Source organism: Streptomyces sp. NPDC098781 (genome assembly GCF_044759995.1).
GTDB lineage: Bacteria > Actinomycetota > Actinomycetes > Streptomycetales > Streptomycetaceae > Streptomyces.
This window is the reverse complement of sequence record NZ_JBIWAK010000001.1, coordinates 225,242-282,093: the sequence shown is the minus strand read 5'-3', so window position 1 is coordinate 282,093 and position 56,852 is coordinate 225,242. Positions and strand designations below refer to the sequence as shown.

At 71.2% G+C, this 56,852-nt stretch carries 51 protein-coding genes (2 of these 51 running past the window's edge); 28 read left to right on the top strand and 23 right to left on the bottom strand.

The features are described 5' to 3' along the window. On the top strand, positions 1-648 hold the 3' portion of the coding sequence (gene purU / locus ACIQWG_RS01290) for a formyltetrahydrofolate deformylase (protein WP_404088965.1). Its footprint begins 234 nt before the window's first position; 648 of the gene's 882 nt are visible here — the last part of the coding sequence; its start codon lies off the left edge, out of view; the stop codon is at positions 646-648. 45 nt (positions 649-693) lie between these two features. Here the strand turns inward: purU and ACIQWG_RS01285 are convergent, their stop codons facing one another. The 3 genes from ACIQWG_RS01285 to betA are packed head-to-tail and all read right to left on the bottom strand — an operon-like array spanning position 694 to position 4,066. After that, complete coding sequence (locus ACIQWG_RS01285) at positions 694-1,536, bottom strand: alpha/beta fold hydrolase (protein ID WP_404088963.1); 843 nt, start codon at positions 1,534-1,536, stop codon at positions 694-696. A 19-nt stretch (positions 1,537-1,555) separates the two neighbouring features. After that, positions 1,556-2,392 (bottom strand): 5,10-methylenetetrahydrofolate reductase, encoded by an 837-nt coding sequence (locus ACIQWG_RS01280; protein ID WP_404088962.1) that lies wholly within the window; start codon positions 2,390-2,392, stop codon positions 1,556-1,558. 3 nt (positions 2,393-2,395) lie between these two features. Further along, complete coding sequence (betA, locus tag ACIQWG_RS01275; RefSeq protein ID WP_404088960.1) at positions 2,396-4,066, bottom strand: choline dehydrogenase; 1,671 nt, start codon at positions 4,064-4,066, stop codon at positions 2,396-2,398. A gap of 203 nt (positions 4,067-4,269) precedes the next feature. On the opposite strand from betA, the gene ACIQWG_RS01270 reads away from it, so the two are divergent. Further along, complete coding sequence (locus ACIQWG_RS01270) at positions 4,270-5,016, top strand: IclR family transcriptional regulator (protein WP_404090748.1); 747 nt, start codon at positions 4,270-4,272, stop codon at positions 5,014-5,016. 8 nt (positions 5,017-5,024) lie between these two features. On the opposite strand, the gene ACIQWG_RS01265 is transcribed toward ACIQWG_RS01270, so the two are convergent. From ACIQWG_RS01265 to ACIQWG_RS01250, 4 genes are all read right to left on the bottom strand, one after another. After that, positions 5,025-6,155, bottom strand: coding sequence for an aromatic ring-hydroxylating dioxygenase subunit alpha (locus ACIQWG_RS01265; protein WP_404088958.1), 1,131 nt, complete (start codon positions 6,153-6,155; stop codon positions 5,025-5,027). Positions 6,156-6,184: 29 nt separating this feature from the next. After that, positions 6,185-7,348 (bottom strand): NAD(P)/FAD-dependent oxidoreductase, encoded by a 1,164-nt coding sequence (locus ACIQWG_RS01260; RefSeq protein WP_404088956.1) that lies wholly within the window; start codon positions 7,346-7,348, stop codon positions 6,185-6,187. Continuing rightward, the gene (locus tag ACIQWG_RS01255) at positions 7,345-7,707 is read right to left on the bottom strand and encodes a bifunctional 3-phenylpropionate/cinnamic acid dioxygenase ferredoxin subunit (protein WP_404088954.1); all 363 of its coding nucleotides are present in this window, start codon (positions 7,705-7,707) and stop codon (positions 7,345-7,347) included. Before ACIQWG_RS01255 ends, ACIQWG_RS01260 begins: the two co-directional genes overlap by 4 nt. Before the next feature lie 227 nt (positions 7,708-7,934). Continuing rightward, positions 7,935-9,020, bottom strand: coding sequence for an S-(hydroxymethyl)mycothiol dehydrogenase (locus ACIQWG_RS01250; protein ID WP_404088952.1), 1,086 nt, complete (start codon positions 9,018-9,020; stop codon positions 7,935-7,937). A 220-nt stretch (positions 9,021-9,240) separates the two neighbouring features. On the opposite strand from ACIQWG_RS01250, the gene ACIQWG_RS01245 reads away from it, so the two are divergent. Beyond that, positions 9,241-10,518 (top strand): alginate lyase family protein, encoded by a 1,278-nt coding sequence (locus ACIQWG_RS01245; RefSeq protein WP_404088950.1) that lies wholly within the window; start codon positions 9,241-9,243, stop codon positions 10,516-10,518. Positions 10,519-10,546: 28 nt separating this feature from the next. Here ACIQWG_RS01245 and ACIQWG_RS01240 read toward each other — a convergent pair whose 3' ends face one another. Then, a complete protein-coding gene (locus ACIQWG_RS01240; protein ID WP_404088948.1) occupies positions 10,547-11,779 on the bottom strand; it encodes a glycoside hydrolase family 88 protein in 1,233 nt (410 codons plus the stop codon). Positions 11,780-12,049: 270 nt separating this feature from the next. Here ACIQWG_RS01240 and ACIQWG_RS01235 point away from each other — a divergent pair, with 270 nt between their 5' ends. Beyond that, positions 12,050-13,360 (top strand): SUKH-4 family immunity protein, encoded by a 1,311-nt coding sequence (locus ACIQWG_RS01235; RefSeq protein ID WP_404088946.1) that lies wholly within the window; start codon positions 12,050-12,052, stop codon positions 13,358-13,360. A gap of 50 nt (positions 13,361-13,410) precedes the next feature. Then, positions 13,411-14,391, top strand: a complete 981-nt coding sequence (locus ACIQWG_RS01230) for a LysR family transcriptional regulator (protein WP_404088944.1) — start codon at positions 13,411-13,413, stop codon at positions 14,389-14,391. Positions 14,392-14,442: 51 nt separating this feature from the next. Here ACIQWG_RS01230 and ACIQWG_RS01225 read toward each other — a convergent pair whose 3' ends face one another. The 3 genes from ACIQWG_RS01225 to ACIQWG_RS01215 all read right to left on the bottom strand — a co-directional run bounded on the left by ACIQWG_RS01225 (position 14,443) and on the right by ACIQWG_RS01215 (position 18,293). Further along, positions 14,443-14,619, bottom strand: a complete 177-nt coding sequence (locus ACIQWG_RS01225; protein ID WP_404088942.1) for a hypothetical protein — start codon at positions 14,617-14,619, stop codon at positions 14,443-14,445. 65 nt (positions 14,620-14,684) lie between these two features. Continuing rightward, positions 14,685-15,767, bottom strand: a complete 1,083-nt coding sequence (locus ACIQWG_RS01220) for a sugar ABC transporter substrate-binding protein (RefSeq protein WP_404088940.1) — start codon at positions 15,765-15,767, stop codon at positions 14,685-14,687. Between the two features lie 21 nt (positions 15,768-15,788). Beyond that, positions 15,789-18,293, bottom strand: coding sequence for a SpoIIE family protein phosphatase (locus ACIQWG_RS01215; RefSeq protein ID WP_404088938.1), 2,505 nt, complete (start codon positions 18,291-18,293; stop codon positions 15,789-15,791). A 272-nt stretch (positions 18,294-18,565) separates the two neighbouring features. Here ACIQWG_RS01215 and ACIQWG_RS01210 point away from each other — a divergent pair, with 272 nt between their 5' ends. From ACIQWG_RS01210 to ACIQWG_RS01180, 7 genes are all read left to right on the top strand, one after another. Continuing rightward, positions 18,566-19,678, top strand: coding sequence for a substrate-binding domain-containing protein (locus ACIQWG_RS01210; protein ID WP_404088936.1), 1,113 nt, complete (start codon positions 18,566-18,568; stop codon positions 19,676-19,678). A gap of 46 nt (positions 19,679-19,724) precedes the next feature. Continuing rightward, positions 19,725-20,498, top strand: coding sequence for an ATP-binding cassette domain-containing protein (locus tag ACIQWG_RS01205; RefSeq protein ID WP_404088934.1), 774 nt, complete (start codon positions 19,725-19,727; stop codon positions 20,496-20,498). A gap of 20 nt (positions 20,499-20,518) precedes the next feature. Next, positions 20,519-21,799, top strand: coding sequence for a sugar ABC transporter permease (locus ACIQWG_RS01200; RefSeq protein ID WP_404088932.1), 1,281 nt, complete (start codon positions 20,519-20,521; stop codon positions 21,797-21,799). Between the two features lie 73 nt (positions 21,800-21,872). Then, positions 21,873-22,505 (top strand): DedA family protein, encoded by a 633-nt coding sequence (locus ACIQWG_RS01195; protein WP_404088930.1) that lies wholly within the window; start codon positions 21,873-21,875, stop codon positions 22,503-22,505. 204 nt (positions 22,506-22,709) lie between these two features. Then, complete coding sequence (locus ACIQWG_RS01190; RefSeq protein WP_404088928.1) at positions 22,710-27,689, top strand: family 43 glycosylhydrolase; 4,980 nt, start codon at positions 22,710-22,712, stop codon at positions 27,687-27,689. 60 nt (positions 27,690-27,749) lie between these two features. After that, a complete protein-coding gene (locus tag ACIQWG_RS01185) occupies positions 27,750-28,109 on the top strand; it encodes a DUF779 domain-containing protein (RefSeq protein ID WP_404088926.1) in 360 nt (119 codons plus the stop codon). 76 nt (positions 28,110-28,185) lie between these two features. Then, positions 28,186-29,436, top strand: coding sequence for a phosphodiester glycosidase family protein (locus ACIQWG_RS01180; RefSeq protein WP_404088924.1), 1,251 nt, complete (start codon positions 28,186-28,188; stop codon positions 29,434-29,436). Between the two features lie 15 nt (positions 29,437-29,451). Here the strand turns inward: ACIQWG_RS01180 and ACIQWG_RS01175 are convergent, their stop codons facing one another. The 6 genes from ACIQWG_RS01175 to ACIQWG_RS01150 all read right to left on the bottom strand — a co-directional run bounded on the left by ACIQWG_RS01175 (position 29,452) and on the right by ACIQWG_RS01150 (position 34,739). Next, entirely contained in the window at positions 29,452-29,646 is a 195-nt protein-coding gene (locus ACIQWG_RS01175; RefSeq protein ID WP_190072220.1) for a hypothetical protein, read from the bottom strand. A gap of 125 nt (positions 29,647-29,771) precedes the next feature. Continuing rightward, positions 29,772-30,638, bottom strand: a complete 867-nt coding sequence (locus ACIQWG_RS01170; protein WP_404088922.1) for a phosphatidylinositol-specific phospholipase C/glycerophosphodiester phosphodiesterase family protein — start codon at positions 30,636-30,638, stop codon at positions 29,772-29,774. Between the two features lie 186 nt (positions 30,639-30,824). Beyond that, complete coding sequence (locus ACIQWG_RS01165; protein ID WP_404088920.1) at positions 30,825-31,910, bottom strand: acyl-CoA dehydrogenase family protein; 1,086 nt, start codon at positions 31,908-31,910, stop codon at positions 30,825-30,827. Next, entirely contained in the window at positions 31,907-33,088 is a 1,182-nt protein-coding gene (locus ACIQWG_RS01160; RefSeq protein WP_404088918.1) for an acyl-CoA dehydrogenase family protein, read from the bottom strand. Before ACIQWG_RS01160 ends, ACIQWG_RS01165 begins: the two co-directional genes overlap by 4 nt. Next, positions 33,085-34,062, bottom strand: a complete 978-nt coding sequence (locus ACIQWG_RS01155) for an NADPH:quinone oxidoreductase family protein (protein WP_404088916.1) — start codon at positions 34,060-34,062, stop codon at positions 33,085-33,087. The genes ACIQWG_RS01160 and ACIQWG_RS01155 overlap by 4 nt, the downstream gene beginning before the upstream one ends. 83 nt (positions 34,063-34,145) lie before the next feature. Continuing rightward, positions 34,146-34,739 (bottom strand): helix-turn-helix domain-containing protein, encoded by a 594-nt coding sequence (locus tag ACIQWG_RS01150; protein WP_404088915.1) that lies wholly within the window; start codon positions 34,737-34,739, stop codon positions 34,146-34,148. A 78-nt stretch (positions 34,740-34,817) separates the two neighbouring features. Here ACIQWG_RS01150 and ACIQWG_RS01145 point away from each other — a divergent pair, with 78 nt between their 5' ends. The 5 genes from ACIQWG_RS01145 (at position 34,818) to ACIQWG_RS01125 (ending at position 39,641) form a co-directional block, all read left to right on the top strand. Continuing rightward, a complete protein-coding gene (locus tag ACIQWG_RS01145; protein WP_404088913.1) occupies positions 34,818-35,753 on the top strand; it encodes an NAD(P)/FAD-dependent oxidoreductase in 936 nt (311 codons plus the stop codon). 126 nt (positions 35,754-35,879) lie between these two features. Beyond that, positions 35,880-37,418: an ATP-dependent DNA ligase gene (locus tag ACIQWG_RS01140; protein WP_404088912.1), complete on the top strand. Its 1,539-nt coding sequence runs from the start codon at positions 35,880-35,882 to the stop codon at positions 37,416-37,418. A 16-nt stretch (positions 37,419-37,434) separates the two neighbouring features. Beyond that, a complete protein-coding gene (locus tag ACIQWG_RS01135) occupies positions 37,435-37,908 on the top strand; it encodes an NUDIX domain-containing protein (RefSeq protein WP_404088910.1) in 474 nt (157 codons plus the stop codon). 76 nt (positions 37,909-37,984) lie between these two features. Then, positions 37,985-39,379: an NADP-dependent succinic semialdehyde dehydrogenase gene (locus ACIQWG_RS01130; protein WP_404088908.1), complete on the top strand. Its 1,395-nt coding sequence runs from the start codon at positions 37,985-37,987 to the stop codon at positions 39,377-39,379. Between the two features lie 25 nt (positions 39,380-39,404). Then, positions 39,405-39,641, top strand: a complete 237-nt coding sequence (locus ACIQWG_RS01125) for a DUF6213 family protein (RefSeq protein ID WP_404088906.1) — start codon at positions 39,405-39,407, stop codon at positions 39,639-39,641. 46 nt (positions 39,642-39,687) lie between these two features. On the opposite strand, the gene ACIQWG_RS01120 is transcribed toward ACIQWG_RS01125, so the two are convergent. Beyond that, positions 39,688-40,914 carry an acyl-CoA dehydrogenase family protein gene (locus tag ACIQWG_RS01120; protein ID WP_404088904.1) on the bottom strand — a complete coding sequence of 409 codons (1,227 nt, stop codon included), beginning with the start codon at positions 40,912-40,914 and terminating at the stop codon, positions 39,688-39,690. 169 nt (positions 40,915-41,083) lie between these two features. Between ACIQWG_RS01120 and ACIQWG_RS01115 the strand changes: the two genes are divergently transcribed. Further along, a complete protein-coding gene (locus ACIQWG_RS01115) occupies positions 41,084-41,728 on the top strand; it encodes a TetR family transcriptional regulator (protein WP_404088902.1) in 645 nt (214 codons plus the stop codon). A gap of 13 nt (positions 41,729-41,741) precedes the next feature. On the opposite strand, the gene def is transcribed toward ACIQWG_RS01115, so the two are convergent. Next, complete coding sequence (gene def / locus ACIQWG_RS01110) at positions 41,742-42,281, bottom strand: peptide deformylase (RefSeq protein WP_404088900.1); 540 nt, start codon at positions 42,279-42,281, stop codon at positions 41,742-41,744. A gap of 112 nt (positions 42,282-42,393) precedes the next feature. On the opposite strand from def, the gene ACIQWG_RS01105 reads away from it, so the two are divergent. From ACIQWG_RS01105 to ACIQWG_RS01075, 7 genes are all read left to right on the top strand, one after another. After that, positions 42,394-43,632 (top strand): MurT ligase domain-containing protein, encoded by a 1,239-nt coding sequence (locus tag ACIQWG_RS01105; RefSeq protein ID WP_404088898.1) that lies wholly within the window; start codon positions 42,394-42,396, stop codon positions 43,630-43,632. Between the two features lie 23 nt (positions 43,633-43,655). Then, a complete protein-coding gene (locus tag ACIQWG_RS01100) occupies positions 43,656-44,384 on the top strand; it encodes a type 1 glutamine amidotransferase (RefSeq protein ID WP_404088896.1) in 729 nt (242 codons plus the stop codon). Between the two features lie 169 nt (positions 44,385-44,553). Continuing rightward, complete coding sequence (locus ACIQWG_RS01095) at positions 44,554-45,579, top strand: 6-phosphofructokinase (RefSeq protein WP_404088894.1); 1,026 nt, start codon at positions 44,554-44,556, stop codon at positions 45,577-45,579. A 101-nt stretch (positions 45,580-45,680) separates the two neighbouring features. After that, positions 45,681-46,631: a cytochrome c oxidase assembly protein gene (locus ACIQWG_RS01090; RefSeq protein WP_404088893.1), complete on the top strand. Its 951-nt coding sequence runs from the start codon at positions 45,681-45,683 to the stop codon at positions 46,629-46,631. A gap of 148 nt (positions 46,632-46,779) precedes the next feature. Next, positions 46,780-48,114, top strand: coding sequence for a DUF6777 domain-containing protein (locus ACIQWG_RS01085; RefSeq protein ID WP_404088891.1), 1,335 nt, complete (start codon positions 46,780-46,782; stop codon positions 48,112-48,114). Between the two features lie 43 nt (positions 48,115-48,157). Next, positions 48,158-50,110: a protein kinase gene (locus ACIQWG_RS01080; protein ID WP_404088889.1), complete on the top strand. Its 1,953-nt coding sequence runs from the start codon at positions 48,158-48,160 to the stop codon at positions 50,108-50,110. Between the two features lie 12 nt (positions 50,111-50,122). Further along, entirely contained in the window at positions 50,123-50,293 is a 171-nt protein-coding gene (locus tag ACIQWG_RS01075; RefSeq protein ID WP_190072240.1) for a hypothetical protein, read from the top strand. A 3-nt stretch (positions 50,294-50,296) separates the two neighbouring features. On the opposite strand, the gene ACIQWG_RS01070 is transcribed toward ACIQWG_RS01075, so the two are convergent. The 4 genes from ACIQWG_RS01070 to ACIQWG_RS01055 are packed head-to-tail and all read right to left on the bottom strand — an operon-like array spanning position 50,297 to position 54,359. Next, positions 50,297-51,502 (bottom strand): sensor histidine kinase, encoded by a 1,206-nt coding sequence (locus ACIQWG_RS01070; protein ID WP_404088887.1) that lies wholly within the window; start codon positions 51,500-51,502, stop codon positions 50,297-50,299. Continuing rightward, positions 51,499-53,211 (bottom strand): cation acetate symporter, encoded by a 1,713-nt coding sequence (locus ACIQWG_RS01065; RefSeq protein ID WP_404088886.1) that lies wholly within the window; start codon positions 53,209-53,211, stop codon positions 51,499-51,501. The genes ACIQWG_RS01070 and ACIQWG_RS01065 overlap by 4 nt, the downstream gene beginning before the upstream one ends. 21 nt (positions 53,212-53,232) lie before the next feature. Next, positions 53,233-53,598 (bottom strand): hypothetical protein, encoded by a 366-nt coding sequence (locus ACIQWG_RS01060; protein ID WP_404088884.1) that lies wholly within the window; start codon positions 53,596-53,598, stop codon positions 53,233-53,235. Then, positions 53,595-54,359, bottom strand: a complete 765-nt coding sequence (locus ACIQWG_RS01055) for a LytR/AlgR family response regulator transcription factor (RefSeq protein WP_404088882.1) — start codon at positions 54,357-54,359, stop codon at positions 53,595-53,597. Before ACIQWG_RS01055 ends, ACIQWG_RS01060 begins: the two co-directional genes overlap by 4 nt. Before the next feature lie 88 nt (positions 54,360-54,447). Between ACIQWG_RS01055 and ACIQWG_RS01050 the strand changes: the two genes are divergently transcribed. From ACIQWG_RS01050 to rocD, 3 genes are all read left to right on the top strand, one after another. Further along, positions 54,448-54,972 (top strand): Lrp/AsnC family transcriptional regulator, encoded by a 525-nt coding sequence (locus tag ACIQWG_RS01050; protein WP_404088880.1) that lies wholly within the window; start codon positions 54,448-54,450, stop codon positions 54,970-54,972. A gap of 123 nt (positions 54,973-55,095) precedes the next feature. After that, entirely contained in the window at positions 55,096-55,908 is an 813-nt protein-coding gene (ddaH, locus tag ACIQWG_RS01045; protein WP_404088879.1) for a dimethylargininase, read from the top strand. Beyond that, positions 55,905-56,852, top strand: the 5' portion of a protein-coding gene (gene rocD, locus ACIQWG_RS01040; protein ID WP_404088877.1) for an ornithine--oxo-acid transaminase. Its footprint extends 270 nt past the window's final position; 948 of the gene's 1,218 nt are visible here — the first part of the coding sequence; its start codon is at positions 55,905-55,907; its stop codon lies beyond the right edge, outside the window. The genes ddaH and rocD overlap by 4 nt, the downstream gene beginning before the upstream one ends.

Below are 56,852 nucleotides of genomic sequence, written 5' to 3'. Positions count from 1 at the left end.
CCGGTCGCCCAGGCCTACCGCATCTCCTGGGACATGACCGATGCGGCCACACCGACCCGCACGCTGATCATGGTGTCCCGGTTCGGCCACTGCCTCAACGACCTGCTCTTCCGCCGGAGCACCGGCGCCCTCAACATCGAGATCCCCGCGATCGTCTCCAATCACCGGGACTTCGAGGGGCTCGCGCGGACCTACGGCGTCCCCTTCCACCACATCCCGGTCACCAAGGAGACCAAGCCGCAGGCCGAGGCACGGCTGTTGGAGCTGGTGCACGAGCTGGACGTCGGCCTGGTGGTGCTGGCCCGCTACATGCAGGTCCTCTCCGACGACCTGTGCAAACAGTTGGAGGGCCGCGCCATCAACATCCACCACTCCTTCCTGCCCAGTTTCAAGGGCGCCCGCCCCTACGAGCAGGCCCATACGCGCGGGGTGAAGCTGGTCGGCGCGACCGCCCACTATGTGACGCCGGACCTGGACGAGGGGCAGATCATCGAACAGGACGTGGTCAGGGTGGACCACTCACTGGACCCCGGCGAACTGGTCACGGTCGGCCGGGACGTGGAGGCGCAGGTACTCGCGCACGCGGTGAAGTGGCACTGCGAGAGCCGGGTGATGCTGGAGGGCAACCGCACGGTGGTCTTCCGCTGAGTCGTATACGCGGGCCCGGTCGACGTCGTACCCCGACTCCCTCGCTCACAGCCGGCGCCGGAGGAAGTCGAGGAGTACGGCGGTGAGTTCCGCGGGGGCGTCCTCCTGTACGAGGTGTCCCGCGCCGGCGAGGGGTTCCCACTGTGCGCCGGGGACGAGGGCGGCCAGCTCGCGCCCCTTCGCCACCGGGATCCAGGTGTCGCCCTCGCCCCAGCAGACCAGCGTGGGGATGGTGATGTCGGCGTAACGGCCCTGGATCTCGTCGGTGTAGCGCTGATCGGCCTGGGCGATCTGCCGGTAGAAGGCCGCCTGGCCTTCCTCGCCCAGCCAGGGCTCGACGAGTCGGTCGAGGACGTCGACGCGCAGACCGGGGCTGCTCGCCGAGGCGACGTACTCGCGGACGAGGGCGCGGTGTAGAGCGGGCGGCAGGCGTTCGAAGACATCGGCGTGCTCGCCGACGAGCCGGAAGAACGGGGAACCCCACGGTGCCAGCGCGACCGGATCCACCAGCGCGAGGGCACGGTAGCGGGCACCGTGCAGCAGATGGGCGCGCAGCGCGACGGCCCCGCCGAAGTCATGGGCGACCACGAGCGGTTCGGCGAGATCCCAGTGGTCGAGGAGTTCGGTGAGGACCCGGCCCTGAGCGGCCAGGGACACATCCTGGTCCGCCGCTTTCTCCGAGGCCCCGTAGCCGGGCATGTCCCAGACGAACACCTGGTGGTGCCGGGCGAGCGAGCGGGCGACGGCACGCCAGACGTACGAGGAGAACGGCGTGCCGTGCAGCAGGACGACCGGCGGGCCGGCCGGGTCGCCCAGGCGGTCCCAGCGGACTTCGCCGGACGCGCTGGGGAAGGTTCGGGTCAGTTGCCAGTCGGTGACGCGTGCCATGTGACCCCCCTACCCGGTTTCAGTCACTCATTCCTTCCAGCAGGGCGCGGCGCCACCGTTCGGTCTCCGCTATCTGGTTGAAGGTGAAGACGTGCAGGCCCGCCACCCCCGCCGAGGGGGCGGTGAGGGCTCCCTCGGCGCGCTTGAGCAGCCGGTCGGGCGAATACCCGCCGGGCGCCGCGAACCGCAGGAACCAGGAGGGGTGCCTGGTCAGGAAGCGCGTCGACTCCCCCACCCCGATCTTCGTCGCCATCGCCAGCAGCTTGGCCCGCTGCACCGGCCCGGCGACGCCCACGTACAGGGGCAGGGTGATGCCCCGGCGCCGTACCCGCCCGATCCAGTCCTCCAGCACCCGCGGATCGAAGCAGAGGTTGCTCACCAGGTACGTGGCGTGCTCGCGCTTGTCCCACATGGACTGGACGATGACGTCGTCGTCGATGAGCGGATGGCCCTCGGGGTAGCCGGTGACGCCGACATGCGCGAAAGGGCTGCCGAGCTCGCCGAGCCTGCGCAGCGCGGGCAGGGCGCCGTCGTACACCCCGGCCGGCGGATCGGCGTCACCCGCCGGCAGGAAGAGGTCGTCGACGCCCGACTCGCGCAGCCGGTCGACGACCTCCTTCAGATGGACGTCGTCCCGCAGCAGCCGCGCCGGCACATGAGGGACGACCCGGTAGCCGTGCGCCGCGAGCCGGGCGGTGAGATCGAGGGTCGGCTCCAGCCCCTTGACCGGCGACGCCGTCACGGTGACGACGATGTCGCGCGGCACATGGGCGAGGACCTTGTCCTCGGTCGGCCCGGCGGGCAGTACCTCGTAGCGGACACTGTCCAGCAGCGTCCGCAGCCCTGCGGCGCCCAACGTCTACTCCGCCCGCTGCTGTGCGTCGCGGTGGCGGTAGTACACGGCCTTCGACGGCGGGAGCGGCTCCTTGCCGAGTATCAGGTCGGCGGCCCTTTCAGCGATCATCATCACCGGAGCATAGATGTTGCCGTTGGTGACGTAGGGCATGACGGAGGCGTCGACGACGCGAAGGCCGTCGAGTCCGTGCACGCGCATGCTGTCCGGGTCGACGACGGCCATCTCGTCGTGGCCCATCTTGCAGGTGCAGGAGGGGTGCAGGGCCGTCTCGCCCTCCTTCGCGACCCAGTCGAGGATCTCCTCGTCGGTCGCCACCTGCGGACCGGGCGACACCTCTCCGCCGTTGTAGGGGGCCAGCGCCGGCTGACCGAGGATGTGGCGGGCCACCCGGACCGCCTCGACCCACTCCCGGCGGTCCTGCTCGGTGGACAGGTAGTTGAAGCGCAGGGCCGGGTGCTCCGCCGGGTCCGTGCTCTTGATCTTCACCGACCCGATGGCGTCGGAGTACATGGGCCCCACGTGTACCTGGTAGCCGTGGCCCCCGGCGGGCGAGGAGCCGTCGTAGCGGACGGCGACGGGCAGGAAGTGGAACATCAGGTTGGGGTAGTCCACGTCGTCGTTGCTGCGGGCGAAGCCGCCCGCCTCGAAGTGGTTGGTGGCGGCCGGGCCGGTGCGGAAGAGCCACTGAAGGCCGATGAAGGGGGCTCGCCATTTCGCCATGTACGGCTGCATGGAGACCGGTTGCTTACAGGCGTACTGGACGTAGACCTCCAGGTGGTCCTGCATGTTCTCGCCGACGCCCGGCAGGTCGTGCACGACGTCGACGCCGAGCTCGCGCAGCTCCCGGGCGTTGCCGACGCCGGAGAGCTGAAGCAGTTGCGGGGAGTTGATTGCGCCGCCGCACAGGATCACCTCACGGGCCCGGACCTGCTGGGGCGCGCCCCGGCCGCGGCGGTACTCGACGCCGACGGCGCGCTTGCCCTCGAACAGCACACGGGTGACGAGGGAGCGGGTCCGGACGGTGAGGTTCGGCCGCTTCATGGCGGGCTTGAGGTACGCCTTCGCGGCCGACAGCCGGCGTCCGCGGTGGACGTTGCGGTCGAACTTGGCGAAGCCTTCCTGCCGGTAGCCGTTGACGTCGTCGGTCGGGGCGTAGCCCGCCTGCTCGGTGGCCTGCTGGAAGGCGGTGAACAGCGGGTTGGTCGCGGGGCCGCGCTCCAGGACGAGGGGGCCGTCATGGCCGCGGAACTCGTCGTCCGGGTCGGCGGCGAGGCAGTTCTCCATCCGCCGGAAGTACGGCAGGCAGTGCGCGTAGTCCCAGCTCGCCATGCCCGGGTCGGCCGCCCAGCGTTCGTAGTCCATGGGGTTGCCGCGCTGGAAGATCATGCCGTTGATGCTGCTGGAGCCGCCCAGCACCTTGCCGCGGGCGTGGTAGACGCGGCGGCCGCCCATGTGGGGCTCCGGCTCGGACTCGTACTTCCAGTCGTAGAACCGGCTGCCGATCGGGTAGGTCAGCGCCGCGGGCATGTGGATGAAGACGTCCCACGGGTAGTCGGAGCGGCCCGCCTCCAGAACGAGCACCCGGTTGGCCGGGTCCGCGGAGAGCCGGTTCGCCAGTGCGCTGCCGGCCGATCCGCCGCCGACGATGACGAAGTCGTAGTGCACATCAGCCATGGTGCCTCGTCTCGCTCGCGCCGTAGATACGCGAGGCATGCTAGCGGTGGTATCGCGATACGCACCAGGTTGCGAACCGCGCAACTTCGCAAGGGCCCCACCTGGGCACGATCACTTGCCGTGATGTTGTTTACTGCGCGTATAGTTGCACTGTGAGCAACTACAGCCTTGACACGGAAACGCCCAGCACACAGGCCGGCGGAGTGCAGTCGGTCGACCGCGCCATCAGCGTTCTGGAGATCCTCGCCCAGCGTGGCGAGGCCGGTGTCAGCGAGGTGGCCGGCGAGATCGACGTGCACAAGTCCACCGCGTTCCGCCTGCTCGGGGCCCTGGAGGCGCGCGGTCTGGTGGAGCAGGCGGGCGAGCGCGGCAAGTACCGGCTCGGCTTCGGCATCGTGCGGCTGGCCGGCGCGGTCACCAGCCGGATCGACATCACGCAGCAGGGCCGCCCGGTGTGCGAGCGCCTCGCCGAGCAGCTCGGCGAGACCGTCAACATCGCCGTCATGCAGGAGCACTACGCGATCAACCTGTACCAGGTGCGCGGCCCCGGGGCGGTCACCGCGCAGAACTGGGTCGGCCAGCTGACGCCGCTGCACGCCACGTCGAGCGGCAAGATCCTGCTGGCGCATCTGCCCACGAAGGAGCGTGCCGCGGTGCTGTCCGCCGCCGGCATGAAGAAGGTCACCCCGCACACCATCACCGCGAAGACGAAGCTGGAGAAGAACCTCGCCGAGGCACGGGAGCGCGGGTACGCCTTCACCCTCGACGAGCTGGAGATCGGTCTGCACGCGATGGCGGCCCCGGTCCGCGACCGGGAAGGCGAGGTCATCGCGGCTCTGAGCGCCTCCGGTCCGGCCTACCGGCTCACCGAGGAGCGCCTGCACGAGCTCTCCCCGATGCTGCTCAATGGCGCTACTGAGATCAGTCACCGCATGGGCTACCTGGGCTGACCGCCCCGCTACGGCCGGGGTGCGGCGAGCCGCTCGTTCACCCAGTCGTGGAAGGCACCGATGTGGTGCTCGCTGGGCACCAGTACTCCTCCCTTGGCGTACATCCGGGAGCTCATGCCGGGTTGAGTACGTTCGCACGCCTCGAAGTCCTGCCGGTTGACCCGGTCGAAGAGCTCCACGGACCGGCTCACGTCCTTGCCGCTCTCCACGACATGCGGGAGATACAGCCAGTCGCACTCGACGATCGTGCGGTCCACGGAGGCCGGATACATCCGGTGGAAGATCACATGGTCCGGGACGAGGTTGATGAACACCTGGGGCCTGACGGTGATCGCGTAGTAGCGGCGGTCCTGGTCCTCGCCGACCCCGGGAATGCGGTCCAGCCCCTCGGAGCCGTCGACGGTGAACCCCTGGACGTCGTCGCCGAACTCGGCACCGTGGCCGACGTAGTACTGCGCGGCGTATCCGTCCGCGAACTCGGGGAGCACCTCGGTGAGTTCGGGGTGGATGGTGGCGCAGTGGTAGCACTCCATGAAGTTCTCGATGATCAGCTTCCAGTTCGCCCTGACGTCGTAGACGATCCGCCGGCCGAGCGAGAGGCCGGCGATGTCGTAGTGCTCGATCGACTCGACGTCACCGAGGCGGGCGACGACCTCGCCCATCACCTCCTCCTCGAAGGAGGGCGGGTTCTCCGCGAGGCACACCCAGACATAGCCGAGCCATTCGCGAACGGCCACGCTCACCAGGCCGTACTCGGCGCGGCCGACGTCGGGCATCTTGGTGAGGTTGGGTGCCGCGACGAGCTTGCCGTTCAGGTCGTACGTCCAGGCGTGATACGGGCATTGGAAGGCCCGCTTGACCTCGCCGGTCTCCTCGGTGCGGAGTCTGGCGCCGCGGTGCCGGCACACGTTGAAGTAGGCCCGGATGCCGTTGTCCCGCGCCCGGGTGACGAGGATGCTCTCGCGGCCCACGTCGACCGTGCGGAAGGCTCCGGGCCGGGCCAGGTCGGCGGCACGGGCGGCACAGAACCACATGGTCTCGAAGATGCGTTCCTGCTCCTGGGCGAAGACCTCCGGATCGGTGTAGGCGGTGCCCGGGAGGGTGGCGATCAGACTGTCCGGCAGGCTGGTCGAGGTCACAGTGCACTCCTCGTCGAACGTGGTGGAGGTCAAGAGGTCGCGGCGGCGAGCTGCTTGCGGAGTCGGGTGAACAGCCGCGGCTGGTTCATCCCGAGCACGGCGACCGGGTCCCCGCCCCGCCGGTAGACGGCCAGGACGTCGCGGTCGGCCGCGGCGCCCGCCTCCACGGTCACGCTGTCGGCACCGGCGGCGTGGCCGGCGAACTGGATCCGCACGCCGTACTGGTCGGACCAGAAGTACGGCGGTCGCGGCACCCCAGGGGCCGTCGCACCGCCCGCCAGCAGCGTGGCGACCGCGGCGCCGGGGCGTTCGAGCGCACCGGTCCAGTGCTCGACGCGCCGGTGCAGACCGGTGCGCGGGTCGTACCAGTTGGCGCAGTCGCCGACCGCGACCACGCCGGCCAGGTTGGTGCGGCCGTCGGCGCCGCACTTCACGCCGTTGTCGAGTTCGACGCCGGAACCCGCCAGCCAGTCGACGTTGGGGCGGGCGCCGACACCGACGACCACGATGTCGGCGGGGACGGTCCGCCCGTCCTCCAGCAGGACGGCGTCGACCCGGGTCCGCCCGCTGAGCCCCTTGACGCCGACGCCGCACAACAGCCTTACGCCGTGGTCCGTATGGAGGGCCGAGACCAGGGCGCCCATGCTCTCGCCGAGCGGTCCGGCCAGCGGGGTCGGGGCGGCCTCCACGACCGTCACGTCCAGGCCGAGCGCGCGTGCGGTGGAGGCGACCTCGGCGCCGATGAAGCCGCCGCCGATCACCACCAGCCGTCCGCCGACGGCCAGTTCGTCCCGCAGGGCGCGGGCGTCGTCCAGGGTGCGCAGGGTGTGCACCCCGGCCAGCCCTGCGGAACCGGCGAGGGTGCGGGCCGCGGCGCCGGTCGCGATGACCACGCCGTCGGCCCGCACCTCACGCCCGTCGGCGAGCCGGACGGCCCGGTCGGTGCGGTCGAGTCCGACGGCACGGGTGCCGAGCAGCCACTCGGCCCGCAGGTCCTCGTCGTCCGCCTCCAGGGCCAGTTCCGCCTCGCCGAGGGTGCCGGCCAGGAACTCCTTGGACAACGGGGGCCTGTCGTACGGCCGGTGGGGCTCGTCACCTATGACGACCAGCCGCCCGTCGTAGCCCTGATGGCGCAGCGAGCGGGCCGCCGACAGGCCGGCCAGGGAGGCGCCGACCACGGCGACGGTCCTCACGCGGGACCTCCGGCGAGCCGGGCTGCGACGCAGGGCGGCAGGTTGGGGGCGTCCAGGGAGAGCCGCACGTAGACCACGCCCTCCTCGACGAAGACCTCGTGGGTGCGCACCGGGAGCTTGGCCGGGGGTGCGTCGACCGCACCGGTCCGCAGGTCGAACTTCGAGGCATGCAGCGGGCATTCCACCTCGCAGCCCTCCAGCCAGCCGTCGGCGAGCGAGGCGTCCTGGTGGGTGCAGGTGTCGTCGATGGCGAAGAGCTCACCATCCTCGGTGTGGAACACCGAGACCGGCGGATCGATGTCGAGCCGGTGGGCCTCGCCTCGCGGGAGATCCGCGAGACGGCACGCGGGAATCATCATGACACCTCGGTGCGTATAGCGAAACGGATTGCGATTGACGCAACGCCAGTCTGGAGGCGGCTCCGAAGCGTTGTCAAGGCGTCAAAACGCCCGCTTCGGGCCGGCCCGCGGGGCGTTCTCAGGGCAGCCCGAAACGCCCGCCCCACCTGCGGAAACAGGCGGAACGGGCGCCCCACGACGACCACCGCGGAGACGGCCGGAACCCTCGGCCGAGCCACTCCCGCCCTTTAGAGCACCACCACTGAGCGCAGGACGTCGCCCTGGTGCATCTGCTCGAAGGCCTTCTCGACCTCGTCCAGCGCGATGGTCTCCGTGACGAACGCGTCCAGATCCAGCCGCCCCTGAAGATGCAGATCGATCAGCATCGGGAAGTCACGCGAGGGCAGACAGTCCCCGTACCAGGACGACTTCAACGCCCCACCCCGACCGAACACATCCAGCAACGGCAACTCCAGCTTCATCTCCGGCGTCGGCACTCCCACCAGAACCACCGTGCCCGCCAGATCACGCGCATAAAAAGCCTGTACGTACGTCTCCGGACGCCCCACCGCCTCGATCACGACATCCGCCCCGAAACCCCCCGTCAGCTCCCGGATCACCTCCACCGGATCCGACACCCGGGAGTTCACCGTGTCCGTCGCCCCCAACGCACGCGCCTTGTCCAGCTTCCGGTCATCGATGTCCACCGCGATGATCCTCGCCGCCCCCGCCAGCCGCGACCCCGCGATCGCCGCATCCCCCACCCCGCCACAACCGATCACCGCGACCGAATCACCCCGGCCCACCTCCCCCGTATTGATCGCCGCACCGATCCCCGCCATCACCCCACACCCCAGCAGCCCCGCCACCGCCGCCGACACCGACGCATCCACCTTCGTACACTGCCCCGCCGCCACCAGCGTCTTCTCCGCGAACGCACCGATACCCAACGCCGGCGACAACTCCGTACCGTCCACCAACGTCATCCTCTGCCGCGCATTGTGCGTCGCGAAGCAGTACCACGGCCGCCCCCGCACACACGCCCGGCACTGCCCGCACACCGCACGCCAGTTCAAAATCACGAAGTCACCCGGAGCCACCTCGGTGACCCCCTCCCCCACCGACTCCACCACACCCGCCGCCTCATGCCCGAGCAGGAACGGGAACTCGTCATTGATACCCCCCTGCTTGTAATGCAGGTCCGTATGACAGACCCCGCAGGCCTGGACCCTCACCAGCGCCTCACCCGGGCCCGGGTCCGGCACGAGGATCGTCTCCAGGCTGACGGGGGCGCCCTTGCCCCGCGCGACGACAGCACGGACCTGATGCGTCATGGCCACTCCTCGGCTGGTCGAGAGACTTGAATGCGATGTTGCTCATTACGGCACGCATCTCATCTGCCGCAACACAGCATCAGGGAGCACAGGGCGGCGGTCAACCAGTAAGTCGCGCACACCTCTTTCACCCTCGGAGTCTCCATGTCATGCTCGCGCTCATCGCACGCACATATGAACAGCGTTCACGTTGATGAACGGACAGGATGGGAGAGCGGACATGGCAGCACGACCCCGACTGGCCGTCCTACTCGTGGCCTTGGCCGCGTTCGGCACGGCGGTCGCCCCCGTCGCCTCGGCCCGGACGGAGGCGCAACACGCACCTCGCGTCCCGCACACCGCCGTCCTGGACGGCGCACGTCTCCAGCAGACGAAGGTCCGCCTAGACCGCGGCGATCCCGGACTCCGGCGCGCCGTCGAGGCGTTGACCGCCCGCGCCGACAAATGGCTGACCCAGGGCCCGTGGACGGTCGTGGACAAGCCACGGCCCGCTCCCGGCGGCGACGTCCACGACTACCTCAGTCAGGCTCCCTACTGGTGGCCCACCAAGGCCCCGACCCCGGAGAACCCGTGGGGCTGCCCGTACGTCCAGCGCGACGGCGAGCGCAACCCCGAGGTCGACTCGGGCACCGACCGCCAGGACGTCGAGAAGACCTTCGACTCGGCCTACGACCTCTCCCTCGCCTGGTACTACACCGGCGACCGGCGCTACGCCGAGAAGGCGGGGCGGGTACTGCGCACCTGGTTCCTGGATCCGGCCACGAGGATGAACCCGAACCTGAACCACGCGCAGTTCATCCCCTGCAAGTACGACGGCCGGGCCATCGGCATCATCGACTTCTCCCAGTCCTACACCAGCGTCCTCGACGCGCTCGCCCTCCTGTCGACCGGCGCGCCCGGCTGGACGGCCGCGGACCGCGACGGCATGACGCGGTGGAACACCGACTTCCGTGACTGGCTGCGCGACAGCGACTTCGGCAAGCAGGAAGCCGCAGCGACCAACAACCACGGCACCTTCTACGACATGCAGCTCGCCGCCCTCGCGTACGCGACCGGCGACCGGGACCTCGCCCGCCGCACGGTCCTGGACGCCCGCGCCAAGCGCATCACACCGCAGATCGCGTCCGACGGCAGCCAGCCCCAGGAGCTGACCAGGACCAGGAGCTGGCACTACTCGACGTTCGACCTGGTCGCCTACACCCGGATGGCGGCCATCGGCCGCCATGTCGGGGTGAATCTGTGGGCCTATCAAGGGCCGCAGGGGCAGAGCCTGTTCAAGGCCGTGGACTATCTGCTGCCCGCCGCGACGGGGACCGCCGCCTGGCCGCATCCGGAGCTCGAATTCCACCGGTACGCGGCCACCGACATCGTCCACGCCGCAGCCGACGCCGGGGACCGGGAGGCCCGACGGGCCGTACCGCTGCTGGAGGAGCCGCCGGGCGGCGACCTGTGGGCGCTGCGCCCGGCGGCGGAACAGCTGGACTCGATCGCGGGCTGAGACGTCGCTGTGGGCGCCGGCCGGGCGATCAGACCGTGGACAGGTCGATCGCCCGGTCGACGTCCTGCGGCTGGAGCACCCGCAGGATGCCCTCCAGCAGGTAGTAGTCGGCGTACGGAAGCGAGATCTCGACGCCGTCCTCGCTCGGCCGGTTGCGTGTGCAGCGCGCCACGACCGCGTCCGCGCGGGCCGAGTTCCGCGTCAGGCAGGTCTCCGCCAGCGCGGTGAGCAGCCGCAGTGCCACGTCACGGTAGGTCTGCCTGCCGGTGGCCGCGGCCAGGTCGAGCAGCCCGCATGCCATGATCGCGCCGGCCGACGCGTCCTTGATGTCGTACGCCTGTTGCGGGGCGCGGTAGTCCCACACGGGGACGTGGTCCGGGGTCAGCTGCCCCACCGCGTAGTCGGCGAGTCTGCCGGCGGTGGCCAGGAAGTCGCGGTTCCCGGTGCGCCGGTACATCGTGGTGAATCCGTACAGCCCCCACGCCTGTCCGCGTGACCAGCACGACGTGGGGCTGTATCCCTGCACGGTGTTCGGGCCGATCGCGGCACCGCTCGCCGGGTCGAAGTCGTACACGTGCGGGGTCGACCCGTCCGGGCGCGGGAAGACGCGCTGGGCGGTCTTCGCGTGCTCCACGGCGATGTCCAGATACTTCCGGTCGCCGGTCTCGGCGCTCGCGAACGCCAGCAGGTCGAGGTTCATCATCGTGTCGATGATGACCCGGCCGGCGTTGTTCCCGTCGTTGAGCGCCCCCCACGCTCTGATGAAACGGCCGCGCGGGTTGTACCGCCGGATCAGGGAGTCGGCGGCCCTGATGGCACCCGTGCGCCATCGGTCGTCGCCGGTCAGCCGCCAGGCGGTGACCCAGGACGGGTAGAAGAGGAATCCGAGGTCGTGCGTGCCGGTGTCGGACTGGCGCGGGGCCAGCTTCTCCGCCGACGCCAGCGCCCAGGCGCGGAAGGCGTCGTCCTTGCTGTAGAGCCAGGCCATCCACAGCGTGCCGGGCCAGAACCCGCCGACCCAGTCGCCGTTCTGCGAGTAGGTCCACTTCTCGAACCTGGTGCCGACGGGGAAGGCGGTCACGGTCGGTGCGACCGCGTGCAGCTTGTCGACGGCGTAGTCGGCCGCCGCGCGGAACTTCCGCAGGGTCGGTGCGGGTGTCCGGGCGGCCGTCGCGTCAGCTGCCACGGCCGGTGCCGCGGAAGCACCTAGCGCCGCGGCGCCGGCCGCCGTAGCCAGCACAGTTCGCCGGGAAACACTCATGCCGGTCCCTCCAACTGGTCAACGGGAGAACGAAGTTGACCGAGCCTTGCACGAGAGACTCGACGCTGTACACCCACGTGAGCAATGTTCATGCACGTGAACCCTGGGTCCTTGGCATCATCCCCCGCGTCAACTCCGCGGAAGCACCGGGAGGTTGGGGAACCACGCCTGGAGAGATCGGCGCCGCTCCTTCCACGGGTGGGCCGCCCGCGGCCCGAGAGGGGGAGGTGCGCAGGTCGGGGTGTCGGCGGAGGGTGACAGGATGGCCGTATGTGTGCTGAGTTCGACGACGTACTGGCCGACCCCGCACGGCTGTTGATCACCGACCGCGCGGTGGTGCGCGAACGCATCGCCGCTGCGTACGGCGTGGACGACGTGGGGCGTGAGGTCTTCCTTCAGGCCGAGGCGATCTTCGGTGACGCGGATGTCACGCCCGCCGAGTTCGCGTCCTGGCTGCACTTCGCGGCCAAGGCGACCGGCCACGAGGAGTACGCCGAGGCGATCGCGAAGGCCGAGCCCGGGATGCCGTGGCGGACGGTGTGGGCGTGGTGGCGGCCGGCCAACTGGTTCGTGGCCAACCCGAGTCTGAACGGCGACTACTACCGGGTCCATCACCGTCTCCACGAGGGGCGCGAACTCATCGAGGTCGCCGACAGCCGGCGGGGCCCGATCCGGTTCGACGCGGAGACCGGTCAGAAGGTGCGGGTCCGGGCCCAGGAGTCGCTCCCGGAGGCGCCTTTGTCCTTGGAAGCCCTCGACGCGCCCGAGCTGTACGAGTTCGATCTGGTCGCGCCGGAGAGCTGGGAGCGCGCGGCCGCGTTCTCCGCCGAGGGCGGCAGGATCCGGTATCTCGTCGAGGGCAACCACGGCATGGCGGTGCTGGAGGCCGAGGAGAAGGTGCTGCTGGACTGGCCGCGCGGTGAGGGGATCGACTGCTCCGCGTCCGAGGACGCGCTGCCCGATCCCGAACCGGAGCTCCGGCGGCCGTCCGGCCCGCTCACCGCGGCCCGGGTCGACGACGCCTTCGGGGAGCGGCACGTGCTGCGCATCCCGGAGAGCGACCTTCCCGACGGCCTCGAACACCCGGGAAGCAGGCGGCACCTGACCGAGATCGGCCTTCCCACCCTGTGGATGTGCCATGGGGCCCAGTACGAGGCCCGTCCGCCCGGCGCCATGCGCCCGCCGGCCGACGGGGACCTCACGAAGGCCCGCCTGCCCGAGGGCGTGTCCGCCTCGGACCTGATCGCCTTCGGCCAGGTCGACTACGGCGAGCTGTTCCTGCACCGCCACAACGGGTCCGTCCACATGTGGAGCCTGCTGGACCGCAAGGCAGGCGGGCGACTCGTGGAACTCGCTCCGGATCTCGATGTCTTCATCCGCGTCCTGGAGGCGGTCTACCGCTACAGCAACGCCTGCTGGCACCCCTATCCCGTGGAGGGGAGCCAGGCCGCCGTGGCGGCGGTGTTCCTGGACGAGATGGAGGAGCTGGCCCCGGGCCTCCTCGACCGCCAGACGCCCAGCGGACATGTGTGGAGCTGGTTCTACGCAGGCATGACCGAGCTGGGGGTGGACGGCTTCTAGGCCCTCCGGGCCGCGGGCACGGCGAGACGTTCTTGCATAGGGTGCCGGGCGTGGATCTCAACGCCGTCCGGACCTTCGTCGCCGTCGCCGACGCCGGTCAGTTCCAGGAGGCCGCCGTCGACCTGGGGCTCACCCAGCAGGCCGTGTCCAAGCGTGTCGCGGCGCTGGAGCGGGAGCTGGGAGTGCGGCTGCTGACCCGTACGCCGCGCGGCGCGGAGCTGACCGTCGACGGGCAGGCGTTCCTGGCCCACGCCCGTGCCCTGCTCCAGGCGGAGGCGCGGGCGTGGGCCTCGGTGCGTCCGGGGAGCCGTGCCCTGCGTGTCGACGTGATCGGCCGCCGGGTCTCGCTCGCCGGTCTGCTGCGCGACTTCCACCGCACCCATCCCGGGATCGACCTCGACGTGGTGACCCTCGCCGACGCGCGGGAGGCCGTCGCCGCCGTCCGGGACGGCGGCATCGACGCCACGTTCCGCGCCGTGACCATGCCCGGCCTGCTGATCCCGGACGGCATCGAGGTCACCCCGGTCCACGACGAACCGCTCCTGCTGTTCACCGGTCCGGCCCACCCGCTCGCCGGTGCCGACGCGGTCGGCCTCGCGCAGTTGGCGGGGCACCGGATCTGGATGCCGGGCAATGTCCCCGGCACCGAGTGGACCGCGTACTACGACGCGCTGGCCGCCGACTTCGGGCTGACCATCGAGGCGACCGGCCCCAACTTCGGCGTCGAGGCGCTCATCGACACGGTCGCGGCCTCCTCGGATCTGGCGACGTTCCTCGGCGTGCGGACGCCTGTGGTCCGGCCCGCCGGACACCACGACATGCGGCTCATCCCGCTGCGCGACCCGACCCCGGTCTACCCGCACTCACTCCTGTACCGCGCCGACAACCCGCACCCGGCCCTTGCCGCCCTCCGCGCGCACCTCGCCTCCGTGCCCCACGACCGCCCGGACGGCGAGATCTGGACGCCTGCCTGGGCCCGCCGACGGGCCGCCGCTTCTTCGAGCGGTCGAGCCGTCCGCGGGGCCCGCTGAGACCCGACGACCCGAATCCGATCGGCGACGGGCGACCCGGCCCGCGGACGGTCACCTGGTCCGGTTGTCGTCGATCCGCTCGCCCTCGGCCTGGGAGGGCTCGGTCCTGGGGACGTCCGGGTGCTGGGTCGGGGCGGCCCGCCCGGGCGTCTCCTCGCGTTCGCCCTCGGCCTGGGAGGGGGTGTGAGAGTACAGCCAGCGGTCGTAGTCCGAGGCTCCGGTCTTCATGGCTGACCTCCGTTGGTCGTTCCCCTCCCATGCTGCGCCCGGCGTGGCCCGCCGACCAGCGCTGCTCACCCGGTGAGCCCGATCTCGGCGCAGGCTGCGCGGAGCCTGGGGACGCAGATCTGCTGGACGGTGAAGACACCGTCGTGGACGACCGTCTTCTGGATGTCGGCCGCCGTCACCGCGACCGGGTTGAGCAGGATGGCGGGGACGTCCTTGTCGGTGGGGGTGTCGACCTGCGTCGTCGCGACGTCTTCGGCGTCCTCGCCGCGCCCGAGGGCGACGGCCATGGCGGCGGCAGCGGCGGCCTCCTTCTCGAACGGTTTGTACACCGTCATGTACTGCTCGCCGCCGACGATGCGCCGCACGGCGTCCAGGTCGGCGTCCTGGCCGGTGATCGGGGGCAGGTCCGTGACGCCGGCCTTCTTGAGGGCGGAGACGACGCCGGCGGCGATGGCGTCGTTGGCGGCCATCACTCCGCTGATACGGTCCGCGCCCAGCGCGGCGATGGCTGCGGACATGTTGGCGTGGGCGGCCTGCGGGCTCCAGCCCGCGGTGTCGTAGGACCTGGCGATCGTCGCCCTGCCGGTGAGAACGGACATCAGGCCCTTGCGGAACCAGGCGGCGTTGGCGCTGCTCGGATCGCCGTTCATCATCACGACCCGGTCGCCTTCCCCGCGGTCCGCCATGGCCTTCAGCAGGGCCTCGCCCTGGAGCCGGCCGACCTTCGCGCCGTCGAAGCTGACGAAGCCCGAGATCGGGCCCTCGGCGAGCCGGTCGTACGCGACCACCGGGACCCCCGCCCGGCGCGCCTCCTGGATCGACGAACGCAACGCCTTGCTGTCTGCGGGGTCGAGGATCAGGACCTCCGCCCCCTTGGTGATCATGGACGACACCTGTTCGCGCTGTCTGGCCGCGTCGTTCTCGGCGTTGGCGTACACCATGGTGCAGTCGTCGCACAGCTGCTTGAGCCGGTCCTCGATCAGGGGCTTGTCGGCCTGCTCCCAGCGGGGAGTCACCCGGTTCGGGAGCAGCAGGCCGACCGTGACACTCTCGGTGCCCGCCTGGTCGTCCTCACCGCAGGCGGCCAGGGACACCGCCATGAGTCCCGCGACGAGCGCCGCGACGACGTGCAGCGTACGGGTCCGCATGGCAGCTCGCCTCGATTCCCTTCAGACCTTCGCGTCCGCGGTGGCCGGTTCGCCCCGCGGCACCGTGACCTCGCTCCACACCTGCTTTCCGCCGGCCACCGGCACCGTGCCGTACGCGTCCGACACCGCCTCGACCAGCAGCAGCCCGCGCCCTCCCGTCGACTCCCAGTCCACGATCACCGGCTTGGCGGGAGCACGCGGCGAGGAGTCGCTCACACTGATCCGGACCCGGTCGCCGCGCAGCACCAGGTCGAGACGGACCGATCCCTGGGTGTGCACCAGGGCGTTGGTGACGAGTTCGGACACGACCAGCAGTACCGCGTCGGCGGCTTCCTGGACGTGCCAGCGGCGCAGGGTGCGCGCGGTGAAGCGGCGGGCGTGCATGACGGCGTCGGGCAGCCGCCACACCACCCAGCCGGCCCGGATCGGCCGGGTCGTCATGCCGTCGTAGCGCAGCAGCAGCAACGCCACGTCGTCCTCGCGGCGACCGCCGTCGCCGAGCAGCGCGTCGGCCATTCGCGCCGGATCCGCCGGATCGGCCCCGGCCAGCGCGGTGCGCGTGCGCTCCATGCCGACGTCCAGGGGCAGGTCGGCCGCCTCGACCAGGCCGTCCGTGATCAGGGCGAGCACGGTGCCGGGGGTGAGCGCGACCGCGGTCAGGGGGAACTCCGCCTCCGCGAGGATGCCCAGCGGGGGTCCGCCCTCGACTTGCACCTCCTCGGTGGAGCCGTCGGGGTGGCGCAGCAGCGGGGAGAGGTGGCCCGCGCGGACGAACAGGGTGGTGCCCTGCTCCAGGTCCAGTTCGACATAGCAGCAGGTGGCGAACAGGTCGGTCTCCATGCCGACGAGGAGGCGGTTGGCGTGCGCCACGACCACGTCGGGCGGGTGGCCCTCGACCGCGTACGCCCGGACCGCGGTGCGCATCTGGCCCATGATCGTCGCGGCGGCGGCGCTGTGCCCCTGCACATCGCCGATGACCAGCGCGACCCGGTCCTCGGACAGGGCGATGACGTCGTACCAGTCGCCGCCCACCTGGAGCCCCCGCCGGGCCGGCAGATAGCGGGCGACGGCCGTGCCGCCGGGCAGTTCGGGCAGCCGCCGGGGCAGCAGGCTGCGCTGGAGCAGCGTGGCGAGTTCCTGCTCGGCGTCATGGGCGTGCGCCCGTTTGAGTGCCTGTCCGACGAGCGCGGCGGTGGCCGTGAGCAGGGAGCGTTCCTCGGGGATGAACTCGTGCGGCTCGTCCCAGCCGACCAGGCACACTCCGGCGACGCTGCCCTGGGCCGGGAGCGGCAGGACGGCCAGTCCGCCGGGGCCGACGTCCGCGAGTCCCGGTTCGAGGGCCGTGCCGGCGGGCCAGAGGTCCATTCGTCCGTCCCGCAGGGCCAGTTGCAGGGTGGGCAGGGCGCTGACGGGTGCGTCGGGCCACTCCGAACGCCACTGGGCGCGCCACTGCTGCGGCCAGGAGTCCTGGTCCGGCGGGTCGAGCAGGGTGACCACGAGCCGTTCGTCGCGCACATCGGCGAGCGCCACCCGGTCGGCGCCCAGCGGCTCGCGCAGGGCGGTGACCGCGACCCGTCCGACGTCACCGACGCTCGCCGCCTCGTCGAGTGCGGCGGTCAGCCACTGGATCCGGGTCACGTCGTCGACGCCGCGGCTCCTGACCTGAGTGGCCGTCACCACGCCGAGCACCCGCTCCGGCTCTTCTCCGCTCGCGGGGACGACCCGGCAGCTCAGGCTCAGCCAGCGCACCTCGCCGGTGGCGCGGCGGACGCGGAACTCCAGCTCCCGCCGGCCGATCGCGTGCAGGGTCGGTTCCGTGACCGACATCAGCGCGGGCAGGTCCTCCGGAAGGGCGTGCGCGAGCAGGGTGTCCACCTTGCCGTCGAAGGCGTCCGGTGTGATGCCGACGAGTTCCAGCAGCGCCTCGTCGGCCTCGATCAGGCCGGTGTCGGGCACCAGGACGAACGAGCCGACGCGCAGCCCCCGCAGGGCCCGGCTCAGCGGGGACGCCGCCGGGGACCCGCCCGCCCCGGCGCGCAGTACCCAGGCGACGGCGAGGGCGAACCGCTCCAGGAAGCGTTGCTGTCCGGCGTCGAAGCCGTAGGCGGTGGCCCCCACGACGAGCATGCAGCCCAGATGCTCGCCCTCCGTCCCGAGCGGCAGCGCGCCGAGCGACGCCGTCCGTGCCCGCGGCGGGGTGGGGGCGCCCTCGGGGTGGGAGGCGAGGGCGGCGGCGTCCAGCCAGAGGGGCCGGTTGGTGCGGTGGGCCTGGGCCGCGGCCGATCCCCCCGACCGGGCCAGCCGCTTCGGCAGCCCGTACTCGGGGGTGCCGCCCACCGTTTCCAGCAGGACGAGCTCGTCGTCCACGGGGGTGTACAGCGCAGTCAGTGCCGCTCCCGCGAAGGCCAGGGCGCGGTCGTTCGTGGCGGCCTCGGGCTCCGGGGGCGGTGGACCGGTGTCCGCGGTGCCGGCCTCGGAGGCCCCGGGCGCCGAGACTCCGGTCCGGGCCCGGCCGTCGTGAGGCATGTCCGCAACCTTCCTCCCGTCCCTGCCGGAGGTGCCGAGGGGGAGCGGGACGCCCCCGCTGCCGGGACGCCCGCTGCCATCGCGTTCGCCCTGCTCCCATCGTCTTCGAGCGCGGCGAGGCGGCGCCCGAACACCAGAATCGCATATATGGATGACACGGACATATCTGCTCGTGGGGGCGTCCCGCCAGGCGCCCTCGCTGCGTTCGCAGATCACCCCACCCGGTGTCAGACTGACCAAGTGGTCGACATGTGAGAAGGCCAGGTGTCGCCATGCTGACCAGTGACATCTCTCGTGCGAAGACCCCCATACGGAACGCGGCCCTCTCCATGATCGCGCTCTCGACCGCCCTCGGCCTCGCGGCCTGCGGGTCGGACGGCGGGAGCGCCTCCACCCCGGAGAGCGAGCCGCGGATCGGTGTGCTGCTGCCGGACGCGACCACGGCCCGCTGGGAGACCCAGGACCGGCCGCTGCTGAACAAGAAGATCCGTGAGCTGTGCCCGACCTGCACGGTCGAGCACGGAAACGCCAAGGGCGACGTGGCGACGCAACAGCAGCAGATGAACGCGCTGATCACCCAGGGAGTCGACGCGATCCTGCTGGTGGCGGTGGACGCCAGATCGCTCGCCACCACGGTCCGCAAGGCGGAGGAGGCCGGTATCCCCGTCATCGCCTACGACCGCCTCGCCGAGGGCCCGATCGCGGGCCATGTCTCCTTCGACGGCGAGGAGGTCGGCAGACTTCAGGGCCAGGCACTGCTGAAGGCCATGGGCGACGAGGTGCCGGGCGCCCAGATCGTCATGATGAACGGCGATCCCATCGATCCCAACGCGGTGCTCTTCAAGGAGGGCGCGCTGTCCGTGCTGTCGGGCAAGGTGAAGATCGGCAAGGAGTACGACACCCTTCAGTGGCGGCCCGAGAGCGCCAACATGAACATGTCGGGCGCCATCTCCGCGCTCGGCGTCGGCGACATCCAGGGGGTCTACGCCGCAAATGACGGCCTCGCCGCCGGCAGCATCTCCGCGCTGAAGGCGAACAAGGTCGATCCGCTGCCCCCGGTCACCGGGCAGGACGCCGAACTCGGCGCCGTGCGGCGCATCGTCGCCGGCGACCAGTACATGACCGTCTACAAGCCGTTCCGGCCGGAGGCCGACGCCGGCGCCGCCATGGCCGTGGCCGCCGCCCGGGGCGAGGACCTCCGCCGGGTGGCGAAGGAGGACGTGCGCACGAGCACCGGCAAGACGGTTCCGGCGGTCATGCTCACCCCGGTCTCGGTGACCGCCGACAACATCCGGGACACCTTGGTGAAGGACGGCGTGTACACGGTCCGGCAGATCTGCGTCCCCGATCTCGTCGCCGCCTGCGCCCAGGCCGGGCTGACCTGACCTCCGGCCCGGCACCGTCCGGGACACGGGAAGGAGATGGTTCCGAGTGCCTTCCGCCCCCCTGCTGGCGTTGCGCGGCGTGTGCAAACGCTACGGCGCCGTCGAGGTCCTGGTGGACATCGACCTGGAGATCCGTGCCGGGCAGGTCGTCGCGCTGCTCGGCGACAACGGCGCCGGCAAGTCGACCCTGGTCAAGGCGATCTCCGGCGTCGCACCCGCGGACCGGGGCAGCATCGAGTGGGAGGGCCGCCCCGTTCACATCCGGCGCCCCAACGACGCCCGTGACCTCGGCATCGCCACCGTCTACCAGGACCTCGCGCTGTGCGGGAACCTCGACGTCGTCGGCAACCTGTTCCTCGGGCGGGAGATCCGCCGCTACGGCTTCCTCGACGAGATGGAGATGGAGCGCCGCACCCTCGCCCTGCTGGAGCGCCTGACCAGGGGCGTCCCCGAACTGCGCGCCCCCGTGGTGTCGCTGTCCAGCGGTCAGCGGCAGACGGTCGCCATCGCCCGCTCGCTCCTCGGCGAGCCGAAGCTCCTGCTGCTGGACGAGCCGACCGCCGCGCTGGGCCTCCAGCAGACCAACGAGGTACTGGACCTGGTCGACGAGCTGCGTGACCGCGGCCTCGGTGTCCTGCTGATCAGCCACAGCATGGGCGACGTCAAGGCGCTCGCGGACCGGGCCGTGGTGCTGCGACTGGGCCGCAACAACGGCTTCTTCGACGTGAACACCGTGTCCCAGGAGCAGATCATCTCCTCCATCACCGGGGCGACGGAGAGCACGCCCCGCCGGCCGGCACATCAGGAGGCGGCGTGGTGAGCCCATCAGGAGGCGGCGCGGTGAAGGGTACGCACGACCCGGCCGACGACCGGCGGACGGAACCCCCCGCACCCCGCGACGAGGCCCGCAGGACCCACCGCGGGTCGTCCGTCGCCCGGACCCTGGAGAGCTGGCTCGCCTTCTCGCGGCGCAGGCTCAGGGCCGGTGAACTGGGTTCGCTCCCGGTCATCCTCGTCCTCGCCGTCGTCTGGATCACCTTCCAGTCCCTCAACGACAACTTCCTCTCGCCCAGGAACCTGTCCAACCTGAGCGTGGACATCGTGGGCACGGGGCTGATCGCGGTCGGCATCGTCTTCGTGCTGCTGCTCGGTGAGCTCGATCTGTCGGTCGGTTCGATCAGCGGGCTCGCGGCGGCCATGTTCGCGGTGCTGAACGTCAACAACGGCGTGCCCGAGTGGCTGGCGCTGATCGTCGCGGTGCTCGCGGGCACCGCGGCGGGAACCGTGCAGGGGTATTCGTTCGCCAGGACGCGGGTGCCGGCGTTCGTCGTCACGCTCGCGGGGCTGCTCACCTGGAACGGGCTGATGCTGTACATCCTGGGCACCAGCGGCACCATCAACCTCGACGAGAACGGGCTCATCGCCAAGCTGACCAGCTACTACTTCACCAACGACGCCGTCGCTTACGGACTGGCCGCGCTCGCCGCGGGCCTGGTCTTCCTCATCTCCTACCTGGACCGGCGCCGCCGTGCGGCCGCCGGTATGCCGCACCGCTCGCTCCAGGTCATCGGGCTGCGCGCGGGCGCGCTCGCGGTGGTCGCCTTCACCGTGGCGTATCTGCTCAACCGCTTCCAGGGCCTGCCGCTCGCCCTCCTGATCTTCCTCGTCGTGGTGGCCGGCCTGGACATCGTGCTGCGCCGCACGCACTACGGGCGCCAGGTCTACGCCCTGGGCGGCGGAGTCGAGGCGTCACGGCGGGCGAGCCTGCGGGTGACAGGGGTACAGACGGCGGTGCTCGCGGTCTCGGGCACCATGGCCGCGATCGGCGGGCTGTTCCTGGCCTCGCGCATCACGTCGGTGAGCCAGACCTCCGGCTCGGGCGTGCTGCTCCTCAACGCCATCGCGGCGGCCGTCATCGGCGGCACCAGCCTGTTCGGCGGCCGTGGTTCGACCTGGACCGCGGTGCTCGGCATGCTCGTCATCCAGTCGATCGCCTCGGGCATGGCGATCACCGACACGCCCGCCGCCGTGCAGTTCATGATCACGGGCGGGGTGCTGTTCGCGGCCGTGGTCATCGACGCCCTGTCGCGGCGATCCCAGGAGGCGCACGGGAGAGCCTGACGTCGGCTCCGGGGGCCGCGGCGGGAGATGCTGGAAGGAGACGAGCGCCGAGGGCGGCCGGGAGGTGAGGGTGATGATCGCCGTCAACCCGATGGACAGCGACTCGGTGCTGGCGACCTTCGGGGCCATCGGGGTGCTCGTGGTGATCTTCGCGGAGTCCGGTCTGCTCGTCGTCGGCTTCTTCCTCCCCGGCGACACCCTGCTCTTCCCGGCCGGCGTGCTGTGCGCCGCGAGCGCGGACCAGGCGGCCCGGCTGGTCCTGTGGCAGGTGCTGCTGTGCGCGGCGGTCGGCGCCGTCGCGGGTGCCCAGGTCGGCTACCTGATCGGCCGGCACGGCGGCCGGGCCCTGCTCGCCCGCACCTCCAGACGGAGGGTCCGCGACACGGCGGCGCGGGCGGAGAAGCTCCTGGCCCGGTACGGCTACGGCAAGGCCCTGGTGATCGGCCGGTTCATCCCGATGGTGCGGACGGTCCTGCACCCGGCGGCCGGGGCGCTCGGCGTGCCCGTACGGACCTTCACCGTCTGGCAGATCGTCGGCGGGCTGCTCTGGTCGCAGAGTCTCGTCCTCGCCGGTTACGCCCTCGGGGAGTCCGTTCCCGACATCGACGACTATCTGCTGCCGCTGGTCGCGCTCGTCGTCGTGATCTCCCTGCTGCCCCTGCTCCCGCTGCTGGCGGAGGCCCGCCGGTCGAAGCGGGACCGCTGATCACGCCCGTCCTCGCCCCGTCAGCCCCTGGCAGCAGGGAAGTTGGGGAAGCGCAAACCCGTCGTTCGACCAGTCGGACATCGTTCGAAAACCCTTGACGGTCCGCCACGCCCCGATCGACACTCTCGCAACACGACGTCACACAGCCGAAACGGCAGGGTGCCCAAGGCCACGGCCCCGCCATGCCTGAGCAGGGGACTCGCCATGCCGTACACCGCACGCGTCCGTGTCCGGGCGAGACGCCTGGCGGGCCGACTCGCCGGGCTCACCGCCGCTTCGCTGGTACTGGGACTCACCGCCCCCGCTCTTCCCGCCCAGGCCGCCGAGACGGCCGAGGTGGCGGAGGTCACCGACGGTCTGGCCCTCTGGTACAAGCTCGACGCCGCCTCCGGCAGCACCGTGCCCGACGCCTCGGGCCACGGCCGGGACGCGACGGTGCACGGCACCGCCGACTGGTCGGGCACCGGCCAGGGGCTGGCCTTCAACGGCTCCGACACCTACCTCAAGGTGCCGAACGACGTCATGAGGGGCATGGACTCGATCTCCGTCTCGCTGGACGTGATGGTCGACGCCGCCCAGAGCACGCCGTACTTCGTCTACGGCTTCGGCAACTCCAGCGGCGGCAACGGCAACGGCTATCTCTTCACCACCGGCAACTCCCTGCGCACCTCGATCGCGACCGGCGACTGGTCGACGGAGCAGACCACGAAGCCCGCCGACTCCCACAGCCTGACCCGCGCGGTGTGGAAGCACCTCACCTACACCCAGACCGGCGGCATCGGCGTCCTGTACGAGGACGGCGTCGAGGTCGGCCGCAACACGTCGGTCGGTGTCACTCCGGGCGCGATCGGCTCCGGGACCACCACCGCCAACTACATCGGCAGGTCGGTCTACTCCGGCGACAAGCTCTTCAAGGGCCGGGTCCGCGACTTCCGGGTCTACGACCGCGCCCTCGACGCCGGCGAGGTGGAGCAGCTCGCCCTCCCCGTGGCCAGCCAGGGCGTCGCCGACGACAAGGCGGCGCTGGGCCTCGGCGACACCTCGTCGGTCGTCGCCGACCTCGACCTTCCCAGGACCGGCACGGCCGGCGGCTCCGCGATCGGCTGGGCGAGCGACGACCCGGCGGTGGTGTCCGACTCCGGCGAGGTGACCCGCCCCGCCGCCGGCCGGCCCGCCGCCCACGCCACACTCACGGCGACCCTGAGGAAGGGCGCCGTGACGGACACCAAGACGTTCGAGGTCACCGTGCTTCCCGCCTTCGACGACCGTACGTCCACGGAACGGGCCGCCGCGGCCCTCACCGTCCGCAACCTCGACGACGTACGCGGCAATCTGACGCTCCCCACCGAGGGCGACCACGGCACCGACGTCACCTGGACCTCCGCGAAACCGGACGTCATCGGCTCCGACGGACTGGTCCACCGCCCCGCACACGGCTCGGGCCCCGCCACCGTCGAACTGACCGCCACGGTCACCAAGGGCGAAGCACGCACGACCCGCGTCCTCACGGCGAAGGTGCCGGAACTCCCGAAGCCGGAGCCCCTCAAGGGCTACATGTTCAGCTACTTCACCGGCGAGGGCACCGCCGACGGCGAACAGCTCTACGCCGCCCTCAGCAAGGGCGACGACCCGCTGCACTGGCGGGAGTTGAACGACGGCGAGCCCGTCCTGACCTCCACCCTCGGCGAGCGGGGCCTGCGCGACCCGTTCATCATCCGCTCCCCCGAGGGCGACAAGTTCTACCAGATCGCCACCGACCTGAGGATCTACGGCAACGGCGACTGGGACGCCGCCCAGCGCACCGGCAGCAAGTCCGTCATGGTGTGGGAGTCCACCGACCTCGTCCACTGGACGGACCAGCGCCTGGTCAAGGTCTCACCGGACAGCGCGGGCAACACCTGGGCGCCGGAGGCGTTCTACGACGCGCGACGCGGCGAGTACGTCGTCTTCTGGGCGTCGAAGCTGTACGACGACGAGGCGCACTCCGGCGACACCTACAACCGCATGATGTACGCGACGACCCGCGACTTCTACACGTTCAGCGAGCCCAAGGTGTGGATCGACCGGGGCTATTCGGTCATCGACTCCACGGTGATCCAGCACGACGGGACGTACTTCCGCCTCTCCAAGGACGAGCGCAACAACTCCTCCTCGACGCCCAACAGCAAGTTCATCTTCGAGGAGCGCAGCGACTCCCTGCTGAACCCGTCCTGGGACGCCGTCGCCGAGGGCATCGGCAAGGGCGCGATGAGCGCCGCCGAGGGACCGCTGGTGTTCAAGTCGAACACCGAGGACAAGTGGTACGCGTTCCTCGACGAGTTCGGCGGGCGCGGCTACATCCCGTTCGAGACGACCGACCTCGCGTCCGGCACCTGGACCCCGTCCACCGGCTACGACCTCCCGGCCGAACCCCGCCACGGCACGGTGCTCCCGGTGACCCAGGCCGAGTACGACCGTCTGCTGCGCGCCTACCAGCCGGACCAGCTGGTGGAGAGCGTCGAGGGCGTGAGGGTGAGGACCGGCATCGGCCGGCCGCCCGTCCTGCCGGCCACCGTCGTCGCGACGTACGCCGACGCGGTGCGGCGACCTGTCACGGTGACCTGGGAAGACGTCCCGGAGTCCCAGTACGCGCGGCCCGGCACCTTCACCGTGACCGGGCGCCTGCCCGACGGAGCCGCGATACCGGTCCAGGCCGAGGTCACGGTGTCGGAGGAGGGCACCGACGCCCCCGCCGACCTGCTTCTGCGGTACGAGTTCGACGAGACCGCCAGCGCCATCGCCCGCGACTCCAGCGGCCACGGTTTCCACGGCACCTACGTCCGTACGCCCGCTTTCGGCACCGGCGTCGAGGGCGGCTCGTTCAGGATGTCCGGCGACTCGGACTCGCCGTATGTGAAGATCCCGAACGGTGTGCTGAGGAACGCCGGCAGCGTCACCGTCTCGACGTACGCCAAGTGGAAGGGCGGCGACAACTTCCAGTGGCTGTTCGGCCTCGGGCCCGACAGCGACAAGTACCTCTTTGCGACCCCCTCCAACGGCGGCTCCAGCCTCTACTCGGCGATCACGAAGGCCAGTTGGTCGGCCGAGTCGAAGCTGACGGCGGGCTCGTCGCTCACCCCCGGCGAGTGGCGGCACGTCACCGTCACCCTCGACGGCTCGACCGGCACGATGGTCCTCTACGTCGACGGCGTCGAGGCCGCCCGCACGACGACCACCGTCAAGCCGTCCGAGCTGTACGACGCCGGCCAGGACCACAGCGGCTACATCGGCAGATCCCTGTACGCGGCCGACCCCTACTTCGGCGGCGAGGTCGACGACTTCCGCGTCTACGACCGGGCCCTCACCGCGGCCGAGGTCATGGAGCTCAGCGGCAACACGGCGGGCATCGCCAAGGCGACCCACCCGGCGCTGAGGGTCGACGCGCTCGTGGACAACACGAACAGCCGGATCACCCTGCCGATGAAGGAGGGCACCGATCTCACCGCCCTCGCCCCGGAGTTCACCCTCGCGCACGGCGCGGCCATCAGCCCGGCCTCCGGCAGCGTGCGGGACTTCAGCAAGCCGGTGACGTACGAGGTGACGGGATCCGACGGCAGGAAGCGCACCTGGACCGCCTCGGCACTCGTGATGAGGAGCCCAGTGCTGCCCGGCCTGAACGCCGACCCGAACATCGTCCGTTTCGGCGACACCTACTACCTCTACCCCACGACCGACGGCTTCGAGGGGTGGAGCGGCACGCGGTTCTCGGCGTACTCCTCCACCGACCTGGTCCACTGGACCGACCACGGCGTCATCCTCGACCTCGGCCCGGACGTCTCCTGGGCGGACAGCAGGGCCTGGGCGCCGACGATCGCCGAGCGGGACGGGAAGTACTACTTCTACTTCTGTGCCGACGCCAACATCGGGGTGGCGGTGTCCGACTCGCCGACCGGCCCGTTCAAGGACGCCCTCGGGCAACCACTGCTGAGGGCAGGCCAGTTCAGCGGCCAGATGATCGACCCGGCGGTGTTCACGGACGACGACGGACAGTCGTATCTCTACTGGGGCAACGGCCACGCCTACGTCGCCCCGCTGAACGCCGACATGACCTCGATCGACACCTCGAAGGTCGAGGACATCACCCCGAGCGGCTACAACGAGGGGTCGTTCGTCATCAAGCGCGAGGGCACCTACTACTTCATGTGGTCGGAGAACGACACCCGCGACGAGAACTACCGCGTCGCGTACGCCACCGGGCCCTCCCCCACCGGTCCGTGGACCAAGCACGGAGTGATCCTGGAGAAGGACCTCTCGCTCGGCATCAAGGGTCCCGGCCACCACTCGGTGGTCCACGTCCCGAAGACCGACGAGTGGTACATCGCCTACCACCGGTTCGCCGTCCCCGGCGGCGACGGCACCCACCGCGAGACGACCCTCGACCAGCTGGAGTTCGGCTCCGACGGCCTGATCAAGAAGGTCGTGCCGACGCTCACGGGCATCGACCCGGTCGTCAACCGCGATCCGGAGATCGTCTCCACGGCCGGTCCGACGTCCCCCGTCCCGGCAGGTCACCGGGTCACCGTGACGGCCGGGTTCCGCGACGCCGACGTGGGCGACACCCACGCCTGCCGGGTCGACTGGAAGGACGGCACCGAGCCGGCGGCGGGCAGGGTCGAGGGCACCACCTGCCGGGCCGAGCACCGCTACGCCGGGGCCGGTGTCCACCGCCCGGTCGTCACCGTCACCGACGACGACGGCGGCTCGCACAGCACGACCCTCCCCGAGCTGATCGTCTACGACCGCTCCGCCGGCCCCGCGCTGGGCACGGGCGTGATCACCTCACCGGCGGGCGCCCACCTTGCCCGTCCCGGCCTGACCGGCCTGGCGGCCTTCTCCTTCGCCGTCGCGTACCCGAAGGGAGCCACCGTCCCGAGCGGAAAGGCCGACTTCGACTTCTCGCGGGCCGGGCTGAGGTTCCGCTCCACCGGTTCCGACTGGCTGGTGGTCACCGCGTCCCGGGCCGTCTACCAGGGCTCCGGGAAGGTCAACGGCAGCGGCGGCTACGGCTTCCGGATCACCGCCACCGACGCCCCGGACACCTTCCGCATCAGGATCTGGAGGAAGTCCACCGGTGACGTGCTCTACGACAACGTCACCGGGGCCCGGACCACGGGCTTCGTCACCATCGGCGGCGGCCGGCGCTAATGGCGGCCGCAGGTCGTCGTGCAACCCTCTCGCAACGTCGGCTGTGCTGCCCTTGCTGCCATGTATGAGGAGACCCCGCGTGTCGAGCTCACCCCCGCGGCCGCCGACCTGCTGCGCCGGCTGCACGCGGCGCACGGCCCGCTGATGTTCCATCAGTCCGGCGGCTGCTGCGACGGCAGCGCGCCGATGTGCTACCCGGAGGGCGAGTTCCGCACCGGTGGCTCGGACGTGCTGCTCGCGGAGCTCCAGGTGGAGGGCGTGGCGGAGCCGGTCACGTTCTGGATGTCGCGCAACCAGTACGAGGTGTGGAGCCACACCCGGCTGATCGTCGACGTGGTCGAGGGGCGGGGCAGCGGATTCTCGCTGGAGGCACCCGAGGGGGTGCGTTTCCTCATCCGTTCGCGCGTCGTCGGCGCCTAGAAACCCGGCCGGCCATCGCCGTCTGGTGCACTTCCCCTGAGTCCTGGGACATTTGACGAGACCTCAGGGGGAATCTGTGACGATTCGTCAGAAACGCTACGCGACAACGGCGAGAGCGGCGGTCACGCTGCTCACGGCATTCGGCGCGCTGGCCGGCGCCGCCCTGGCGGGGGCGGCACCGGCCGGCGCCGCGCCGGGCACTTCGATCGCACCGGGTGTCACCTACGACGAGTTCGACATCCCGGCGGCCAAGGGCACGGCACACGCCCATGTCCTCACCGTCGACCTGCGCAATCCGCGCGTACGTCTCGATCTGCTGTACCCGGGAGCGGCGGCGGCGCGGGCCACCGTCTCCCAGCAGGCCACCGCACAGGGCGCGGTGGCGGGCGTGAACGGCGACTTCTTCAACATCAGCGAGACCCAGCACCCGGGCGTCGAGGCGACCGGCGCGAGCGTGGGACCGGTGATCGCGCGCGGCTCGGCGCTGAAGGCCGCGGTGCCGAACGGCCAGCGCTTCGGACCCGCGCTGCCGCCGGGCACGAGCACCGAGGACGTGTTCGGCGTGGGCGTCGACCGCCGGGCCCGGCTGGACGACCTGAGCCTGGACGGCTCGATCCGCACACCCGAGGGCCGGCTGCCGCTGGGCGGACTCAACCAGTACGCGCTGCCCGTGGGCTCCGTCGGGGCGTTCACCTCCAAGTGGGGCAGCGTCTCCCGGGTGCGCGCGACCTGCGGCACGGACACGAACCGGGCGGCTCCGTGCAGCACCGACACCCATGAGGTGACGATCCGGGACGGCAAGGTCGTGTCGAGCGCCGACACCCCGGGCAGCGGCCCGATCGCCCCGGGCACGACCGTCCTCGTGGGCCGCGAGGCCGGCGCGCAGCAGCTGCGGAAGTTCTTCGCGGGTGAGCGGGTCTCGGTGCGGTACCGGCTGGTGGCGGCGGCGTCGCGGATCCCGTACCGCTTCGCGCTCGGCGGCTACCCGGTGCTCGACGACGGTCGGCCGCTGCCCGGCCTGGACGACCGGACCTCTGCGGTGCGTACCGCCGTGGGCATCGCGGACCGGGGGCGGCGCCTGGTGCTGCTCGCGCTGGACGGCGCCCCGGAGTACCGCACCGGTCTGACCATCGCGGAAGTGGCCTCGGTCATGGGCGAGCTGGGCTCGGCCGACGCGTTCAGCCTGGACGGCGGCGGCTCGACGACACTGGTCGCCCGTGCGCCGGGCGCGACGGCCGTGTCGGTACGGAACCACCCGTCGGACGGCCGGGAACGCCCCGTGCCGAACGGCATCGGGGTCTTCTCGGTCCCCCGGCCGACCCCCTGAACCGCCGGCTGACGGTCACGGTCTGAGGCTGCTCACGATGTCCGCCGTGGCCGTCAGCCCGCTGTTGATAGTGGGCGCCATGCTCGTGCTGGCCAGGTAGAAGCCGAGCAGCAGACACACCAGCGCGTGGGTGATCTTCAGTCCGCCGTTGCGCACAAAGATCACCGCCAGCACGAACAACAGCAGCACCACAGAGATGGAAATGGCCATCGTCAACCTCCTCCGCCACGCCGCCTTGCCCGGTTCACGGCGTTCGGCCGCAAGTGTGGCGTAGCGGAGGGTTCGTCCGGGCGGCTGACCTGTACTCCGAACGAGTGGTGTCCCGCGTGCTCTCGCTAGACCGTTCGGTGCGCGTCGAGGAAGGCCTCGAGTCCGGCGAGGTCATCGGTGTTGAGGTGGTCGACGCCGGCGGCGAGCAGTTCGCCCCACAGGGCGTCCCGGGCCGGACCGGCGACGTCGGGGGTGGCCCAGAACCGCAGTTTCTGCCCCCGGGAGTGGGCCGCCCGGACGATGCCGCGCAGCTTCTGCCGCTCGGCGTCGGGGAAGGCGCCCTCGCCGAGCCAGGTGAAGTTCAGCGTCCAGTTGTCGCTGATGAGCGGGACGAAGGAGGCGGGCGCGGAGCTGCCGAGGTCGCTGAGGCGGCCGTCGTAGAAGGCGCGGCGGACGGTCTGGGCCTCCATCGGCGTACGCGCGGCGCGGTCACCGGAGATCACGGCGGTGACGGGGCCCGGGAGCACCCGGCCGTGGGCGTAGGTCGTGAACAGGTGCTTGTAGCGCCGCAGGTGCTTGTCGAGTTCGAGGTAGGTCGAGGAGCCCTCGGTCTTGATGTCCACGAGCAGCTGGAGCGACCCGCGGTGACCCCGGTAGACGGAACCGTGGTTGGCCCGCACCCGCGCGGCCAGCGGGTCGAGGTAGAGGGACTCCAGGGTGCGGGCGGGGTCCAGGTCCTCGGGGTCGTGGGCGACCAGGAGCTGGTCGCCGACCAGGTAGATGTCGGCCTCGACGCTGCCGAAGCGGTGGTCGAGCGCGTCGAGCAGGGGCCGCGGGTGCTCGTAGTCGTTGTGGGCGTGCGCCCGCCACAGGGGACGCGGCCGGTGGTGCTTCGGTTCGCCGGCCAGCGCACCGGTGGCGGGCAGGGCGACCGTGCCCGCGAGGGCGGCGCCGAGGGTGGTGAGGGCTCTGCGACGGGTGGTGAGGGCCATGCTCTGCCTCCCTGATAGGGCCGGATGGAACCGCTGTGAGTATGCGATTCCGAACGGCCCGAACAGCAGTGGCTGGGCAGTGAGTTGGCCGGACCGCCGTCCCTCGTTCACTTCCTCCGTGCGGCGCACACGAAAAAGCCCGCCCCAGGTGGGGCGGGCTTCTCGTGCGGTTCGCTCAGGTGTACGTCAGGGAGCCCGCAGGTCGACGAGTTCGGCCAGTGCCTCGCGGTGGGCGCCCGCGGTGCCGTAGGCGATCGAGTCGGCCTTGGCCCGCTTCAGATACAGATGGACCGGGTGCTCCCAGGTCATCCCGAGGCCGCCGTGCAGTTGGAGGGCCTCCTCGGCGGCGTGCACGGCGACGGGCGCCGCGTAGGCCTGGGCGACGGCGACCGCCACCTCGGCGTCCTCGCCCGTCGCGAGCGCGTCGGCGGCGTTGCGGGCGGCGGCGCGCAGGTTGACGACCTCCAGCCACAGCTGGGCGAGCCGGTGCTTGAGTGCCTGGAAGCCGCCGACGGGACGGTTGAACTGCTTGCGGTCCTTCAGATAGCGGACCGTCTCGGTCAACGTCCATTCGGCGAGCCCCAGTTGCTCGGAGGCCAGCTGTCCGGCGCCGGCCCGCAGGGCACGTCGTACGGCGGGCTCGGCGTCCCCGAGCAGCTTGCCTCGCGCCCCGTCGAGGGTGACCGTCGCGAGGGGCCGGGTCAGGTCCAGGGACACCTGGGGGGTGACGGTCACGGCGTCCGCGTCCACGGCGTAGAGGCCGCCGTCGTCCGCGGGCACGAGCAGCACATCGGCGGTGACCGCGTCCGCGATGCCGGTCAACTCCCCGTGCAGGGTGCCGCCTTCATGGCGTACGACCTTGTAGGCACCGCCGGGGACGACGTGCAGCGCGACGGCGAGGGCGCCGATGCGCCGCCCGGACGCCAGCTCGGCGAGCAGGCCCTCGTCCCTCTCGCAGCCGAGCAGTGCCTCGGTGGCCACGACAGCGCTCGTCAGATACGGCAACGGAGCGACCGCGCGCCCCAACTCCTCCAGTACGACGGCGACTTCGCGGTGGGTGGCGCCCTGGCCGCCCTGGTCCTCGGGCACCAGGAGCCCAGCCAGGCCCATGCCCTCGGCCAGCGCCTTCCAGGCCGCGCGGTCGTGCGGGGTGTCCGACTCGGTGCGCGCGATGACGCCGGGCGCGTCGCAGTGGTCGGCGAGCAGGTCCCGCACGGCGGCCCGCAGCGCCTCTTCCTCCTCCGAGTACAACAGGTCACGCTGCTTCGTCATCGGGCCAGGTCCTTCCAAGCGACGTCCTTGTCGGTGCGCGGCTCGGACGGCAGGCCCAGAACGCGCTCGGCGACGATGTTCAGCAGGACCTCGCTGGTCCCGCCCTCGATGCTGTTGCCCTTGGAGCGCAGATAGCGGTAGCCGGCGTCGCGGCCGGTGAAGTCCACGAGCTCCGGGCGGCGCATGGTCCAGTCGTCGTACAACAGGCCCTCCTCGCCGCGCAGTTCCACCTCCAGGCCGCTGATCTCCTGGTTGAGGCGGGCGAAGGCGAGCTTCATGCCGGCGCCCTCGGGGCCGGGCTGGCCGGCGACGAGCTGCTGACGCAGCCGCTCGGCGGTGAGGCGGGAGACCTCGGACTCGACCCACAGCTTCAGCAGCCGCTGGTGCAGGTCGTGGGTGCGCAGCTCGGGCCGCTCGCGCCAGGTCTTCGCGACGGGGCCGATCATGCCGCCCTCGCGGGGCAGCCGCATACCGCCGATGGCGACGCGCTCGTTGTTCAGCGTGGTCTGCGCGACCCTCCAGCCGTCGCCGATCTCACCGAGGCGCCGCGTGTCCGGGACCCGGACGTCGGTCAGGAACACCTCGTTGAACTCGGCCTCGCCGGTGATCTGGCGCAGTGGCCGGACCTCGACGCCCGGGTCGGTCATGTCGCACAGGAAGTAGGTGATGCCCGTGTGCTTGGGCGCGTCGGGGTCGGTGCGGGCGATGAGGATGGCCCAGCGGGCGAGATGGGCGCTGGACGTCCACACCTTCTGCCCGTTGACGACCCAGTCGTCGCCCTCCCTGACCGCCCGTGTGCCGAGGGCCGCGAGGTCGGATCCGGCGCCGGGCTCGCTGAAGAGCTGGCACCAGACCTCCTCTCCGGTCCACAGGGGGCGCAGATAGCGCTGCTTCTGGTCCTCGGTGCCGTACTTGAGGATCGTGGGCGCGGCCATGCCGAGGCCGATGCCGATACGCCTGGGGTCGTTGTCGGGGGCGCCCGCCGCCTCCAGTTCGGCGTCCACGACGGCCTGGAGGGAGCGGGGCGCGCCGAGTCCGCCGAGGCCCTCGGGGTAGTGCACCCACGCCAGGCCCGCGTCGAAGCGGGCGCGCAGGAAGTCCAGCCGGTCGGTCGTGGCCGGCGGATGGGCGGCCAGCAACTCCCCGGTACGGCGGTGCAGTTCCGCGGCGTCGATCATGCCGCTCCTCCTTCGGTGAGCCCCGGGATCACGGTGACGCGCCCCGTGGTGACGCCGTCGGCGACCCGCTGTACGGCGGCCGCGGCCTCGGTCAGCGGCACCCGCTCGCTGACCAGCGGCTTGATGGCGCCCCGGGCGGCCAGCTCGGTCAGCTGCTCGTTGCAGTGCTGGATCAGCTTCGGGTTCTTGGTGTTGTACAGGCCCCAGTGCAGGCCGAGGATCGAGTAGTTCTTCACCAGGGCGTGGTTGAGCGCCGGGCTGGGGATCGAGCCGCTCGCGAAGCCGACGACCACGATCCGGCCCTCGAAGGCGACGACCTTGGTGGACTGGGTGTAGGCCTCGCCTCCGACGGGGTCGTAGACGACGTCGGCGCCCCGGCCGCCGGTCGCTTCCTTCACGGCGCCGATGACGTCCTCGGCACGTCGGTCGACGACGACGTCGCAGCCCAGCTCGCGGGCGACGGCGACCTTGTCGGCACCGCCCACGACACCGATGACCCTCGCCCCGGCCGCCTTCCCGAGCTGTACGGCCGCGCTGCCGACCCCTCCCGCGGCAGCGTGGACCAGCAGCGTCTCGCCGGCTTCCAGGCCGGCCCGGCGGTGCAGGCCGAACCAGCCGGTCTGGTAGCCGATGTGCAGCGCGGCGGCCTCGGCGTCGTCCAGCGCCTCGGGCGCGGGCAGGACGGCGGCGGCGTCCGCGACCGTGTACTCGGCGAACCCGCCGTACGGCAAGGCGGGGTTGGCGATGACGCGGCGCCCGTCCTCGGTCTCGCCGCAGATCTCCACGCCCGGCGTGAACGGCAGCGGCGGCCGGACCTGGTAGTGACCCCGGCACAGCAGCGCGTCCGGGAAGTTGATGTTCGCGGCGCGCACCTTCAGCAGGACCTGGCCGTCACCGGGCGTGGGCGTCTCGATGTCGTCGAGGCGCATCACCTCGCTCGGCTCGCCGTTCTCGTGCACTTGCCATGCCTGCATGCGGGGCCTCCACGGACTGCTTCGTCTGACCGGGGTCGCTTCGCATACTAAGCGGTCGCTTGTAGTGAGGGGAACAGGTGACGTCAGTCGACTTCGGCAGGTCGCTTCGGCCGCGCCCGCACATGCATCCGCTCCCCCTGCGGCCCGAACAGACTGAGGAACTCCACCGGCCCCTCCCCCGTCGACCCGAACCAGTGCGGCACCCGGGTGTCGAACTCCGCGGCCTCCCCGGCGGTCAGCACGATGTCGTGATCGCCGAGGACCATGCGCAGCCTCCCCGACATCACGTACAGCCACTCGTAGCCCTCATGGGTCCGCGGCTCCGGCTCGACGCGCTCCTGCGGCACCAGGACCTTGTACGCCTGGAGGCCACCGGGCTGCCGGGTCAGCGGCCAGTAGGTGCGCCCGTGCCGTCTGATCGGCTCCGCCCGCACCCGGGGGTCGCGTACGGCGGGCGCGGCCACCAGTTCGTCCAGCGCCACCTCGTGCGCTCGCGCGATCGGCAGCAGCAGTTCGAGACTGGGTTTGCGCAGCCCCGACTCCAGCCTGGAGAGGGTGCTCACCGAGATGCCGGTCGCCTCGGACAGACCGGCCAGCGTCGCACCCCGCTCCTTGCGGATCCGTCGCAGCCGCGGACCGACCTCCGCGAGCACCCCGTCCATGTCGTCGTCGCTCATGGAGTCCATTGCAGTTTCGGCAAACACATTTGTCAATACGACGTCCTACGCGCGACTGTCTCGGTGGAGGTGGTCACCATGACCGAGAACAACACCGGCTCCTACGAAGTGATCGTCATCGGCGGCGGCGCGGCAGGCCTGTCCGCCGCCCTCGTCCTGGGCCGCGCCCGCCGCCGCACGCTGGTGATCGACGCCGGCGAACCACGCAACGCGCCCGCGGCCCATATGCAGGGCTATCTGTCCCGGGACGGGATGTCACCGGCCGAGTTCCTGGCCGTCGGCCGGGAGGAGATCGCGCGGTACGGCGTCGAACTGGTCCGGGACCGGGCGGTGGACGTCACGCGCGACGGGGACTTCACGGTCGTACTCGCCGGCGGGCGCCGCGTCCGGGCCCGCCGGCTCGTCGTCGCCACCGGCCTCAGGGACGAGCTGCCGGAGGTCCCCGGCGTCGCCGAGCGCTTCGGCAGGGACGTGCTGCACTGCCCGTACTGCCACGGCTGGGAGGTCCGTGACCAGGCGTTCGGCGTGCTGGCGACCACCGCGCAGAGCGTGCACCAGGCGCTGATGGTGTCGCAGTGGTCGAAGGACGTGACCTTCTTCCTGCACGAGGTCGCCGAGTCGGACCTCTCGGACGACGACCTGCGCAGGCTGGCGGCGGCGGGGGTGAAGGTGGTTCCGGGCGAGGTGGCCGGTCTGGTGCTCGAGGACGACCGGCTGACCGGGGTGCGCATGGCGGACGGGACCGTGCACGCGCGCGAGGTCGTGTTCACCGCGCCCCGGGCGGTGCCACGGACCGGGCTGCTGGAGAAGCTCGGCGCGGAACTCCAGGAGACCCCCTTCGGCTCGTACCCGGTGGTCGACGCGACAGGACTGACCTCCGTGCCGGGTGTCTGGGCGGTGGGCAACGCGATGGGCTTCGCCGAGCAGGTCATCAACGCGGCGGCCGGCGGATACCGGGCGGGCGCCTTCATCAACGGAGAGCTCCTCTTCGCCGACCTCGACGCGACGCTCTAGCGGCGTGGGGCCGAGCAGCCGGATGCGGCTCCGCCGCGTGCGCGCGACCAGCCACGACGTACCCGCGGGCGAACGACGACCGTCTGTCGGGGTGTAAACCGGCGGAGCGCGTCGCAGGATGGCTGCATGCTGCTGACCCGGCTGGCCCAGGTGTCCCAGGACGTCGCCGCGACCTCGGCGCGGTCCCGGAAGATCGCTCTGCTGGCGGAGCTGTTCCGGGACGCCGAGGCGGACGACGTGCCGATCGTCATCCCGTATCTGGCGGGCCGGCTGCCGCAGGGCCGGCTCGGCATCGGCTGGAAGGTGCTGAGCCGCGAGGTTCCGCCCGCCGCCGAGCCGACCCTCACCGTGCGCGAGGTGGACGCCCGGCTCAGCGAGCTCGGCAAGGTGTCCGGCACCGGATCGCAGGCCGAACGGGCCCGGCTGGTGGGCACGTTGATGGGCGCGGCCACCGCGGACGAGCAGCGGTTCCTGTTCGGGCTGATCACCGGCGAGGTCCGGCAGGGCGCGCTGGACGCGGTCGCGGTGGAGGGGCTGGCCCAGGCGACCGGGGCGCCGGCCGCGGACGTACGCCGGGCGGTGATGCTGGCAGGCTCGCTCCAGGCGGTGGCCGAGGCCCTGCTCTCCGACGGCCCCGCCGCCCTGGACCGCTTCCGGCTCACCGTCGGCCGCCCGGTCCTGCCGATGCTGGCGCACAGCGCCTCCTCGGTGGCCGAGGCGGTCGACAAGCTCGGCGTCTGCGCGGTCGAGGAGAAGCTGGACGGCATCCGCGTCCAGGTGCACCGCGAGGGCGACACGGTACGGCTCTACACCCGCACCCTGGACGACATCACCGACCGGCTGCCCGAACTGACCACCGTCGCCCTGGAGTTGCGCGGGGACCAATTCATCCTGGACGGCGAGGTCATCGCCTTCGACGAGGCGGGCCGCCCCCGTTCCTTCCAGGAGACCGCCGGCCGCGTGGGCTCGCGCACGGACGTGACGACGGCGGCCAGGGAGGTCCCCGTCTCCCCTGTCTTCTTCGACGCCCTGTCCGTCGACGGGCACGACCTGCTCGACCTGCCGTTCGCCGAGCGGCACGCGGAGCTGGTCCGGCTGGTACCCGAGCCGATGCGGGTGCGCCGCGCGCTGGTCACCGGCCCCGAGGACCTCGCGCGGGCCGAGGACTTCCTCGCCGAGACGCTGAAGCGGGGCCACGAGGGCGTGGTCGCCAAGGCCCTCGACGCCCCCTACAGCGCGGGCCGGCGCGGCGCCTCCTGGCTGAAGGTCAAACCCGTCCACACCCTCGACCTGGTGGTCCTGGCGGCCGAGTGGGGCCACGGCCGCAGGACCGGGAAGCTGTCCAACCTGCACCTCGGTGCGCGTACGGCGGACGGCGGCTTCGCCATGCTCGGAAAGACGTTCAAGGGCATGACCGACGCGATGCTGACGTGGCAGACGGAGCGGCTCCAGCAGCTCGCCGTCCAGAGCGACGACTGGGTGGTGACCGTACGCCCCGAACTGGTCGTCGAGATCGCCTACGACGGCCTTCAGCGGTCCACCCGCTACCCGGCCGGCGTCACCCTGCGCTTCGCCCGCGTGGTCCGCTACCGCGAGGACAAGCGGCCGGAGGAGGCCGACACGGTGGAGACGCTGCTCGCCGCCCATCCCGAGGTGAAGCCGTGAGCCCGGAGGTGAGGTCGTGACCGCGTCCCGTGAGAAGCGCAGCGCGGGCCTGCTGCTGTTCCGCCGCACCGACGACGGCCTGGAAGTGCTGCTCGGCCATATGGGCGGCCCGTTCTTCGCCAAGCGCGACGCCGGGGCGTGGACGGTCCCCAAGGGCGAGTACGAACCCGACGAACCGGCCTGGGACGCGGCCCGCCGCGAGTTCCAGGAGGAGCTGGGAGTGCGACCGCCCGACGGGGAGGCGCTGGCGCTCGGCGAGGTGAGGCAGAAGAACGGCAAGATCGTCACGGCGTGGGCGATCGAGGCGGACCTCGACCCGGGGACGGTCGTCCCCGGCACGTTCGTGATGGAGTGGCCGCCGCGCTCCGGCCGGACCCAGGAGTTCCCGGAACTGGACCGGGTCGAGTGGCTCGGCGTCGACCGGGCGCGAGAGCTCGTCGTCGAGGCCCAGGCGGCGTTTCTCGACCGGCTGGCGGAGCACTCGGCCTGAGAGGCCGTATCCGCGTTGCGGTCGCCACCGCCGCGCGGGAAGGTCGAAACAACAGTCCGCTCCCAGGAGGTCGGTCATGCCCATCGCGACGGTGAACCCGGCGAACGGCGAGACGCTCAAGACGTACGAGGCCATGGGCGCCGAGGAGATCGAGCGCAGGCTCCAGCTCGCCGAGGCCACGTTCCGCACGTACCGGACGACGAGTTTCGCCGACCGCTCACGCCTGATGCTCCGGGCCGCGGATCTCCTGGACGCGGACACCGAGGACATCGCCCGGGTGATGACCACCGAGATGGGCAAGCCGATCAAGCAGGCCCGCGCCGAGGCCGCCAAGTGCGCCAAGGCGATGCGCTGGTACGCCGAGCGCGCCGAGGAACTGCTCGCCGACGAGGAGCCGGCCGACTCCGATGTGAAGGACTCGGGCGCCTCGCGGGTGCGGGTGCGCTATCGCCCCCTCGGACCGGTCCTCGCGGTGATGCCGTGGAATTTCCCGCTCTGGCAGGTGATCCGTTTCGCGGCCCCGGCGCTGATGGCGGGCAACGTCGGTCTCCTCAAGCACGCGTCGAACGTCCCCCAGACCGCCCTGTACCTGGAAGACCTGTTCCACCGGGCGGGCTACACCGAGGGCTGCTTCCAGACCCTGCTGATCGGCTCCGGCCAGGTCGACGAGATCCTGCGCGACGACCGGGTCAAGGCGGCGACGCTGACCGGCAGCGAGCCCGCGGGCCGGGCGGTCGCCTCCACCGCCGGAGAGATGATCAAGAAGACGGTGCTGGAGCTGGGCGGCAGCGACCCGTATGTCGTCATGCCGTCGGCCGACATCGACCGGGCGGCGAAGATCGCGGTGACCGCGCGGGTGCAGAACAACGGGCAGTCCTGTATCGCCGCGAAGCGGTTCATCGTGCACACCGACGTCTACGACGCCTTCGCCGAACGGTTCGTCGAGGGCATGAAGGCGCTGGTCGTGGGCGACCCGATGCGGGACGAGACGGAGGTCGGCCCGCTGTCGAGCGAGCAGGGCCGGGCAGACCTGGAGGAGCTGGTCGAGGACGCCGAGCGCAGCGGGGCGACGGTGCTGTGCGGCGGCCATGAGCTGCGCCGGCCCGAACTGCCCGGCTGGTACTACCCGCCCACCGTGCTGGCCGGCATCACCCGTGAGATGCGGATCCACCGGGAGGAGGCGTTCGGCCCGGTCGCCACGCTGTACCGGGCGGACGACCTGGACGAGGCGGTGCTGATCGCCAACGACTCACCGTTCGGACTGAGTTCGAATGTGTGGACGCGGGACGAGGCCGAGGTCGACCGCTTCGTACGGGATCTGGAGGCCGGGAGTGTGTACGTCAACGGGATGACCGCGTCGCATCCGGCGTTCCCGTTCGGCGGAGTGAAGCGTTCCGGATTCGGCCGTGAGCTGTCGGGGCACGGAATCCGCGAGTTCTGCAACATCACTACGGTTTGGCAGGGCGCGTGAGCGCTCCGCGGTTACGATCCCGAGTGTGAACCGCGAAGTTACTCTGCCGCTGATCGTCGACGACCGCGGGACCCTCCAGGTGGCCGCCTCCGACGTGAGCAAGCTGCTGCGTACGGTGGGCGGTCGGTGGCTGCACCTGGTCGAGGCCGGGGAGGACGGGCTCGACGAGGACACGGTGGCCGCGTTGACCATCGAGCTGGCGAAGCTCGCGGATCGCATCGACGTGGCGTGCATCGCGCACAGCAGCGGGACCACGCCGTAGCGGGTGCGGGTCGCACAGCTCCCCGCACCCCGAGCGGTCGCCGCGCCTACCGGATCGACATCCCCGACAGCGTCCGGGCGATCACCAGGCGCTGGATCTCGCTCGTCCCCTCGAAGATCGTGTAGATCGCGCTGTCCCGGTGCATGCGCTCCACGGGGTACTCCCGCGTGTAGCCGTTGCCGCCGAGGATCTGTATGGCCTGAGCGGTGACCTTCTTCGCCGTCTCGCTGGCGAACAGCTTCGACATCGACCCCTCGGCCGCCGTGAACGGCTTGCCGTTCACCGCCATCCAGGAGGCACGCCACACCAACAGCCGCGCCGCGTCGATCTGCGTGCGCATCTCGGCCAGCTGGAAGGCCACGCCCTGGTTGTCGATGATCGGGCGTCCGAACTGCTCACGCGTCATGGCGTAGTCGAGGGCGACCTCGTACGCGGCACGGGCGGTGCCGACGGCCATCGCACCGACGGCCGGCCGCGAGGCCTCGAACGTGGCCATCGCCGCGTTCTTCACCCGCTCGCCACCCGCCTTGGCCCGCTCACGGGCCCGCGCCAGCCGCTGGTCCAGCTTCTCCTTGCCGCCCAGCAGACAGGAGCCCGGGACGCGCACGTTGTCCAGGATGACCTCGGCGGTGTGCGAGGCGCGGATGCCGTGCTTCTTGAACTTCTGGCCCTGGGACAGGCCCGGCGTGTTCGGCGGGATGATGAAGGACGCGTGGCCCTTGGAGCCGAGGTCCGCGTCCACGACGGCGACGACCACGTGGACGTTGGCGATGCCGCCGTTGGTCGCCCAGGTCTTCGTGCCGTTGATCACCCACTCGTCCTTGGCCTCGTCGTACACGGCACGCGTACGCATCGAGGCCACGTCGGACCCGGCGTCCGGCTCGGAGGAGCAGAACGCGGCGAGCTTGACGTCGTTGGCGTCGCCGTACATCTGGGGCACCCAGGTGCCGATCTGCTCCTCGGTACCGTTGGCCAGGACGCCGACGGCGGCGAGGCCGGTGCCGACGATCGACAGGGCGATACCGGCGTCACCCCAGAACAGCTCCTCCATCGCCATCGGGATGCCGAGGCCGGTCTGGTCGAAGTACTGCTGGGCGTAGAAGTCGAGTGAGTAGATGCCGACCTTCGCGGCCTCCTGGATGACCGGCCAGGGAGTCTCCTCACGCTCGTCCCATTCAGCGGCCGCGGGCCGGATCACATCGGCGGCGAAACCGTGGAGCCAGTCGCGGACCTCCTTCTGTTCGTCGTTGAGCTCCATGGTGAACTCGGCCATGTCCCCTCCAGCGGCGTACGTGCGTGTTACTAGCGGTAACCTTAGTTTGTTACCGGTCGGTAGGTAAAGTCAACTCCCGATGACCCATCGACAGCCCATTCGATGGAGGGAGCATGTTGAGTGTTACTTTGCGCAGGCGTCATCGATCGAGCACGGGTGGGGAGAAAGAATGGACACCACGCAGCGGACCGATCAGCAACGATCCGCCGACCGCCGTCGGCGCGAGCTGCTGGAGGCCGCCGACCGGGTGGTGCTGCGCGACGGCCCGCAGGCCTCGATGAACGCCATCGCCGCGGAGGCGGGTATCACCAAGCCGATTCTGTACCGGCACTTCGGCGACAAGGGCGGACTTTACGCGGCGTTGGCCAAGCGGCACACGGATGCGCTGCTGGACTCGTTGCGGGCCGCGCTGGACGCTCCCGCGGACCGGCGTGAGCGGGTCGAGTCCACGCTGGACACCTACCTCGCGGCGATCGAGGCCCGGCCCCAGGTGTATCGGTTTCTGATGCATCCCACCGAGGGGGGCCAGACGGCGGATCAGGGGTTCGACGTCGGCAAGCACTCGATGCCGCTGCTCCGCACGATGGGCGAGGAGCTGGCGACCGTCATCGAGGAGCGGTTGGATCTCGGGCCGGGAAGTCAGCAGCTGGCCCGGGTGTGGGGGCACGGGATAGTCGGCATGATGCACGCGGCCGGGGACTGGTGGCTGGGGGAACGGCCGTGTTCGCGGGCGGAGTTGGTGCGGAGTCTGGCCGACCTGCTGTGGGGGCGGTTGGCCGCCGCCGGGGACAAGGTGGGCAGTCCGGGCTTCTGACCGTCGTGTGCGGTCAGCGGTGCCAGGAGGCGCGGGCCACCTGGCGCATGAGGCGGCGGTGGCGCCAGCCGGTCACCCGGTCCGCGTACACCCGGCCCGCCAAGTGGTCGCACTCATGCTGAAGGCAGCGCGCGAAGAACCCCGTGCCATGGATCGTCACCGGCTCCCCGGTCACCGTGAACCCCTCGACCACCGTGTGGTCGTACCGCTCCGTCCCCGCCTCCAGACCCGGCAGCGACAGACACCCCTCCGGCCCCCGGATCACCACACCGTCGGCCTCCACCAGCCGGGGGTTCACCACATGGCCGACGTGTCGTACGTCCTCGTCGTCGGGGCAGTCGTACACGAACACCCGGAGCGACTCCCCCACCTGGTTGGCGGCGAGGCCCACGCCCTGCGCGGCGTACATCGTCGCGAACAAGTCGTCCACGAGCGTCGCCAGTTCCGGGCCGAAGTCGGTGACCTCCTTGCACGGCGCGTGCAGCACGGGGTCGCCGTGCAGGGTGAGTGGCCGAACACGTCCGTGCGTGCCCGGAATGGAGCCGTTGCGCATGGCGGCAAGGGTACGGCGATTCGGGAGTGCGAATGGATCTCGATAGGCTGACCACCACCACGTTGCCGTAGGGCTTCAGGCGCGGCGCGTACGCAAGGAGGATCGAGGACTGATGGCAGGCAACTCGGACCCGCTCTCGCCGCGGGCCAAGATCGCCGTGACCGCGGGCAAGGCGGTCGCGGCGGCATCGCGCGCCGCGGGGCGCGGCAGCGGTTCGGTGATCGGCGGCCGGGTGGCGCTCAAACTCGACCCCGACCTCCTGGCCCGGCTGGCGCAGAACCTGGACGTGGTCCTCGTCTCGGCGACCAACGGCAAGACCACCACGACCCGGCTCATCGCGGAGGCCCTGCGGGCCGCCGGACCGGTCGTCTCCAACGCCCTGGGCGCCAACATGCCCGCGGGCATCACCTCGGCGCTGGCCGGCGGCTCGGAGGCGCGGTACGCCGTCATCGAGGTCGACGAGAAGTACCTCGCCGGGGTCGCCCGGGACACGGACCCGAAGTGCATCGCGCTGCTCAACCTCTCCCGTGACCAGCTGGACCGGGCCGCCGAGACCCGGATGCTCGCCGAGAACTGGCGCGAGGGGCTCACCGGTTCGAAGGCCGTGGTCGTCGCCAACGCCGACGACCCGCTGGTCGTGTGGGCCGCGTCCTCCTCCCCCAACGTGATCTGGGTCGCCGCCGGGCAGATGTGGAAGGACGACGCCTGGTCCTGCCCGTCCTGCGGCGGTGTGATGCAGCGTCCGGGCGACGACTGGTTCTGCGGTGAGTGCGGCTTCCGCCGTCCGACGCCGAGCTGGGCGCTGTCCGGCGACCACGTCCTGGACCCGCACGGCTCGGCCTGGCCGATCCACCTCCAGCTCCCGGGGCGCGCCAACAAGGCCAACGCCACCTCCTCGGCCGCCGTCGCCGCCGTGTTCGGGGTGCCGCCGCAGGTCGCCCTGGAGCGCATGTACCAGGTGCAGGCCGTCGCCGGGCGCTATGACGTCGTCCAGTTCGAGGGGCGGGACCTGCGGCTGCTGCTGGCCAAGAACCCGGCCGGCTGGCTGGAGACGTTCTCCCTCATCGACCCGCCGCCGACCCCGGTGATCCTCTCGGTGAACGCGCGCGGCGCCGACGGCACCGACACCTCCTGGCTGTGGGACGTCGACTACACGCGGCTGTCCGGGCACCCGATCTGTGTCATCGGTGACCGCAAGCTCGACCTCGCGGTGCGGCTGGAGGTCGCGAACCAGCAGTTCCAGGTCTGCGAGAACCTCGACCAGGCCGTGCAGCTGTGCCCGCCGGGCCGGATCGAGGTCATCGCCAACTACACCGCGTTCCAGGACCTGCGCCGCCGGGTCGGCAACTGAGCACGAGACTTCAGGGGACTTAAGTGAGCGACAACCAACTGCGGGTCGTCTGGATCTACCCGGACCTGCTCAGCACCTACGGCGACCAGGGCAACGTGCTCGTCGTGGAGCGCCGGGCCCGCCAGCGCGGACTCGACGTGGCCCGCCTGGACGTGCGCAGCGACCAGCCGATCCCGACCTCCGGCGACATCTACCTCATCGGCGGCGGCGAGGACCGGCCGCAGCGGCTGGCGGCCGAGCGGCTGCGCCGGGACGGCGGTCTGACCCGGGCCGTCGAGAACGGCGCCATCGTCTTCTCCGTCTGCGCCGGCTACCAGATCCTCGGCCACGAGTTCATCAACGACCTCGGGCAGCGCGAGCCCGGCCTCGGGCTGATCGACGTGGTGTCCGTGCGCGGCGAGGGCGAGCGGTGCGTCGGTGACGTGCTCGGCGACATCGACGCCCGCCTGGGCCTGCCCCCGCTGACCGGCTTCGAGAACCACCAGGGCGTCACCCACCTCGGCCCGACCGCCCGCCCCTTCGCCCAGGTCCGCCTCGGCAACGGCAACGGCACGGGGGACGGTACGGAGGGCGCGTACAACGACACCGTGTTCGGTACGTACATGCACGGCCCGGTGCTGGCCCGCAACCCGCTGATCGCCGATCTGCTGCTGAAGCTGGCGCTCGACGTCAACGCGCTGCCACCGACCGACGACCGCTGGTACGACGCGCTGCGGGGCGAGCGCATCGCGGCCGCCCAGCAGCCCGCCTGAGAACGGTCGCTCGACAGCCCGTCTGACGGTACGTCCGCACAGGTGAGCGGGCTCGTCCAGCAGGCGGACGCATGGTTCGGCCCCGCTGCCCGATGCCGCTAGGGTGGCGGGGATTCCCGCCGGACAGCGTGGTCCGGTCCCGGCCCACGTTGCGAAGGTTTTTCGGGCTATGCGCATTGGTGTCCTCACGTCCGGCGGCGACTGCCCCGGCCTGAACGCCGTCATCCGGTCCGTCGTGCACCGCGCCGTCGTCGACCACGGCGACGAGGTCATCGGCTTCCGGGACGGCTGGAAGGGCCTCCTGGAGTGCGACTACCTCAAGCTCGACCTCGACGCGGTGGGCGGCATCCTCGCCCGCGGCGGCACGATCCTCGGTTCCTCCCGGGTCCAGCCCTCGCATCTGCGGGACGGGGTGGAGCGGGCCAAGGGCCATGTCGAGGAGCTCGGCCTCGACGCGATCATCCCGATCGGCGGCGAGGGCACGCTCAAGGCGGCCCGGCTGATGTCGGACAGCGGTCTGCCCGTGGTGGGTGTGCCGAAGACCATCGACAACGACATCGCGGTCACCGACGTCACCTTCGGCTTCGACACGGCGGTGACCGTGGCGACGGAGGCGCTGGACCGTCTCAAGACCACCGCCGAGTCGCACCAGCGGGTCCTGGTCGTCGAGGTCATGGGCCGGCACACCGGCTGGATCGCGCTGCACTCCGGCATGGCGGCCGGCGCACACGCCGTCGTCGTACCGGAACGGCCCTTCGACATCGAGGAGTTGACCCGGGTCGTCGGTGAGCGGTTCGAGGCGGGGAAGCGCTTCGCGATCGTCGTCGCGGCGGAGGGTGCCAAGCCGCGGCCCGGGACCATGGCCTTCGACGAGGGCGGCAAGGACATCTACGGGCACGAGCGGTTCGCCGGGATCGCCCGTCAGCTGTCGATCGAGCTGGAGGAGCGGCTCGGCAAGGAAGCGCGGCCGGTGATCCTCGGACATGTGCAGCGGGGCGGGACGCCCACGGCGTACGACCGGGTGCTGGCGACGCGGTTCGGGTGGCACGCGGTGGAGGCCGTGCACCGCGGGGAGTTCGGGCAGATGACCGCGCTCCGGGGGACGGACATCGTGATGGTGCCGTTGGCCGAGGCCGTGGAGACGCTGAAGACGGTTCCCGAGGACCGTTACGCAGAGGCCGAGTGCGTGCTGTAGGCGCCTGTACGTAGCCGCCCCCGGTCGATGACTCGGCCGGGGGCGGTTCTAGTCTGTGGGGGACAGACAGCGCACAACCCCCACGAAACAGGAGCCGCCGGATGGATCACAGCGGGCACGGCATGATGATGGATCTGCCGCCGTTCACGCTGGGGCGGGGGCTCGTGTGGTCCGCGGACCCGTTCTTCCTCGTGGCCTGTCTCGTCGGGCTCGCGCTCTACGCGTGGGGCGTCGTGCGCCTTCAGCGGCGTGGGGACAAGTGGCCGGTGGGGCGGACCGTCTCGTACGTCTTCGGTGTGCTGTCCGTGATGCTCGTCATGTGCACCGGCCTGAACGACTACGGAATGGTCATGTTCAGCGTGCACATGGTGCAGCACATGGTGATCAGCATGCTGACACCGATCCTCATCCTGCTCGGCGCGCCCGTCACGCTGGCGCTGCGAGCGCTGCCGCCCGCGGCGCGGGGGCGGAAGGGGCCGCGGGAGCTGCTGCTGGCCCTGCTGCACAGCTGGTACATGCGGTTCATCACGCATCCCGCGTTCACGATCCCGCTGTTCATCGCCAGCCTCTACGCGCTGTACTTCACACCGCTCTTCGACTTCCTGATGGGCTCCAAGACGGGGCACATCGCGATGATGGTGCACTTCCTCGCCGTGGGCGTGGTGTTCTTCTGGCCCATCATCGGCATGGATCCCGGTCCGCACCGGCCGGGGTATCTGATGCGGATGCTGGAGCTGTTCGCCGGTATGCCGTTCCACGCGTTCTTCGGTATCGCGTTGATGATGGCGTCGTCGCCGATGGTCGAGACGTTCAAGAACCCGCCCGCCTCGCTCGGTATCGACGCGCTCTCCGACCAGAACGCGGCCGGCGGTATCGCCTGGGCGTTCAGCGAGGTCCCGTCCGTACTCGTGCTGATCGCGCTGCTGTTCCAGTGGTACGGCTCGGAGCAGCGGCAGGCCAAGCGCAAGGACCGGGCCGCCGACCGCGACGGCGACAAGGAACTCGAGGCGTACAACGCCTATTTGGCCTCATTGAACGCACGCGGAAACTGAGGAAACCGAAAGGCTTCGCCTTTCAGTAGCATGAAGCGCGTCGGGGGAACCGCCGGGGGGAGCGGTAATGACGCTTCATGTTTTCGTACACAGGTCCGGATTCATACGCAGGTCCAAAAAAGCGGTGATTCGGAGGATCGCCGTCCTGTTGGTCCTCGTTCTGGCGCTCGGTGCGTGCGACCGGGACGCACCCTTGTTCGTGGTGAAGGCCGTGGCCGCGGGAGTCCCGTCCCTGGCGCCCTTCTTCGACGAGAACCAGGGGCTCGGGCGGGACGCGCGGGTCAGGGCACGGACGGCGCACGGTGGTCTCCAGCAGGGCGACACCCCGGGGCTGTACGGGGGTTCCAAGGAGCCGACGATCTGCGATGTCGATCGGCTGAAGGAATTTCTCACCGACCCCGCCAATGACCGCAAGGCACAGGCGTGGGCAGCCGCGCTCTCCCTCACCACGGATCGGATTCCGGGGTACGTCGACCGCCTCACCCCTGTTCTCCTGCGCCACGACACTCTCGTGCGCAATCACGACTACAAAAAGGGAGAGGCCGTCCCCTTCAACGCGTTGCTTCAGGCGGGAATCGCGATTCTCGTCGATACGGAGGGCCTTCCCGCCGTGAAGTGCTCGTGCGGAAATCCGCTGCGGCCGTTCGAGGGTGACACGACTCGGATAAAGGTCGAGTTCGACGACCGCAACGAGGAATGGAAGGGATACGAGAAGTCGTCCGTGGTGGCCGTGCGGCCCGCGACGCGGAAAGTGGAGCGGCTGGCGCTGGTCGATGTCGACGAACCCCAGCGGGGCATCGACCGGCCCGTCGGGACCACGGGCGAGGACGACACCGCGTTCGACACCCGAGAGCGGCGGGCGGTGCCCGAGGTCGCCGGGACGACGTTCGGGCAGGCGAGCCGGCGGCTGGCCGGCCAGGGGCTCGCGGTCGGCTTCGCCGGTGGTGGGCTGCCGCCCGACGACGCCCGGGTGACGGCGTCGGATCCGCCGGCCGGGACCGAGTTGCGGTTCGGCGCGTACGTGACGTTGAGCGTGGCCGGGGGGAGCTCGGGCTCCAGCGGGTCGTCCGACGGTACGACGTCCACTCCCCCGGCCTCGGAGAGCTCCCGGCCGCCTCGGGACCCGTCCGCCTCGCCACCGTCGACGGCGTCGTCCGGGCCCGGCAGCTCGGCTCCGGGCAGCTCGGCTCCCGGCAGCCCCGGCCCCACCAGCGCGCCCGCGTCCTCGGCCCCACCGTCCTCCGCGCCGCCCTCCTCGGCCCCGCCGTCCTCGGCCCCGCCCCCGTCGACCAAGGACCCCGCGACCTCCGGCGCACCACCCCCGACCGTGACCGGCGCCCCGCCGAGGACCACCGGCTCGCCCCCGTCCAGCCCCCCGGTCACCAGCAGCGCGCCGCCGCCCGTGACCACCGCCCCCGCCACGACCGAACCGGCCACCGGCGGACCGTTCACCGACGGACCCACCGCGAGCACCTCGGCCTGACGACCACGCACCCAGCGCACCCGTCGAACCCGGGAGTCACCGGATGCACTCAGAATCACCGACGTCGGGAGTCGGCCGGGTCATCGCCGGCCGCTATCAGCTGCTGAACCGGCTCGGCAGCGGCGGTATGGGCCATGTCTGGCTCGCCCACGACCGCAGACTCGCCTGCGAGGTCGCGCTGAAGGAGATCGCGTTCCGGGACCCGGCGGCCGAGGCCAAGGAGCGCGAGGCGCGGGTGGCCCGAGCCCGTGCGGAGGCCCGGCACGCGGCGGGCCTGCGGGGGCATCCGCATGTGGTGACCGTGCACGACGTGCTGGAGCACGACGGGCTGCCGTGGATCGTCATGGAGTACGTGGCAGGCGCCGTGAACCTGCGCGACCTGGTCGACCACCAGGGGCCGCCGGCACCCGCCGAGTGCGCCCGGATCGGGCTCGCCGTGCTCGACGCGCTCACCGCCGGGCACCGGCGGGGCGTCCTGCACCGGGACGTGAAGCCCGCGAACATCCTGCTGGCACCGGACCGCAGCGGGGCGCCGTACGGGCGGGTGCTGCTCACCGACTACGGCATCTCGGTACAGCCGGACGCCGGGGAGACGCGGTACACGCTGGCGTCGGTGCTGGTGGGCACGGCGGGCTATCTGGCACCGGAGCGGGTCACGGGCGGGGCCCCCACGCCGGCCACCGATCTCTTCTCGCTGGGCTGCACGCTGTACTACGCCGTCGAGGGCCGGGGTCCCTTCGACCGCGAGTCGCAGCTGGCGGAACTCACCGCGGTGGTCATGGAGGAGCCCCGGACGGCCGAGCGGGCCGGGGCACTGGAGCCCGTGCTGAGGGCGCTGCTGGAGAAGGATCCGGCGCACCGGATGCCGGCCGCGCAGGCGGAGGCCGCGCTGTCGCGGATCGTCGTTCCGGAGGCCGGCTCCTACGCGCGGACGCAGACCGACCTCGGGTCACAGCCGCACTGGGGTGGATCGCCGCCGCCGGCGCCCCGGCCCGACGCGAGCGGGTTCGGATCCCTGCCCGTGTCCGAGCGGCCGGGCGGCGCACGGGGCTTCAGGCCCCCCTCCGGACATCCGGCCGGGGCGCTGGGCCGGGACCCCGTGCTCGGACAGCCCGGCGCTCGGCCGCCGGACCCGCCCGGTGGCTTTCAGGCCTTCGGACCCGGTGAGCCACGCCGGACCCGTCCCCGCATAGCGCACGCGGTCCTCGCCGGTCTGCTCGGGCTGGCGGTCGCCGGGACCGGCGTCTGGTACGCCACGTCCCGGCAGTCCGAGACCGGCGGGACGCAGCGGCCGTACGGTGACGCCGTCGGACTCGGCGCACCGCTGAGGAGCGGTGACTGTGTGCTCGCCGACTGGCCCGGCGGGGCCGCCTTCCAGGGCACGCCCCGGCTGAGCCTGGATCGCGGGTGCGGGGAGAACGCGCCCGACGGTCAGGTGATGGCGTTCGCGCCGGCCGAGTCCGCCGCCGAGGCCCGCCGGGAGGGGCCGACGGCGTGCGAGGAGCGGACGGAAGCGCTCCGGGAGGGGCTGGCGGACGTCCGCAGCCTCGCCGTGGTGCCGAGCGAGGCGGGGTTCGAGGCGGCGGGGCGGCGTACCGCGTGTCTGGTGCTGGGCGCGCACGGGCCGGTGTACGGGCCGCTGGGCGAGCACCGCGAGCCGGGAGCGGCCTTCGCGGACACGGCGACCATGCAGCGCCGGGACTGTCTGGACGTGCGCTCGCACCGGGACGCCCGGCTGGTGTCCTGCGCGGGGCCGCACGACGAGCAGGTGCTCGGGTTCACCCGGATGGGCGCCGACATCACGTTGAGCGAGGCGCGCACGGAGTCGGACACGGCGTGCGCCCGGGCGGTGCCGCCACGCGACTACGGATTCGATCCTTCCGTGTACACGGCGGGCTCCTGGACCAGTGAGGGGTCCTGGAAGACGGGCACTCATTTCGTCGTCTGCACCGTCCGGAGGCAGAACGGGGGCACCATGGAGGGGGACGAACCCTAGGAGGGTGTTGCGATGCCCGGTTCTACGGATGGTTCTACGAAGGCGATGGGGGTGCTCACCGTCGGCGGACTCGTCGTGGTGACCGCCTACACGGTGGCGCTCGGGAGCAATGGCTGGCTGTGGTTCGGGTGGGTGGTGCTGGGTCTGATCACGCTGGGGATGGTGGTCAGCCGGCCCACGTGAGTCTCACTCCCGGGTGAGTCGCCCGGCCGAGTGCACGCCCGGCTGGTACTTCGGCAGCCGGGCGGTCACTTTCATGCCCGCGCCCAGGGCGGTCTCGATGACGAGGCCGTAGTCGTCGCCGTACACCTGCCGCAGCCGGTCGTCGACGTTCGACAGCCCGATGCCGCCCGACGGGCTGACCTCGCCCGCGAGGATGCGGCGCAGCAGGACGGGGTCCATTCCGGCGCCGTCGTCCTCGATCACCACGAGGGCCTCGGCGCCGGCGTCCTGTGCGGTGATCTGGATGCGGCACTTGTCGGCCGCGCCCTCCAGGCCGTGCTTGACGGCGTTCTCCACGAGCGGCTGGAGGCAGAGGAAGGGCAGGGCGACCGGCAGTACCTCCGGGGCGATCTGGAGGGTGACGGACAGGCGGTCGCCGAAGCGTGCCCGCACCAGTGCCAAGTAGTGGTCAATGGCGTGGAGTTCGTCGGCGAGGGTGGTGAAGTCGCCGTGCCTGCGGAACGAGTAGCGGGTGAAGTCGGCGAACTCCAGGAGCAGTTCGCGGGCGCGCTCGGGGTCGGTGCGCACGAAGCTGGCGATGACGGCGAGCGAGTTGAAGATGAAGTGCGGGGAGATCTGCGCCCGCAGTGCCTTGATCTCGGCCTCGATCAGGCGGGTGCGGGACTGGTCGAGGTCGGCCAGCTCCAGCTGGACGGAGACCCAGCGTGCGACTTCGCCCGCCGCGCGCACGAGCACCGCCGACTCGCGGGGCGCGCAGGCGACGAGGGCGCCGTGCACCCGGTCGTCGACGGTGAGCGGGGCGACCATCGCCCAGCGCACCGGGCAGTCGGGGGTGTCGCAGCTGAGCGGGAACGCCTCGCCGCGGCCGGATTCCAGCGGGCCGGCGAGGAGTTCCATGATCTCCGTACGGTGATGACCGCCGACCCCGTCCCAGACCAGGACGTCCTTCTGGTCCGTGAGGCACAGCGCGTCGGTGCCGAGCAGTGAGCGGAGTCTGCGGGCCGACTTGCGGGCGGTCTCCTCGGTGAGTCCGGCGCGCAGCGGGGGCGCGGCGAGGGAGGCGGTGTGCAGGGTCTCGAAGGTGGCGTGCTCGACGGGGGTGCCGAGGCCGCCGAGGTTCTCGGGGCGGGCGGTGCGCCGGCCCAGCCAGAAGCCCGCGGCGAGCAGCGGGAGGATCGCCACGCACAGGCCCGCGATGAATCCGCTCATGCCTTCGCCTCCGCCCGCAGTTCCTCCGGCAGATGGAACCGCGCCAGGATCGCCGCCGTCCCGGGCGGCACCCGGCCCGGGGTGGCCAGGGACACCAGCACCATGGTGAGGAAGCCCAGCGGCACCGACCAGAGCGCGGGCCAGGCGAGCAGCGCGTGCAGCGCTCCGGAGCCGGGGAAGCCCGCCATGGTCGCGGCGACGGCGAGCAGCGCGGAGCCGCCGCCCACCAGCATCCCGGCGGCTGCGCCGGGCGCGGTGAGCCGGCGCCACCAGATCCCGAGCACGAGCAGCGGGCAGAACGAGGACGCCGACACCGCGAAGGCGAGGCCCACCGCGTCGGCCACCGGAAGCCCGCCGACCAGGGCGCTCGCGGCGAGCGGTACGGCCATGGCGAGCACGGTGCCGAGCCGGAAGTGCCGTACGCCGCGCGTCGGGAGCACGTCCTGGGTGAGCACGCCGGCGACGGCCATGGTCAGTCCGGACGCCGTGGACAGGAACGCGGCGAAGGCACCGCCCGCGACGAGCGCGCCGAGCAGGTCGCCGCCGAGGCCGCCGATCATGCGGTCGGGCAGGAGGAGCGCGGCGGCGTCCGCGTCGCCGGTGAGGGTGAGTTCGGGGGCGTAGATACGGCCGAGGGCCCCGTAGACCGGGGGCAGCAGATAGAAGGCGCCGATCAGGCCGAGCACGGCGACGGTGGTGCGGCGGGCGGCGACGCCGTGCGGGCTGGTGTAGAAGCGCACGACGACGTGCGGCAGGCCCATGGTGCCGAGGAAGGTGGCGAGGATCAGTCCGTACGTGGCGTACAGCGGGCGTTCGCCGCGGCTCTCGGCCTGTGAGGGGGACAGGCCGCCGCCCGCGCCGCGGTGGCGTTCGGGGACCTCGGCGCCCTTGGCGAAGGTGAGGCGGGTGCCGGCCTCGATGTGGTGGGTGCCGGCGGGGAGTCGCAGCTTGTCGTCGTCGTGGGCGCGGCCGTCGACGGTGCCGTTCACGGTGACCGAGAGCGGCCGGTCGAGCTTGAGTCCGATGCTGTCGTCGACGCGGACGACGCTCTGTTCCCGGAAGGTCGCCGGTTCGTCGAAGGCGTGCCGGGGGGCGCCGTCACCCTGCCAGGCGAGGATCAGGAAGAGGGCGGGGACCAGCAGCGCGGTGAGTTTGAGCCAGTACTGGAAGGCCTGCACGAAGGTGATGCTGCGCATGCCGCCCGCGGCGACGATGGCGACCACGACGACGGCGACGATCAGTCCGCCGAGCGAGTCGGGGGCGCCGGTCAGTACGGTCAACGTCAGTCCGGCGCCCTGGAGTTGGGGCAGGAGATACAGCCAGCCGGTACCGACGACGAAGGCGCCCGCGAGCCGGCGTACGGCCTGCGAGGACAGCCGGGCCTCGGCGAAGTCCGGCAGGGTGTAGGCGCCCGAGCGGCGCAGCGGGGCGGCGACGAACAGCAGCAGGACCAGGTATCCGGCGGTGTAGCCGACCGGGTACCAGAGCATGTCGGGGCCCTGGACGAGGAGGAGGCCGGCGATGCCGAGGAAGGAGGCGGCGGAGAGGTACTCGCCGCTGATGGCGGCCGCGTTGAGGCGGGGTCCGACGGTGCGGGAGGCGACGTAGAAGTCCGAGGTGGTGCGGGATATGCGCAGGCCGAAGGCGCCGACGAGGATCGTCGCGAGGACGACGAGGGCGACGGCGGGGACGGCGTAGCTGGAGTTCACGGCCGCGTCGGTTCCCCGGGCTCAGCGGTCTTCGACGAGACGCACGAAGTCCCGCTCGTTGCGTTCGGCCCGCCGCACGTACCAGCGGGCGAGGAGGACCATCGGGGCGTAGAGGCAGAATCCGAGCACCAGCCACTCCATGCCGCGGGCATCCGGCATGGCCGCGAACAGCAGCGGCAGGGGGCCGATGAGCAGGCCGAGGACCGCGAACACGGCGAGGCCGGCACGGAGTTGGGAGCGCATCAGGGAGCGGACGTAGGTGTGGCCGAGGGTGGTCTGCTCGTCGATCTCGGTGCGGGGCCGGTAGTAGCCGGAGACCCGGCGGCGGCGCCGGGGCGGGCCGGTGACGACCACGCGGCGTTCGGCGGGGCTCTGCGGCATCGTCATGGCCTCCTCATGAGCAGATCGCGCAGCTCGCGCGCGTGGCGTCGGCTGACCTGGAGTTCCTCGGCGCCGACCATGACGCTGACGGTGCCCGCGTCCAGGCGGAGTTCGCCGATGTGGCGCAGGGCGACGAGGTGGCGGCGGTGGATGCGGACGAAGCCGCGGGAGCGCCAGCGCTCCTCCAGGGTGGACAGCGGGATGCGGACGAGGTGGCTTCCCCGGTCGGTGTGCAGACGGGCGTAGTCGCCCTGGGCCTCGACGTGGGTGATGTCCTCGACGGCGACGAATCGGGTCACGCCACCCAGCTCGACCGGGATCAGGTCGGGGTCGGGTTCGCTCACGGGTATTCGGGGCGCGGTGTCGCGCAGCTCGGTGGCGCGCAGTTCGCCGACGCGACGGACCGCCTCGGCCAGCCGCTCCTTGCGTACCGGTTTCAGGACGTAGTCGACGGCCTTGAGGTCGAAGGCCTGGACGGCGAAGTCCTCGTGGGCGGTGACGAAGACGACCAGCGGCGGCTTGGCGAGGCCGGTGAGCAGCCGGGCGAGGTCGAGTCCGTCCAGGCCGGGCATGTTGATGTCGAGGAAGACGACGTCGATCGCCTCCGGGCCGTGCGGACCGGACTCCAGCGCGCGGTTGATCCGGCGCAGCGCCTCGGTCGCGTCGCCGGCGCCCTCCGCGCTGCCGATGCGCGGGTCCGCGTTCAGGAGGTAGAGCAGTTCCTCCAGCGAGGGGCGTTCGTCGTCGACAGCCAGGGCGCGCAGCATGAACGGGAGTGTAAGAGCAATGAGCGCGCCTGGACATGTGGTCCGCGTGCACGTCTGCGTCGGGTGACGTGCCGCTTACAGTGCCCTCATGAACAGCGGCGCTGCCTCCTTCGACGAACTCGACCGGAAGATCATCACGGCTCTGATGGCGAACGCGCGGACCAGTTTCGCCGAGATCGGCACGAGTGTCGGGCTCTCGGCGACGGCGGTGAAGCGGCGGGTGGACCGGCTGCGCGACACGGGTGTGATCACCGGGTTCACGGCCACGGTGAAGCCGTCGGCGCTGGGCTGGCGTACCGAGGCGTACGTGGAGGTGTACTGCGAGGGCGCGGCTCCGCCACGGCGGCTGGCGGAGGTGGTGCGCAACCATCCGGAGATCACCGCGGCGATGACGGTGACCGGGGGCGCGGACGCGTTGCTGCATGTGCGGGCGCGGGACGTGGAGCACTTCGAGGAGGTGCTGGAGCGGATCCGCGTCGAGCCGTTCATCAGGAAGACGATCAGCGTCATGGTGCTGTCCCATCTCATCCCCGAGAGTCCGGAAGCGGGGGCCACCCAAGCCATTCAGGAGGAGGACACCGGGTCGTGGGGTGACGCAGCGGTCGTGCGCTGAGCGAGTCGAAGACGCAGCATTCCTGCGCGAACACGCACTTCTTGTTTCTTGTCGCTCGTCGGCGTCCCTTCCTACCTTGGAGTCAATCCTCATCTACACCGTAGGAAGCGGAGGAACCCCTCTGTGCCCGAAACCCGTGTGCCGCGCCGGCGGCGCTTCCTGGTCTGCGAACCCAGACATTTCGCCGTGCAGTACGCGATCAACCCTTGGATGCAGCCCGACATCCGGGTGGACGTCGATCTGGCCCATGAGCAGTGGCGGTCACTGATCAGCGCCTACCGTTCCCATGGCCACGCGGTCGACGTCGTGGAGCCGGTCGCCGGTCTCCCCGACATGGTCTTCGCCGCGAACTCGGCGGTCGTCGTCGGCGGCCGCGTCTTCGGTTCCCTCTTCCACGCGCCCGAGCGCCGCCCCGAGTCCACGCACTACGAGACGTGGTTCAAGTCGGCGGGCTTCGACGTGTACCGGCCCGAGGCCGTGTGCGAGGGCGAGGGCGACCTGGTGTGGACGGGCCGCTATGTGCTCGCCGGCACCGGGTTCCGCACCACCCGGGAGGCGCACCGCGAGGTGCAGGAGTTCTTCGGCCACCCGGTGATCAGCCTGACGCTGGTGGATCCGTTCTTCTACCACCTGGACACGGCGCTGTTCGTGCTCGACGACGACAACATCGCCTACTACCCGGAGGCGTTCTCGGCGGGCAGCCGTGAGGTGCTCGCGCGGCTGTACCCGAACGCGGTGCTCGCCACCCGTGACGACGCGACGGCCTTCGGCCTGAACTCCGTGTCCGACGGTCATCACGTCTTCATCGCGCCGCAGGCCGAGGCGCTCGCCGCCCAGCTGGACGAGCGCGGCTATGTCCCCGTCCCCGTCGACCTTTCGGAGTTCCGCAAGGCCGGCGGTGGCATCAAGTGCTGCACCCAGGAGATCCGCTCATGACCGCGCCCGCGCAGACCCGTTCCTCCGCCGATCTGATCCGCGCCGAGGAGCCCGTCCTGGCGCACAACTACCACCCGCTGCCGGTGGTCGTCGCGCGTGCCGAGGGCACCTGGGTCGAGGACGTGGAGGGCCGCCGCTACCTGGACATGCTCGCGGGCTACTCGGCGCTGAACTTCGGCCACCGCCATCCGGCACTGATCGAGGCGGCACACGCCCAGCTGGACCGGCTGACGCTGACGTCCCGCGCCTTCCACAACGACCGGCTGGCCGAGTTCGCCGAGCGCCTCTCGGCACTGACCGGCATGGACATGGTGCTCCCGATGAACACCGGCGCCGAGGCCGTGGAGAGCGGCATCAAGGTGGCCCGCAAGTGGGCGTACGACGTGAAGGGCGTCCCGGCCGACCAGGCGACGATCGTGGTCGCGGCGGACAACTTCCACGGGCGTACGACGACGATCGTGTCGTTCTCCACGGACGAGACCGCGCGGCAGGGCTTCGGCCCCTTCACGCCGGGCTTCCGGGTCGTGCCGTACAACGACCTCGCGGCGCTGGAGGCGGCGGTCGACGAGACGACGGCCGCGGTGCTGCTGGAGCCGATCCAGGGCGAGGCGGGTGTCCTGATCCCCGACCAGGGCTATCTCGCCGGGGTGCGCGAGCTGACCAGCCGCAAGGGCTGCCTGTTCATCGCGGACGAGATCCAGTCGGGCCTCGGCCGTACGGGCCGCACGCTGGCCGTCGAGCACGAGGGCGTCGTCCCCGACGTCCTGCTCCTCGGCAAGGCGCTGGGCGGCGGCATCGTGCCGGTGTCGGCGGTCGTGGCCCGCCGTGACGTCCTCGGCGTCCTGCGGCCGGGCGAGCACGGCTCCACGTTCGGCGGCAACCCGCTGGCCGCCGCGGTCGGTACGGCGGTGGTCGAGCTGCTGGAGACGGGCGAGTTCCAGCGC

Excerpts from the sequence above, each read along its gene's own strand:
- ACIQWG_RS01055 (WP_404088882.1), bottom strand. The coding sequence starts at position 54,359 with ATGCTGCGCGCCCTGGCTGTCGACGACGAACGCCCCTCGCTGGAGGAA.
- ACIQWG_RS01225 (WP_404088942.1), bottom strand. The coding sequence starts at position 14,619 with ATGAAGACCGGAGCCTCGGACTACGACCGCTGGCTGTACTCTCACACC.
- ACIQWG_RS01190 (WP_404088928.1), top strand. The coding sequence starts at position 22,710 with ATGCCGTACACCGCACGCGTCCGTGTCCGGGCGAGACGCCTGGCGGGC.
- ACIQWG_RS01130 (WP_404088908.1), top strand. The coding sequence starts at position 37,985 with ATGCCCATCGCGACGGTGAACCCGGCGAACGGCGAGACGCTCAAGACG.
- ACIQWG_RS01095 (WP_404088894.1), top strand. The coding sequence starts at position 44,554 with ATGCGCATTGGTGTCCTCACGTCCGGCGGCGACTGCCCCGGCCTGAAC.
- ACIQWG_RS01210 (WP_404088936.1), top strand. The coding sequence starts at position 18,566 with ATGCTGACCAGTGACATCTCTCGTGCGAAGACCCCCATACGGAACGCG.
- ACIQWG_RS01175 (WP_190072220.1), bottom strand. The coding sequence starts at position 29,646 with ATGGCCATTTCCATCTCTGTGGTGCTGCTGTTGTTCGTGCTGGCGGTG.
- ACIQWG_RS01075 (WP_190072240.1), top strand. The coding sequence starts at position 50,123 with ATGCCCGGTTCTACGGATGGTTCTACGAAGGCGATGGGGGTGCTCACC.
- ACIQWG_RS01255 (WP_404088954.1), bottom strand. The coding sequence starts at position 7,707 with ATGATGATTCCCGCGTGCCGTCTCGCGGATCTCCCGCGAGGCGAGGCC.
- ACIQWG_RS01250 (WP_404088952.1), bottom strand. The coding sequence starts at position 9,020 with ATGACGCATCAGGTCCGTGCTGTCGTCGCGCGGGGCAAGGGCGCCCCC.
- ACIQWG_RS01220 (WP_404088940.1), bottom strand. The coding sequence starts at position 15,767 with ATGCGGACCCGTACGCTGCACGTCGTCGCGGCGCTCGTCGCGGGACTC.
- ACIQWG_RS01140 (WP_404088912.1), top strand. The coding sequence starts at position 35,880 with ATGCTGCTGACCCGGCTGGCCCAGGTGTCCCAGGACGTCGCCGCGACC.
- ACIQWG_RS01215 (WP_404088938.1), bottom strand. The coding sequence starts at position 18,293 with ATGCCTCACGACGGCCGGGCCCGGACCGGAGTCTCGGCGCCCGGGGCC.
- ACIQWG_RS01150 (WP_404088915.1), bottom strand. The coding sequence starts at position 34,739 with ATGAGCGACGACGACATGGACGGGGTGCTCGCGGAGGTCGGTCCGCGG.
- ACIQWG_RS01240 (WP_404088948.1), bottom strand. The coding sequence starts at position 11,779 with ATGAGTGTTTCCCGGCGAACTGTGCTGGCTACGGCGGCCGGCGCCGCG.
- ACIQWG_RS01245 (WP_404088950.1), top strand. The coding sequence starts at position 9,241 with ATGGCAGCACGACCCCGACTGGCCGTCCTACTCGTGGCCTTGGCCGCG.
- ACIQWG_RS01060 (WP_404088884.1), bottom strand. The coding sequence starts at position 53,598 with ATGACGATGCCGCAGAGCCCCGCCGAACGCCGCGTGGTCGTCACCGGC.
- ACIQWG_RS01235 (WP_404088946.1), top strand. The coding sequence starts at position 12,050 with ATGTGTGCTGAGTTCGACGACGTACTGGCCGACCCCGCACGGCTGTTG.
- ACIQWG_RS01090 (WP_404088893.1), top strand. The coding sequence starts at position 45,681 with ATGGATCACAGCGGGCACGGCATGATGATGGATCTGCCGCCGTTCACG.
- def (WP_404088900.1), bottom strand. The coding sequence starts at position 42,281 with ATGCGCAACGGCTCCATTCCGGGCACGCACGGACGTGTTCGGCCACTC.
- ACIQWG_RS01050 (WP_404088880.1), top strand. The coding sequence starts at position 54,448 with ATGAACAGCGGCGCTGCCTCCTTCGACGAACTCGACCGGAAGATCATC.
- ACIQWG_RS01115 (WP_404088902.1), top strand. The coding sequence starts at position 41,084 with ATGGACACCACGCAGCGGACCGATCAGCAACGATCCGCCGACCGCCGT.
- ACIQWG_RS01170 (WP_404088922.1), bottom strand. The coding sequence starts at position 30,638 with ATGGCCCTCACCACCCGTCGCAGAGCCCTCACCACCCTCGGCGCCGCC.
- ACIQWG_RS01165 (WP_404088920.1), bottom strand. The coding sequence starts at position 31,910 with ATGACGAAGCAGCGTGACCTGTTGTACTCGGAGGAGGAAGAGGCGCTG.
- betA (WP_404088960.1), bottom strand. The coding sequence starts at position 4,066 with ATGGCTGATGTGCACTACGACTTCGTCATCGTCGGCGGCGGATCGGCC.
- ACIQWG_RS01120 (WP_404088904.1), bottom strand. The coding sequence starts at position 40,914 with ATGGCCGAGTTCACCATGGAGCTCAACGACGAACAGAAGGAGGTCCGC.
- ACIQWG_RS01195 (WP_404088930.1), top strand. The coding sequence starts at position 21,873 with ATGATCGCCGTCAACCCGATGGACAGCGACTCGGTGCTGGCGACCTTC.
- ACIQWG_RS01285 (WP_404088963.1), bottom strand. The coding sequence starts at position 1,536 with ATGGCACGCGTCACCGACTGGCAACTGACCCGAACCTTCCCCAGCGCG.
- ACIQWG_RS01080 (WP_404088889.1), top strand. The coding sequence starts at position 48,158 with ATGCACTCAGAATCACCGACGTCGGGAGTCGGCCGGGTCATCGCCGGC.
- ACIQWG_RS01070 (WP_404088887.1), bottom strand. The coding sequence starts at position 51,502 with ATGAGCGGATTCATCGCGGGCCTGTGCGTGGCGATCCTCCCGCTGCTC.
- ACIQWG_RS01185 (WP_404088926.1), top strand. The coding sequence starts at position 27,750 with ATGTATGAGGAGACCCCGCGTGTCGAGCTCACCCCCGCGGCCGCCGAC.
- ACIQWG_RS01155 (WP_404088916.1), bottom strand. The coding sequence starts at position 34,062 with ATGCAGGCATGGCAAGTGCACGAGAACGGCGAGCCGAGCGAGGTGATG.
- ACIQWG_RS01145 (WP_404088913.1), top strand. The coding sequence starts at position 34,818 with ATGACCGAGAACAACACCGGCTCCTACGAAGTGATCGTCATCGGCGGC.
- ACIQWG_RS01160 (WP_404088918.1), bottom strand. The coding sequence starts at position 33,088 with ATGATCGACGCCGCGGAACTGCACCGCCGTACCGGGGAGTTGCTGGCC.
- ACIQWG_RS01105 (WP_404088898.1), top strand. The coding sequence starts at position 42,394 with ATGGCAGGCAACTCGGACCCGCTCTCGCCGCGGGCCAAGATCGCCGTG.